Genomic DNA, 57,671 nt, shown 5'->3' with positions numbered 1-57,671 from the left:
GCGAAGCTTCTTGAGGTTGATCATTCCCGTATCCACATCGATTTTGCAGGATTAAACCATATGGTTTATGGCTTAGATGTCTACCTCGACGGAGTAAGTGTTAAAGATAAAGTAATTAATCTATTAACGAATCCTGAGAATACCAGCTTTGTTAAAAATATCGAAGGACTAGGCTGGGAACCATCATTCATTCGGAGCCTTAATGTCTTAACCTGTCCGTATCATAATTATTACTATAAATCACAGGACTTCTTAGAAAAAACCAAAAAGGATGCTGAAGAAAAGGGAACACGAGCAGAAGTAGTGCTTAAGCTTGAAGAAGAATTATTCGAGCTTTATAAAGATCCTGATTTGAACATTAAACCACCTCAATTAGAAAAAAGAGGTGGAGCGTACTACTCAGATGCTGCTGTACGCTTAATCACATCTATTTATAATGACAAACGTGATATTCAGCCAGTTAATACACGTAATAATGGCGCAATTGCAAGTATCCCAGCTGATTCTGCCGTTGAAGTTAGTTCAGTGATCACAAAAGATGGTCCTAAACCCATTGCGATTGGAGATTTACCTGTAGCTGTTCGTGGACTTGTCCAGCAAATTAAGTCATTTGAGCGTATTAGTGCTGAAGCAGCTGTCACAGGAGATTACGATAAAGCAGTACTAGCTCTATCAATTAACCCGCTTACACCTTCTGATACAGTTGCTAAGCAAATTGTTGATGAAATGCTTGAAGCACACAAAGAACATCTACCACAATTTTTTAATTAAAACCTATCACAAGTACGATAAACACCCCATAAGTAAATCTTTTGGGGTGTTTATTTATCGCAGTGTAACTGGCTGATTGGTTCAACTTACGTTCAGTGCGGGAGAGATCTGACTAAGTTCGAGACGTCGTGTCGCAACGTCTGCACGAGCATATCCTATGCGTCGAAACCCCACTAAACGAAGTTTCACTTTCTGACTTGAATTTCTTGATATAGGGACAGAACGTATTGTTCATTACTCACAAATCGTGTACGCATACCATCGCCCCTCGACTTGTTTAATGACGTCCGGTAATTTGCACAGGCATTTATAGCATCTTTCTCCAAACAAGGTAATTGCACACCATTAATACGACCGCATAAATAATCAAGCCAATCGGAACTAGGTTCACTAGAAAATGGATCAGACCAAAAATTACGACAATAAGCATGGAAATAAACATTAACGCAGTGCTTGCTGATTCAACAAAGGAAAACGGCTCAGAAAATGGATATTTACCTTTATTAACTAAGAGATAACAAATGGCGGTAAATAGACAACCGATTAGAAAAATAATGGTACCATGCAGTAGCATGATTGGACCTGCTAAATAAATGAACACAAGTGATTGTACCAGAATTATCGGCATAAATAGCTGAACTAAACTAGCTTTTAAAGTAGCACGATAGAAAGTTTTAGTATCCTCAATAGGGACGACATGATAAAGCCAAGCTCCTTTGGCTTTACTCGAATACTTTAGCATATAGACAACTGTCGGAATCATCAGCACAGAAAAATATGCATACAGATAACTAAAGTGAAAATCTATCTCTGTTTCTTGACTGCCTAGTGTGAAAATCATAATAAATGGAAAGACCAGCGACAGCCCTAGCACAGGGTAAACTTTCAACTTAAATTCACGCTCTTTGCGGAGCATGGTTAACGCGAAGTGAAAGGCTGCATGTTCCTTTTGATCTCGACAGAGCCATTTCGACAAACCGTTCATTAGCTTTGATTTCTTTTGCTTTCTAGTATGAGTGGCAGACATTAACTTCTGCAAATTACGTTCAAAGGTTGGCATGAGCTTAAAGTATAGCCATAGAGCAAGTAAAGGGATAAAAATAGCGATCAATGCTGACAAAATCATTGCTAGGCTAGTATTTTGCAATAATATTAGCTCAAAGATAGCACTATACCACATTGGTGGTAACAACAAATGCCACCATTGCCATTCAAACGCTAACGTCATATCGATCATTTCAAACGATCGGGCAATCAATTGATAACCAACTACTATTCCAACCGTTAGCACAATCTGAATCGAATTGATCATGTTTCGTAACTTTTCACCATCAAAGAATTTCAGTACCAAAATATAAAAGATAGCAGTTAATACGATGCACAAAATACTAACGAAAATTAAGCTGATTATTAAGATTAGAGCAAAAGCGACCCCTTGGATCACAATACTAACTATTAACGGAATGAGTAACAATGCACCTGTCAATTGAGTCATATAGATAACAATATGGGTAAATTTTGCTACCGATAACGTTTTTGAATCAATCGGCTTCGTATCGAGAATAACCTTATCTCTCACATCTAATAAGACTGATGAAAAATCTGCAATCATTGAAGTCATGAGAATAAACATAACAATCGTAAACACAATACTTAATTGAAATAAATAGGCATCCCCCATAATCAAAAAGGGAATTAAGAATAAGCCGTAAAAAGCATAGAGTAGCAGTGACTTGACAAAGGGTGTTAATAAAGTATTTTCCTTCTGCCTACTGTCTTGCATAATGGTAGGAACTCGACGTTTATCCATCATTAATTTAAACCCGAGAACGAGCCGCAGCTTTTCGTAATCTGCCCCAAGTACCTTAAACAAGCCGCTAAAACGATCAAGAATTTTTAATGTTAAGGTATTATTCATCATGATCAGCTCCATGAATTAATCTGACTATCTCATCAGCAATCTGCTCATGACGATCAAAGCCTGTCAATTCATTGAAAATTTGTTCCAACGAACCCTCGCGGTTGGCTCTTAATTCTTCAAAGCTACCATCAGCCACAATGGTACCATTATTTAATAGTAAAATCCGATCACTGATTTTTTCGACAACGTCCATAATGTGTGAGGAATAAAAAATCGTTTTTCCTGAACGAGCCAATCGAGCCATAAGCTCTTTAATAATCATCACACTATTAGCATCTAATCCACTTAATGGCTCGTCAAAGAAGATTAAATCCGGATCATGTATCAGACTGGCGATAATCAGTAGTTTTTGTTTCATCCCCTTTGAGAATGTTTCAATACGAGAATGAAGCACATGCTTCATCTCAAATAGTTCGAGTAGATCGGTCAATTTCTGTTCAATAAGTTCGGCTTTCATTTCATACATTTGACCAACAAATGTTACGTACTCAAGGGCTGTTAAATCTTGATAGATTTCACCTGTCTCTGGCACGTAGCCAATTCGCTTTTTATATTGAACACTGGTCTCCCTAATATTTTGACCGAAAACAATAACATCTCCCTGATATTGCTCGATTAATCCAAGGATAATTTTTACCGTTGTACTTTTACCAGCACCATTTGGACCAATATAGCCAATGATCTGTCCTTTCTTCACCTTTAAATTAATCCGGTCAAGTACTTGTTTTCCGGCGAATGAAATGGATAAATCCCTCAATTCTAAAATGATTTCGTCTGACATAACCTGCCTCCTAAATATGTATTCTTCTTCCAGAATAACATATTTTCTATTTCTCTACTGCACTATCATCGTAAATATATTAGTCTTACAGAAAATTGATCCCTGTAGCTAAACGAGAAGATTCATGCAAAAAAGACTTAGAGCAGGCAGACCGGTCTGTAAAACAAGCCGTGCTTACAGATTGTCACGGCGATGTTTAGTTGACTGGAAAGCTGCACCAAGTCTTGATTCGCTCATTGTGAATGGTTGTCGTAGAATGAGTTATCATGCGTTATGTTCATCTTGCCTTATTATCCTACTATTCGAAATCTCCAATATCTTTCCGATAAAAGAATGCTTTGTTTTGATCAAACCTTTCCAGATAGTGATAAATATTAGCCTGTGCCCGTTTCAACGTTTGATTAATTGCTCCAACCAGCAGAACACGTCCTCCACTTGACTTAAACTGTTCAGCTTCTTTTACCGTACCTGCATGAATTAAGTAACATTGGTCATCGTCAGGTAAGTCGGGTAACGTGACACCCTTTCGATATTGATGAGGATAACCACTGGAAGCGACAACGGCACCAATGGCATAGCCTGCTCTCCATTCAAGCTTTGGGTCATTACCATTGTCAATATCCTCAATTACCTGAAGTAAATTATTTTTCAATAAAGGTAAGACAACCTGTGTTTCAGGGTCCCCAAATCGTGCATTAAATTCAATAACCTTAACCCCGTCTGCCGTCACAATTAATCCAGCATATAATACCCCTGTATAGGGACGACCTTCCGCAACCATTGCATTGGCGACCGGCTTTAAGATCGATTCAACTGCAAAACTTAGATGCTCTTGGTCTAAATCTGGTACAGGCGAATATGCTCCCATTCCACCAGTATTCGGTCCTTGATCACCATCAAAAGCACGTTTGTGATCACGTGCTGGAAGCATGGGATATACAGATTCACCATTAACAAAAGCAAATAAGGAGAATTCCTTACCTGCAAGAAATTCTTCAATGACAACACATGCACCCGCCTGACCAAAACGATTCGCCTCGAGCATATCATCAATAGCGGTTAGAGCTTGCTCCTCTGTCAAAGCCACTACAACCCCTTTACCTGCCGCAAGCCCGTCTGCTTTAATTACAATCGGTGCGCCCTTTTGTCTGATATAGGCCTTGGCTTGGTCGCTATTAGTAAAACTTTGGTAATTAGCGGTTGGGACTTGATATTTTTTCATGAGCGCTTTAGAAAAGTCCTTGCTTCCTTCAATCATCGCTGCTTCTTGAGTTGGTCCAAAAACGTTTAAGTTAGCTGCACGAAAAGCATTGACGATACCTAGCATCAATGGAAGCTCCGGGCCTACGATTGTCCAATCCATTTGCTCCTGTCTAGCAAAGTTAACCAACGCATCTATGTCTGTTTCTTTAATCGGGATACATTGTGCCTCTTCCGCGATCCCACCATTACCAGGTGCTACAAACATTTCCTCAACCCGTTCATCTTCTAACAGCTTCTTTACAAGCATATGTTCACGCCCACCGCTTCCAATCACGAGTACCTTCATTCAAATCCCCTCAATCTTATTAATGTTGAAAAATAACCTAAATCCGAGTGATCGTGAGATATAAAGTGAAACTTCGTTCAGTGGAATTTCCCCCACTGAACGTTAGTTGAACCAATCGGGCCGTTACTGGCTGTTAGATCTCCCGTGCTTATTCACCACTACCGATCATTGCTCAACTATTGCCACCTTGATTTGCCCGTTATTCAACAACTCTTTAAAGCTATCCGCTTAATGTTTAAAGTGACGCATCTCAGTCATCACCATAGCGATACCATGCTTATTACACATATCAATAGAGTCTTGATCACGCTTTGAGCCACCTGGCTGGATAATTGCCTTAATCCCTGCCTTGGCTGCATTCTCAACCGTATCTGGCATTGGGAAAAAGGCATCAGATGCTAGGACAGCACCCTGACTTTTAGCTCCTGCTTGGTCAAATGCAATTTGCGCTGCACCAACTCGATTCATTTGTCCTGCACCAACACCTATTGTTTGGTTATCTTTAGCCACTACAATCGCATTCGATTTAACATGCTTAACAACCTTCCAAGCAAATAATAGCTCAGCAAGCTCCTCTTCAGTTGGTGCGCGATCAGTCGCAACAGTAAGTGCATCTGGATCTAACTGACCGTTATCGCGATCTTGAATTAACAAACCACCTAAGACACTAACGACTTTTTTGGCATCACTTGCATCTGCTTTGAACGGTGTTTTTAAGAGACGAAGATTTGGCTTAACTGTTAAAATATCAAGTGCTTCTTGTGAAAAGCTCGGTGCAATGATGATTTCTAAGAAGATTTCCTTTAGTAAACTTGCTGTTGCTGCATCGACCTCACGATTTAATGCGACAATCCCCCCAAAGATAGAAACAGGATCTGCATCATAAGCTTTTCGAAAAGCATGTTCAATTGTGTCACCGATACCAACCCCACATGGGTTCATATGCTTAACGGCAACTGCGGCTGGCTGCTGGTCAAATTCAAGTACAATCTCAAGTGCAGCGTTCGCATCTTGAATGTTGTTATATGACAATTCCTTACCATGAAGCTGGTCAGCGTTTGCAATTGAACCACCTTTTATGATTGCTTCTTTATAAAATGCTGCGTTTTGATGAGGGTTCTCACCATAACGTAATGATTGAACCTTTTCATAGCTCAAGCTGATGGTTTCTGGAGCTGCTTCGTCTGTCAGTTCAGCAAAATACCCAGCGATTAATGCATCATAGTGTGCAGTGTGACGAAACACCTTGGCCGCTAACTTTTTCCGAAAAGCTAAGGAGTCGTCTCTGTTAGTAAGCTGATCAAGAACAGCATCGTAATCTACTGGATCCACCACCACTGTGACATCCCGAAAGTTCTTGGCTGCTGAACGAAGCATCGTTGGTCCACCAATATCAATATTTTCAATCGCATCAGTCTCCGTTACGCCAGACTTGGCGATTGTCTCTTTAAATGGGTACAAATTAACGGCTACGAGATCGATCGGTGTAATTGATCGCTCTTGTAGCTGTGCTTGATGTGCGGGATCATCACGTCGGGCTAATAAACCTGCATGAATAAAGGGATGAAGGGTCTTTACTCTACCATCAAGGATTTCATCAAATTGTGTTACAGCTGAAACTGATAAGGCTTCTAGCCCAGCATTAGTAAGAGCTTTTAGTGTCCCGCCAGTAGAGATGAGCTGATACCCTCGTTCAACTAAACCTTTTGCAAATGGTATTAAGTTCGTTTTATCTGACACACTCAACAAAGCACGTTTTTTCAAAGCTGTTTCCCCCTGTTAATTAATTGTTTAATGATTGTTGGATAAAGCTGATGCTCAACCTTTTGAATAGCAGATTGAAGATCAGCTTTTGACATATCCTCAGAAATAGTCACAGGCGCTTGAGCAATAATCTGTCCTGTATCCATTCCTGCATCTACATAATGAATGGTGACACCAGTTAGTTTAACCCCTGCTTCGATCGCCTGTCCAATTGCATCCAAACCTGGGAACGACGGTAGTAAAGAAGGGTGAATATTAATGATTTTTCCCTCATACCGATTTAATAATGTTTGTCCAATCAGTCTCATATAACCCGCTAGAATGATCCACTCAACACCCTTCACGCAAAGCTGTTGAATAATCTCCCGCTCAAAATCAGCTTTAGCTGAGTATTGCTTCGGATCAAAACTAAAAATTGGGGTCTGTTTTTTTTTGGCCTTCTCGATGACGGCTGCATTTGGACGATCACAGACTAGAATGGCCACCTCTGCTTCAAGTAAACCGTTGTTAATCGCAGCCATTATAGCATCATAATTACTGCCTGTACCGGAGGCAAATATCGCCAGCTTAGTTTTATGACTCAACAATCGTCACCCCTGACTGATTTGTGACCTGACCAATTATGAATGCTTCTTCACCAAAGTTCTGCAAAATATCAAGGGCACGATCTTTCTCAGCCTGGTCAACGATTACTGCCATACCAATCCCCATGTTAAAGACACCAAGCATGTCATTAAAAGTGAATCCACCCAGCTTCTGCAAATATGTGAAAATCGCTGGAATAGACCAACTTCCTGCTTTTATCTCGATCCCCAGAGTCCCTGGTAAGGCACGTGGTAAGTTCTCATAAAAACCACCACCGGTAATGTGACTGATTCCCTTGATCGTTAGGTTGGATTTTAATGATTGAATCGCCCTAACATATATTTTAGTTGGGGTCAGTAAGACCTCTCCGACTCGGGATCCTAACTGATCGACATGGGTGGTCAAATCGATCTGTGCCTCTGATAAAATTTTTCTAACAAGCGAAAAACCATTTGAATGCACACCACTAGAGCTAATTCCTATCACAGCATCACCTGCTGTTATCTGCTTGCCTGTGATGAGATCTGGTTTATTAGCCATTCCAACAACAAATCCAGCCAGGTCGTATTCATTCTCTTGATACATGCCAGGCATTTCGGCTGTTTCTCCGCCAACAATCGCCGTACCGCTTTCAGCACAGCCGTCAGCAATCCCTTTAACAATTTGCTCAATTTGAGTTGGATTGTTTTTACCACAGGCAATATAATCAAGGAAAAAAAGTGGATCAGCTCCTTGCGCAATAATGTCATTCACACACATGGCAACTAAATCAATCCCTACCGTATCATGTCGATTCAATTCAAAGGCAAGCTTTAGCTTGGTACCTACGCCATCCGTTCCTGAAATAAGAACAGGCTCTGGATAGCTAAAGCCAGATAGATCAAATAAGCCGGCAAAACTGCCAACACCACCTATTACCTCTTTCCGCTCCGTACGTTTAATATGCTTTTTCATTAACTCAACAGCTTGGTAGCCAGCATTAACATCGACACCTGCTGCTTTATACACGTCACTCATCCCGGTTCGCTCCTTTTGCTTAATCCTTGTAAGCTGGAATTATCGTATCTGGATATATTTCGGTAGGATAGTTGCCGGTAAAACAGGCCTGGCATACACCCTGTGTTATTGAATTCGGATCGGTAACGATCGATTTTTCGAGTCCTTCTGCGGATAAAAAAGCCAAGCTGTCAGCGCCAATTTGTTGACGCATCTCTTCGACCGAAAAGTTAGCTGCAATAAGCTCACTTTTTGTTGATGTATCAATGCCGTAATAGCACGGATTGACAATCGGCGGTGAAGCAATGCGAACATGTACCTCGGTCGCACCCGCTTCTTTCAGCAGGCGCACAATCCGTCGACTTGTTGTCCCCCTAACAATAGAATCATCAACCATCACGACACGCTTCCCTTCGACAATACCCCGAACTGGGGAAAGCTTCATCTTAACGCCTTGTTCTCTCAACTCTTGGGATGGTTGAATAAAGGTACGACCAACATAACGATTCTTAATCAAGCCCAACTCATACGGAATGCCACTTGCTTCCGAAAAGCCAATCGCAGCCGAAATACTTGAATCGGGTACACCAGTAACGACATCAGCCTCAACCATAGCTTCAGTGGCCAATTGTTTCCCCATCGTCTTACGACTCGCGTGAACATTTAATCCGTTCACATTACTATCAGGACGGGAAAAATACACATATTCCATTGAACAAAGGGTCCGTTTCATTGGGGAGCTAAAGGCTGTGGAGCGCATCCCATTCTCATCAATAATTAACAGCTCGCCTGGTTGTACTTCGCGTTCATAGGTTGCCCCAATTAAATCAAAGGCACAAGTCTCAGAAGCAATGACATAAGCATCACCAAGCATACCAATCGATAATGGCCTTAATCCCCTTGGATCTAAAGCGACAAACATTTTATTTTCGGTCAAAAAGGTAAACGCGTAAGCCCCTTTGACCATTCCTAATGCTTGCTTGATGGCTTCTTCAAGCTCCAAGTGACCACTTCGTTTTACTAAATGGGCAACAACCTCTGTATCAGAGGTTGTTTGCAAGATACTTCCTTGTGCTTCTAATTGTGTCTTTAAAGCAAAGGCATTAACAAGGTTACCATTATGTGCTAAAGCTAGGCTACTAGTCTGTGATCGAAAAACAAGAGGTTGAACATTCTCATAACCTCCCCCACCTAAGGTCGCATATCGGACATGGCCAATTGCTGCTTGACCTTTAAGGTTACGTATCTTTCCAGCTTCAAATACCTCATTAATTAAGCCCGTACCTTTATGGACATGGAGCTGTGCTCCATCACTAGACACAATTCCCGCTCCTTCTTGACCACGGTGCTGGAGGGCGTGTAGACCATAGTAAGCCATCTCGGCTGCCTTTTCATGTCCCCAAATAGCGAATACACCACATTCTTCATTTAAGCCTTTGATTTCAGCAAGCATGGTATAGCTCCCTTCCACTTTTGCTCTAGCTGGGCTATTTCACTATCAATAATCAGCTTTTGATCGACCGTAACAACCAGTTTGGCAGCATCCGTTACCAGACCAATTACCTCCGTATCGTCTACTAAATTAACAAAGTCAGCTAGATCAGTTTCTTTAATTGAAACAACGAAGCGTGATTGTGTCTCACTAAATAAAGCAGTGGTCGGATCACCGTTAAGTTCAATCTTAGCTCCTAAACCAGATGGATTAAATAAGCTTTCACTTAGCGCGACAGCTAAGCCACCTTCTGAAATATCATGGGCAGATTGGATAAGTCCGGCTTGAATGGCCTTTAACAGTTGGCTTTGCCGCTTAGCCTCAATCTCTAAATCTAGTGTCGGGGCATGGCCAAAGTATTTACCTTCTAATAGATTCTGCAATTCGCTCCCACCAAACTCCGGTTTTGTCTCCCCAATAACGATAATGAGATCACCAGGCTGTTTAAAGGAGGATGTCGTAATATGTTGAGTGGATTCATGTAGACCTACCATCCCGACAATCGGTGTTGGAAAGATCGCCTGTCCATTCGATTCATTATATAAGGAAACATTGCCACTAATCACAGGCGTATTGAGAGCCAAGCTGGCCTCAGCCATCCCTTCAACACTTTGTTCCATTTGCCAAAAGTTCTCTGGTTTATCTGGATTACCGAAATTCAAACCATCGGTAAGGGCTAGCGGCTTAGCTCCAGAAGATACAATGTTTCTGGCTGCTTCAGCTACCGCAATTTGTCCCCCTGTTCGAGGGTCCAAATAAATATACCGTGCATTACAGTCTGTAGTGATTGCAATAGCTTTATCATAATCCCGGATGCGAATAACCGCAGCATCTGATCCTGGAGCTACAGCTGTGTTCGCTTGCACCATTGAGTCATATTGATCATAGACATATTCTTTACTAGCGATCGTAGGTTGAGCCAATAACTGCTCCAACACTTGTTGATGGTTATCTACTGCTGGAAGATAGGCAGGCATGGCTTGGAAAGCCTGATAATATTCAGGCACCTTTGCTGGCTTATGGTAAACAGGTGCATCTTCTGCTAATGTATCAACAGGAATATCACATACGACCTTACCTTGATGTTGTAAACGAAATTGCTTATCAGCCGTTACTTTCCCGACAGCAACAGCTTCTAATGAATATTTCTCAAATATGTCGATAATTTCTTGTTCCCGTCCTTTTGTGACTACGAGCAACATCCGTTCTTGAGATTCAGACAGCATCATTTCATACGCAGACATATTCGCTTCCCGTTGTGGGATCAAATCTAAGTTCAACTCTAAACCCATCCCAGCTTTACTCGCCATCTCACTTGCTGATGAAGTTAAACCAGCTGCTCCCATGTCTTGAATGCCAACCAGAGCATCAGATTGAATTGCTTCAAGGCATGCTTCAATAAGCAGTTTCTCCATAAATGGATCACCGACTTGAACATTTGAACGTTTACTCTCAGAATCTTCTGTAAGGTCTTCAGAAGCGAAGGTAGCACCATGGATACCGTCACGACCCGTTTTTGAGCCAACATAGAGTACCGTATTGCCAAGGCCGGCCGCAATACCCTGTTGGATGTCCTTATGATCAATCAAACCTACACACATCGCATTCACTAGCGGGTTCCCTTCATAACAATCGTCAAATTGAACCTCACCTCCGACTGTTGGGACCCCTACACAATTGCCGTAGCCAGCAATCCCATGTACAACTTCTTCAAAAAGATATTTCACCCTTCCAGTTGTAAGCTGACCAAAACGAAGTGAGTTAAGCACAGCAATTGGTCTTGCTCCCATTGAGAAAATATCACGAATTATTCCCCCTACACCTGTTGCTGCACCTTGATAAGGCTCAACTGCCGAGGGATGATTATGACTCTCTATCTTAAAAGCAACAGCTTGACCGTCACCTATATCAACAATTCCAGCACCTTCCCCCGGTCCCTGTAGTACATGAGGACCTTTGGTAGGGAACTTGCGGAGTAATGGCTTAGACGTTTTATAGCTACAATGCTCTGACCACATCACTGAGAAAATACCCGTTTCAGTGAAATTTGGTCTTCTACCTAAAATACGGACAATCGATTGATACTCTTCATCAGTTAAGCCCATTTCACGATAATGTTTCTCTGCTTCAATCAACTCTGGGCTTATTTCAAGCGTTTGTAACATAGCTGTCCCTCCAATTTGCAAGCAATGATTTAAATAGCTGTAAACCATCCTCACTACCCAGAATCCCCTCTGTTGCCCGTTCCGGGTGTGGCATCATACCAAGAACGTTGCCTTGTTGATTAATAATTCCGGCAATATCGGCAACCGAACCATTCGGATTGTTTTGATACGTAAAGACAATTTGATTATTGGCTTTTAGTTGATTTAGCGTCTCATCGTCACAAAAGTAATTTCCTTCGCCGTGAGCAATGGGGATCGAAATAACTTGACCTTGTGCATATTCAGATGTGAAAATGGTCCGATTGTTTTGGACTACTAGATTTTCATGATGACAGATAAACTTTAAATCTTTATTTCGTAAAAGCGCACCTGGCAATAAACCAGCTTCTAGCAATATTTGAAATCCATTACACACCCCCAGAATAGGCGTTCCTTTCTCTGCTTCACGGTGTAATGATTGAACCATTTCTGATGTTGAGGCAATCGCGCCGCAGCGTAAATAGTCTCCGTATGAAAACCCCCCAGGAATTAAGATCGCATCATAGCTAGTCAGATCTGTATCTTGATACCAGACCAAATCGGCGTCTTCTCCTAATGCGTCCTTAGCAGCATAGTACATATCACGGTCACAATTAGAGCCTGGGAAAACAATCACAGCAAATTTCACTGCACAATCCCCTCCTCTATTGTATAGCGATAATTCTCAATAACAGGGTTAGCAAGCAGCTTCGCACACATCTCTTCGACCCGAGCTTCAACATTATCGGTATCATTTATGGTTAACTCAATAAGTTTGCCTACTCGTACATCTTCTACTCCTGCAAATCCTAGTGTGGTTAATGATCCAGCAACAGCCTTACCCTGTGGATCAAGAACACCTTCTTTTAATGTAATGTGAATGCTAACTTTTATCATTTTGCTGCCTCCAGTCGCTGTAAAATATGGTCATAGACGATCATTAAATCACCGGTACCTTGCCGAAAAACATCTTTATCCATCCTTGCTCCTGAATCAACATCCCAAAGCCGACAGGTGTCTGGCGAGATTTCATCAGCTAGGACGAGCTCTCCTGTTTGTTTGCGACCAAACTCTAGTTTGAAATCGACTAGGTTAAGTCCAATCGTGGCAAAGAAGGTCTTGAGCACATCATTTACTTTTAGGGCGTAGCTTTTTATTTGTTCAAGCTCGTTCTCTGCTGCATCCGTTAAAAGTAAAGCATGTTGTTCATTAATTAACGGATCGTCTAATGCATCTTCTTTATAGAAAAACTCAATCAGTGGCGGGCTAAAAGGGGTTTTTTCTTTAAATCCTAGCCGCTTGACAATACTTCCTGTTGCTAAATTTCTAACGACAACTTCTATTGGAATAATTGTTGTACGTTCAACTAGCTGCTCTGTCTCGTTGATCGCTCTAATAAAGTGGCTAGGGACCCCTTTTGCAGCTAAATGCTGAAAAAGTTCAGCTGAGATCAGGTTATTGTAGCGTCCTTTCCCCTCAAAAATCGCCTTTTTCTTTCCATTAAAGGCTGTGGCATCATTTTTATAGGAAAGTATTAGCTGATCTGGCTGCTGTGTTGTAAATACCTTTTTTGCCTTTCCCTCATACAGCAAATCTTTTTTCATAAAAGCTACATCCCTTCATTTTTAAGTGCTCATGCTCGATGAGAGATTATCCATGCACTGACTTACTTATGCTAAGCCAATACGCTCAAAAATTTGATCAACATTCTTCAAGTGATACGTATAATCAAAGCAATCATCCAGCTGCTCTTTTGATAAAACCGATGTAATACGTTCCTCTTGTTCGATGAGTGTTCTAAAGTGTGTCCCTGTTTCCCAAGCTTTCATCGCATTCGGCTGAACTAAATCATAGGCCACCTCACGGCTCATACCTTGGTCAATTAAAGATAATAACACCCGCTGAGAGAAAATAACGCCATGGGTACGATCAATATTGCGTTTCATATTATCAGGAAAGACGGTTAAATTTTTCACAATGGTACTAAAGCGATTCAGCATATAATTAAGCGCAATCGTTGCGTCAGGTAAAATGACGCGTTCTGCTGATGAATGCGAAATATCACGCTCATGCCAAAGGGTGACATTTTCATAAGCTGTCATCATATAACCGCGAATGACACGTGCCATTCCGGTCATGTTTTCTGAACCAATTGGGTTCCGTTTATGAGGCATTGCTGATGACCCTTTTTGCCCCTTGGCAAAAAACTCTTCCACTTCTCGTGTTTCGGTCTTCTGTAAACCGCGAATTTCAGTAGCAAATTTCTCGATTGAGCTTGCAATAAGAGCTAACACTGACATATATTGGGCATGACGATCCCGTTGTAGTGTTTGTGTAGAAACGGGTGCAGGCTTCAAACCAAGCTTTTCACAAACATATGCTTCAACCTTCGGATCAATATTGGCATATGTACCAACTGCACCCGAAAGCTTACCAGTTTCAATCACCTCTGCAGCTGCATTAAAGCGTTCCAGATTTCGCTTCATCTCTTCATACCAAAGAGCCATCTTTAAACCAAAGGTCGTCGGCTCAGCATGAACGCCATGCGTACGCCCCATCATAACCGTATGCTTATGCTCGATCGCCTTATTTTGAAGAATTTCAATAAATTGCTCGATATCCCGACGAATGATTGTATTGGCTTGTTTTAATAAATAGGAAAGAGCTGTATCCACTACATCCGTTGATGTTAAGCCATAATGGACCCACTTTTTTTCCTCTCCTAAGGTTTCAGAAACAGCTCTGGTAAAAGCGACAACATCATGTCTTGTTTCTTGCTCAATTTCTAAAATACGATCAATATCAAAAGAAGCATGTTGCCTAATTTTCTCAACATCTGCTTTGGGGATGATCCCAAGCTCACTCCATGCCTCACATGCTAGAATTTCTACTTCTAACCAGGCTTGATATTTGTTCTCGTCTGTCCAAATTGATCCCATCTCGGGTCTAGTATAACGTCCAATCATTTTGTAAATCCTCCTAAATTAAGCTCTCGGTTTTTAATTGATCCAAAAGTTGATCAAGCTCCTGACCAACAAAGGTTACGTGCCCGACTTTTCGTTTCAATTTGATTTCATCCTTGCCATACATGTGGACATGGCCTTGATTTAGTCGGTTAACATCCGTAAAGTAATCATTCAGATTGTCTCCCAGTAGATTAACCATTACCGCTGCCCCATGAAAATGTACTGGCAGTAACGGTAATCCACAGATGGCACGAATATGCTGTTCAAATTGTGAGACATTACAGGCTTCAATCGTATAATGCCCCGAATTATGTGGTCGAGGTGCCAGTTCATTAATATAAATGTCAGTATTTTTGACAAATAATTCAATCGCAAATGTACCAACAACATCTATTGTCTCAGCAATGGCTACAGCTGCCTGCTTCGCTCGCTCAATAACAATAGGTTCGACACGTGCTGGCACAATAGTGGTATGCAGAATATGATCACGATGAATATTCTCACCAATTGGAAAAAAGATGATCTGACCATTTTTGGCTCGTGTAAATACAACAGATATTTCACAATCAAAGTCAACCCACGCTTCATAAATTAACCGATCACTTTCCGCTAATAAAGACTTGGCATGATGCAAATCTGCATGAGTTGCAAGTTTGATTTGCCCTTTGCCATCATAGCCACCACGACATGTTTTCACGACAGCTGGAAACCCAATTGTCTCTGTCGCTGTCTTTAAATCCACTTCATTACTAACGATTGAAAACGGGGCTACTGGTTGGTTACTTTTGACCATCGCTTGCTTCTCTTTTTCACGATCTTGCGTGATTTCAAGTGAATGAGCTCCCTGTGGTAGCAGTCCTTCTAATTCGAGATAGCGTGCGGCTGATAAATCGACATTTTCAAATTCATAAGTAACCACATCAGATCGTTCAGCTAATTGCTTAACAGCATCAAGGTCATCATATGATGCGACAATTTGCTGATCGGCAATTTGTGCGGCCGGGCAATTTGGTGTAGGATCTAAGACAATTAAGCGATAACCCATATGCCTCGCCATCGTCGCCATCATTCGACCAAGCTGTCCGCCTCCAATAATTCCAATCGTTTCTCCGTAAAGTCGTGGTTTATTGTTCTGCAAGCTGATCCCTCATCTCTGATACCTTTTCTCGCATTTCAGCCTGATAGGTCATTAATCGGTCTGCTAATGCTTGATCATCTGTCGCCAAAATTTGTGCAGCGAGTAGGCCTGCATTTTTTGCACCAGCGCTACCAATTGCTACCGTAGCAACAGGAACACCAGCTGGCATTTGGACAATTGATAATAGTGAATCAAGACCGTTTAATGCTTTCGATTGTACAGGGACACCGATGACCGGTAAAATAGTTTTGGCCGCTACCATTCCAGGTAAATGAGCCGCTCCGCCTGCACCAGCAATAATAACCTTTAAACCTTTGCCATGCGCCGTCTCTGCATAAGAAAACATATCTTCTGGAGTTCGATGAGCAGAAATCACTTCTTTTTGATAGTCAATGTTTAGATAGTCTAGTACTTCGCACGTATGAACCATCGTTTGCCAGTCAGAAATACTTCCCATAATGACACCTACTTGAGCCAAGCCAATCCCCCATTTCTATTTGTAAAAAATGCTTGTTTGCTATCACTTTCTAACTAGTTAGAACGCATTAAGACGTAATGTCTCCTTCATAAGCTATGAATAAGAATAAGTCTAGCCCCGTATTGTTACCGGAAATAGATAAGCCATAGCTAAATCCTAATCCAACATAGGAAAATTTTGGTTTTTCTTATCCTTTAGTCTGATAAAAGGAAACTTCGTTCAGTAGTTTTTTTCCATATACCACGGAACGTTAGTTGAACCAATCGTGCCGTTACTGGCTCTTGGATCTCCCACTTAGAAATGACGGTATCCCCTTATTTCTTGAAGTTGGAGTCTTACAAAAGCCCTTCGATGGGGCGAGTAATCGCAGCCCTAGCCAGTTACACTGCGGTAAGTAAACTTGCTTTCTTAAAATACGATAAAAAAACCTATTCATCCCCTCATCGTTTAGAGAGAAGATGAATAGGTCGACTTAAACCCACCGCTAAAATCTATGATATAGACAAGCAGGTAGCATTGACAATAAATCGATCTTGAACAGGTTATGACCTTATAGCTTCAATGATGATGATATCGTTACACCAAAAAAAGCATACGACAAATAAGGCATGACTGTCACAAAAAAGAGCGGTTGTCATGTATCATCTTCCCTCATAGTCCGTTATTTACGGTAACGGGTAGAAACGTTTGAGCCCTATTCTCAAATTTATATGAGGTAAGTTTTAATTATAATTTTTTATCATTTCTGCATGTTAATCATAACAAGGAAGCAGCCATTAGTCAACGAATATCGAACAATCACTTAGGATTAGTTTTTATTGTTCGTTTTTAACTGCTTCAAAGTAGAGTTGTCGTCCAATCGGTTCTAAATGGCTTTCTCCTTTTATCATCACCTCTTTAAACACAGGTTTTTCCACACGTTTAATCGGCAGATAGCCTTCCTCTTTTATCCTTGCTAAACAGGAATCAATGCTCTCATTGTTTTTTAACTCGAACATTTTCTTCTGATGCTTTTTCTTTGATTGCATCTGCTGTTGTTTCATTCGTCTCTGTTTCTTGGACACTTCGTTTAATCTTCCCTTTCTTAACCTGTTTAACCCAAAAACCACCATTAATGTGCTTAGGCTCATATGAGATGATAAATGCTTTCGGGTCAATCCGTTTAATCGTTTCGTACAAATTCAATTCATATTTACGTGGTGTCAGTATCTGCATGGCTAAACGATCACCATCCATCCCATATGCTTGCCAGCTTGTCACTCCATAGCCCTTCTCTCTTACTTGCTTGGTTAGATCAAGCTCGGGGTTTGAAGAAATAACGTTGACGGTTATATAGCCCAGCGCTAGCCGTTCTTCTATTTTAGAACCAACAATAACACCAATTCCATAACCTAATCCATAAGCAATTAAGTTTTCGATTCGATCAATATTGTCTAGCACCAGTCCTAACCCCAATGTATAAATGACAATTTCAATAGCACCAATGGTTGCTGCAATATACTTTTGTCCCTTTAAGGTTAGGATAACCCTTACAGTTGAAAAGGAGACATAGATAATATTTATCGCCAATATGATAATAATCATGGTTATGGCATTTTCAAGCATTTTAATCCCCTCCTATCCGCTATTCTATACAAGTAAAGGACATTTTTCCAATGAACCTTATTATTTAATTAGGCATATGCTATCACTAGATCATCGACAAGGAGGCCAATCTTTATGCAACAATGGAAAAAAAATTTTGATCATTTCTTTGGCGATCAGTTTTGGTACTCATTTGAACATTTATTAAAACCACCAATCCCCCAGACAAATATTTATCAAGCTGATAAAGAAATCACTTGTTATGTTAACATCCCCGGTTTGGATGATGTCAATGATATTAAACTTTATATAAAAGGAAGTCGACTCTTTATTATCGGAGAAATAGCGCTTAGTGAAACAGAAGGTCAATTAGTTCAAGAAGAAATTTTGCACGGAGCATTTGAACGTACAATTGACTTACCTTACCCCGTTCGACCAGATCAAATTAGTGCCACTTATCGAGCAGGATTACTGATCATTCGATTACATCGCCTGATCGATAGCAACGAACCAACGACCACTATTGATATTACGAGTATGGATTAACCTATGATTAAATATGACTTACTGCTAAATGAAGATCAAGTGGGCAATGACTAATTTTGTTTGCAGGACACAAATCACTACCCACTTCAAAAAAAAAGCGTATGATCTGGAGATAAACTAGATCATAGCGCTTTTTTCTCATTATTCAGCTAAAAATACAAGGTAGAGGACAAAAATAATGGCTAATGCCCACATGAGAGGATGTACTTTTTTCGCTTTACCACTAGCAACCATTGTAATGGGATAGAACGTAAACCCTACCGCAATCCCTGTTGCAATACTGTAGGAAAGTGGCATAATGATAATCGTTAAGAAGGCTGGAACGGCTACTGCGAAATCTTCCCACTCAATTTCTTTTAGTGCTGTCGCCATCATAACCCCAACGATAATTAATGCTGGTGCTGTTACAGCTGATGTGACCACATCTAACAGTGGTGAGAAAAATAATGATAGGATAAAGAACAGAGCGGTAAAAACTGCTGTTAATCCTGAACGTCCTCCAGCACTAACGCCAGTTGCTGACTCTACATAAGCCGTTGTAGTTGATGTTCCAAGAACTGAGCCTACAACTGAAGCAGAGGCATCCGCAAGTAAGGCCTTATTTGCTCTTGGCAATTCATTTCCCTTCATGATTCCAGCCTTTTTAGCCACAGCCACTAATGTACCGGCTGTGTCAAAGAAGTCAACAAATAAAAAAGTTAAGATAACCGCCACCATTTCAATACTAAAGAGATCGCCAAGGTTTAAGAAAGCTTGTCCAAAGGTAGGTGTTAAACTCGGTGCTAAGGAAAAAATTCGAGTTGGTAGCGGAACTAAGCTAAATACCATCCCTGCCACTGCCGTAATCACCATACCATAGAAAATCCCACCATTAACCTTCAACACAATTAAAATTACGGTGATGATTAAGCCGAAAATAGCTAAAGCAGTTGGACCATTGGTTAGATCACCAAGTGTTGCTACCGTAGCTGAATCCGCTACAATAATACCAGCATTTTGAAAGCCAATAAATGCGATAAACAGACCAATACCTGCTCCTACAGCTTGTTTCAGTGCCGCTGGAATTGTGTTAATAATTTTTTCACGTACACCTGATATAGATAAAAGCATAAAAAGGATCCCTGAAACAAAAATTGCGCTTAGTGCTGTTTGCCATGGAATGCCATAGCCAAGTACAACTGTGTAGGCAAAAAATGCATTTAGTCCCATACCAGGTGCTAATGCAACTGGGTATTTAGCATATAATCCCATCATTAATGTACCAATTGCAGCTGCGATTGCAGTCGCCGTAAATACAGCCCCTGCATCCATTCCAGTTCCTTCCGCTGCTAATGTAGATGGGTTAACAAACAAAATATAAGCCATTGATAAAAATGTTGTTAATCCAGCAATAAACTCCGTTTTAACGTTTGTACCTAACTGGTCTAACTCAAAATATTTCTTCATGTTACTTCTTCCCTTCTTTTCGTCGTTAGGAAATACCAAGTTCCATGGAAAAGGCTATTTCTTGTATTATGAGCCCAGACCCGTCCAACCCCTATAACACAAATAGCACACTCCTAAGTATAATCAAGAGTGTGCTAGCTATTCAGAAGTAGAAAAACTAAATAATAAAAATAAGTATAAAAAGACCTATTTTTTCTATTCTTCTGCGTAGACAGACCATTTACGGTGGTCGGTAGAAACTCTAGAGCCATATTCTCAAGATTATACGACGATTGATTCAATTATTTTTAGTACATGACTAACTATACTAAGGAAGTATAAATGCGTCAAGACCTATTGACGGATATTTTTTAAAAATAACTTCTCAACGTTCGCATTTTATCCACAATCCTTGTTAAGGTAGACATGACCAGCTGAAAAAAGTGCTCTTTTCATTAGTGAAGGCAATAGCGAAACTAACCAATTATCAGAAAACAACAGAGCTATTAAAAAACTTGTCGGTAGGGATTAACCAACCGACAAGTTCATGAACTTATTCATTTGATTTTAATGCTTCAATCATGTTAACCGCTTTTAACTTGCGGTGCATAATCCACATGACAAAGGTTGAAAAGGCAAATGTAAGGATTGCCGAATATAAATAACTCGACCAATGTAAAGCTGGATTAAACATCATATCATCCATAGACGCTGTTTCCAGAACAATCAGATGGAGAGCACGGCCTAAGACACCACCCGCTATAATCCCCATCAATGTCAGAATTAAGTTTTCACGATAAATATACATCGTTACTTCACCATCATAAAAACCAAGTACTTTTATTGTCGAAAGCTCACGAATACGTTCAGATACGTTAATATTAGTCAAATTATACAAGACAACAAATGCCAAGCCTGCTGCAGCAATGATTAGAACAATCACGACAATATTGAGGCTATCCATCGATTCCTCGAAGCTCTCAATGATGCTTGAATTGAAAGAAATATTAAGCACGGTTTCTTGCTCCATAAGTTGTTCCGATAATGCATCCTCCCATGTGTGATCCTGCTCGTATTTGAGGAGATCAACGTTATGACGAATGGGTTCATTATTGATATATTCGTGGTAAGCCTCTTCTGACATATATAAGTAGTGAGTCGCATAATTCTCCGTTATAGCTGTGACTACAAGCTGATAACTTTGATTGTCACTATCAGTGATCGTTAATGGATCACCAGGCTCAACCTCTAGTAATCGGGCAATCTTTTCAGTAAGGATGACGCCTTCTTCACTAAGCTGATAATCCTCTCCACTTGTTCGATTACTTAATTTAATAAAGTCATTTAACTGGCTAGGATCTGCTGGAACCAACAAATTAAGGTTATAGGTCTTCTCTTCACTATCAACTTCAAATTGCTCCTGGTAAACAGCTAAATCTTCAACATCACTAAATGCTTCAATTTCTTTACGATAAGCGGCCATTTCTTGCTCAGAGCCATCGTTATCAAGAACAACCATTGCATCATACTTCATGATCTGACCAAATTGTAAACCACCTAGTCCTGTAACAGCTCCCTTTAGACCAAAGCCTGTCACAATTAAAGCAGCACAACCCGCAATACCAAACACCGTCATAAGCATCCGTTGTTTATAACGGAATAAATTACGTGCTGTCACTTTTTCGATAAAGCTAAGTCGATTCCATAATAGAGTGATTCGCTCGATTAAAATCCGCTTCCCTATTTTTGGTGCACGTGGTCGCATTAAACTGGCAGGATGACTACGTAAGTCAACACGCAGCACAGCCCATGCTGTCAAAACTGTAGAACATAAAGCTATAGCAGCTGAAATTAGTGTGAAAGACCAATAGCCCGCAACAGTTAATTTAGGTAGATTATACAGGATTTGATAGGCGTTATAGATAATCCTTGGTAGGATCTGATAGCCAAGGATTAGACCGAATAGTGTCCCAAATAAACTCGCACTAATCGCATAAAGATAATATTTTAAAGACACTTCCCAATTCGAGTACCCTAATGCTTTTAATGTACCAATTTCAATACGTTGCTCTTCAATCATTCGTGTAATGGTTGTTAAGGTCACTAAAGCCGCAATAGCAAAGAATACAATTGGAAAGATTGAAGCGAGATCTGTTAAACGATCGGCGTTATCACCATATTCAACTATGCTGGCGTTATCTGCCCGGACATTAACATAATAAGTCGGATGATCAAGATCATCAAGCTCTGCTTGGGCATCGGCAATTTCTTGTTCAGCATCTTCAAGCTTCTTTAACGCATCTGCTTGTTCCGTTTCAAAGGTCGCTAAACCTTCTTGATAGTCAGCATCCGCTTCCTCTAGCTTGGTTTTCTCTTCTTCTAGCGTTTTAAGACCTTGCTCATATTCCTGCCATCCAGCATCTAAATCTATCCGGGCTTGGTCAAGCACTGCTTGAGCTGAGGCACGTTCTTGTTCTAAGCGCTCTGTCTGGGTGGTTAAGGTTTGCTCAGCCTGATCAAGCTGCTCTTGGCCCTGATCTAGCTCATTCCGAGCTTGATCTAGCTTTCTTTCTTGCTGATTAATCTCATCCAACCCGGCATTAAGCTGATCCAAGCCTTGATTAAGCTCGGTCTCAAGCTGTGTCAAACTTTGCTCAATCACACTAGAATCTATCTCCCCAGCAAAATAAGCCCTCAATAAATCAGCTAAGCTAACATTCCCTAAATCTACCTCTTCAGTTGTTGCTATCATTGTTTTCTGAACCTGCTCAGGAATATATTCAACGGGGAGTTGAAATACTTCTTTTAATTCATTTGATAATTGATTAAGCTGATCAATCTGTTGGGATATCATTTCATGTGAAGCTTCAAGCTCTGCTCTAGCCTGTGCAAGTTCCTGTTCACCTGCTTCTAGCTCAGATCGTGCTAGCTTAATCTTACTTTGTTGTTCCTCAAGTTCGCTTCTTCCATCAGCAAGCTGACTTTCTGCATCTGAAATTTCTGTTCTGAAGCTTGCCAAACCATCCTGATAATCACGTTCACCTTGCTCCAACTCATTTAAAGCATCTGATAATTCTGCTTCTGCTTCAGTGATTTGCTGCCAACCTTCATCTAGTTGCTCTCGTGCATCAGTTAATTCAGCCTCTGCATCAGCTAACTCTGCACGAGCTTCTTCGATTTCTTGCTCTGCTTCAGCCATCTCCTCTTCCGCATCTGATCGAATGGTTTCAATCCTAATTGGACCATAATCTTCAAAAAGTTCCTCTATCTCTTCTTGATACCTTGATGCGGAGGAACGATAAGCCTCACTATAGGTACTAAGTTGATCTAAACCAGTAAAGGTAGCAAATAAATCGGTGTAAACAGGCAAGTTAAAATCATCTTCTAAAATAACCGCAAATGAATCAATTCGCCCACGACCAATATTAGTCTGACCTCGAGCATCAATGGTAATATAGCGCGGACTAGTGACAAAGCCAACGATCTCATAGCTGGTTTGATTAAATTGGTCATCTAAATCTGTATCTTGGCTATCAGGATGCAGTTGTATCGTATCTCCAATTTGGTACTGTTGTTTGATACTTTCTTGACTATCTAAAGCAATTTCACCACTCTGTTCTGGTAAACGGCCGCTTTCCACGACATATTGATTTAATTGTTTGTCAGGGTCATAGCTTATGATCTTAAAGACAGCACGATTTTCCCCTGCCAATACATCCTGACTATAGCCTGGCTCTACGAGATCTGATTCAACAAAATCATCGAGGAGCAGCAGTTCCTGTTCTTCAAAGCCAAGTGTAGATTGGAGATGAATATCATACAATCTCTGCCTGTTAAAATAAAGATCAGCGGTCTTTAGCATATTAGGACCGGTCGCTTGTAATCCGGAAAAGAAGCCGACACCTAGAAATATCAAAATTAAAATTGAAAAAAAACGAGCTTTTGATCGCCAAATTTCTTTGACAATCATCTTATTTAATGTTGTTTTTCGGGCCATAAATACACCTCCTTACCACTCAATATCTTCAACTGAACGTGGATGAGGGTTCAAAATGGTTTCACGTACCTTGGCATCATTAATATAAATGACACGATCAGCAATTGGTGCAATGGCCGTATTATGGGTAATAACAATGACGGTCATCCCGGTTTCCCTAGCTGTCGATTGTAATAGTTTTAAAATTTGTTTTCCTGTTTCATAATCAAGCGCTCCAGTTGGCTCATCACATAGCAACAGCTTCGGATTTTTGGCTAATGCTCTTGCAATAGCTACACGCTGTTGTTCTCCACCAGACAATTGAGCTGGGAAATTATTAACCCGATGAGCAAGCCCAACGTTTTCAAGCACCTGATCAATGTCTAGTGCGTTAGGGGAGATTTGTGTAGCAAGCTCAACATTTTCTCGGGCTGTTAAATTTGGTACTAAATTATAAAATTGAAAAACAAACCCGACATCATCCCGTCGATATTGCGTCAGCTGCTTGGTTGAAAAGTCGGCAATATTTCGACCATCAACTAGAATTTCTCCTTCATCTGGTGTATCCATACCGCCTAATATATTTAGGACGGTTGATTTTCCAGCTCCTGATGGACCGAGAATAACGGCCAATTCACCTTTTTCAATTTCAAAGCTGATGCCGTTATTCGCCACAATCGTGTTTTCACCCATTTGATAGCGTTTATACTCATTTATCACTTCTACATAGCTCAAAGTAAGTTGCCCCCTTAAAAACTCTATAGATTATTATACTACATTTGACCTAGAATGCATGGCAAAAGCATTGCGAATCAATCGATCAAATATGCTTTGACGTTTTTGCGCCCAGATTTTATCAAGTTTCGCTCGATAAATCTCCACTGATAATCTGTGTGCTTAACTTTATTTAGCCGGAATTTGAATCGCTGATGACTGGAATACCATTAGTATTTATCGCACCACTTATTGCTGAATAAAATTAATAAATTAAGTTATTAAGAGGCTTAAGGATTCAAGTGATCACGATCGTCATTGAATCCGAATCATAACGAAGTATTTACCTAGTAGAGCTAGTAGAGAAACAAAAGCTAACCATTTTTTTGCTCTTATAAAGTGAAACTTCGTTCAGTGGGGATCTGGACGCATCGGATGTGCTCGTGCAGACGTTGCGACACGACGTCACAAACTTAGTCAGCTTTCTCTCTCCCAACTGAACGTGAGTTGAACCAATCAGGCCGTTACTGGCTGTTGGATCTCCACTTAGACATGACGTGTCCACTTATATCTTGAAGGAGGAGTCTTACAAAGCCCTTCGATGGGGCGAGTAATCGCAGCCCAGCCAGTTACACTGCGATAAAACTCACCTTTTAGTAAATGGGTTAGTTCTTCATATATATAGTAATTCGAAATTTTTACTACTTAAAATGACTCTCTTGTCATTCATAGCGTTTAAAAAAGGAAAAAACCATGAACTTTGTGAACATGGGATTTATTATTATTGAGCTGTCTTTAAATATTTCTTCAAACGTACAGCAATGATTTCTAACAAGATAGCAACCGCTAAAATAAAGAAAGTAATGACCCCAGCTTCTCTTAAATCAAGATAAAAGTTACTTGCCATAAATAAGTCAAAGCCTATTCCACCTGCACCAGCCGCAGCTCCCATCGCAATGGCTGCTGCAAAGTTGATCTCAAAGCGCAAGAATGTCCACGAAACAAGATAAGTAAGCGTCGAAGGGATAACAGCCTGCCAGACAATTTGCCACCAGTTGGCACCGCCTGCTTGAAGTGCTTCAATAACACCATGGTCAAGCTCTTCAAATGCTTCAGAATATGCTTTTACTAAGTAGCCTACTGAGTGAAAGGTCATTCCAATGACGGCTGCTACACTCCCAAGGCCAGCTGATACAGCAAATATTAACACCCATAGCACAGTTGGAACTGCACGAATGATTGCGATAACATTTTTTATACTATTTGATAATAGTGGTGAAGAAAGATTTTGTGCAGCAAATAAACCGAGAAACAATGAAATAATTGCTCCTATAATCGTGGTTAATAAAGCTAAGCATAGGGTTATCAGTACTTGATAAAGAGCTTCAGAAAAAGTAAAGTGATTGAAATGTGCTTCTGTAAACATGACACGGAAATTAGTCAAGCTTCCTGCCAGTGCCTCAAAGAAGGTAATATTTTTATAATCAAACGTTATAAATCCGTAGATAGTCAATCCTGCCAAGGCAATTAAAGTTAACCTAATCACTAAGCCCGCTTTAGAAAAAGGCTTCACTTTAATTTTTTTCTCAGTTTTGAGCGGTTTAATGATATCCTTCGTTGATAGATCTTTCATTACAAGATCACCCTTCTAATAAAATTCGACAATGCTTCTAAAGCTAAGATAGCAATAACAACCATAATAACAACTAAACTAGCACTATGATAATCTAAGGATTTATAATATAAATCAAACAAGAAGCCAATACCTGTTCCTGTTAGTATCCCTACTAGCGTTGCACTTCTAATATTGGTTTCAATCATAAATAGCAGCCAACTAATCAATTGAGGAGCACTTGATGGAACAACCGCATTCGTAATGGTAGAGATATAACTGGCTCCTGTTGCACGCAAAGCCTCCACTGAATCATTACTTACTTCATCAATCGTTTCAGTAAAAGCCCGTGTTAAAAATCCAAATGATACAAAAAACAGCGCAAAATAACCGGTTAATGCACTCTGACCAAATGAAAATAATAAAATCATTGACCAAACAGCGACATCAATATTACGAAACAGTGTAGCAAATAACCGTGAAATTGAAGCAAAGAATCCATTTATCCTTGTTGTATGTGAACCGAGAATGGCAAATAAAAAAGCAAGGATCGCTGCCGTACTTGCGGAAGCAACTGATATGAGTACAGTTTCAATTAATTTGTTTAAAATATTTGGCAGTCTTGAAAATGCATTAGCATCAGGGTAGAAATTTTGTACACCCCATACAAACGCTTCGGGAATTGACGTAAACCCTTTGATGATGTCATATTCTGCAATTAGAATAGCACCATATGTGATCGCTAATATCAAAACAATTAGCAAGGACAATTTGAGTCTTTTTCTCAAGAAGAAATTATCCAACATAATGCGATTCCTCACTTAAATTAAAAATTAACTCCCCAGCTTCTGAACCGTAAATATGATGAATTTCCTCTTCCTTCATAAAGCGCGGATCACCCTGATAGACTACTTCACCTTTGCTTATCCCAATTACTCGATCACTATACTTTAACGCAACATCAACTTGATGAAGATTAACCATAACTGTGATACCCATTGATTTACAAATAGTTTGTAAATAGTCCATAATCACTTTGGATGCATTGGGATCTAAGGAGGCAATTGGCTCATCACATAATAATAGTTTTGGTTTTTGTACCAATGCTCGCGCGATCCCTACCCGTTGTTTTTGGCCTCCACTAAGTTGATCACAACGTTTATAGACTTGGCTTTCAAGCCCAAGAATAGATAATAGCTCTAAAGCTTGACGTTTTTCTTCGTCTGTGTAGAATCCAAACGCCCCAGCAAGTGTCGATTTGTAGCCTAAACGTCCATGCAGCACATTTTCAAAGACGGTTAAACGATCAACAAGATTATAATGTTGAAAAATCATTCCAATTTTTGTCCGGAATTGTCTTAATGCCTTTTTGTTTAACTTTTGTACAGCTTGTCCGTCAAAGTTAATCTCTCCGCTCGTCGAATCAATCATACGATTAATACAACGAAGGAGAGTTGATTTCCCCGCACCCGATGGGCCAATTACGGAAACAAACTCCCCTTCATTTACGGAGAAGTTTATCTCAGACAATGCCACAGTGTTTTTCCCGTATGTTTTTGATACACCTTGTAGCTCTAACAATTTTGTCATCGTAAAGCTCCTCCCCTGTCATTTAATTAATTTGAAAGTTCTCGGATCGGATTAAACCAATCATTATCTACTTGAACAAAACGTTCTTCAGCTGATTTACTGAATAAACCACCTTTTTCTGAATCAGCAGGAACAAAGATATCTTCATTATTAGCTACCTCATCTGAGGTAAATGCATCTAAAATCGCTTGCTGATCTTCATCACTCACTGTTGCAGTGTTTACTGCGAATGGGGCATTCAATACAGGGGTCACTGAAATAATCACAAATTCTTCACCTGGTATGGTATTAAATGGCTCAGCGGCATCATCTCTAACACGGTAAACTGCTCCAGGTGTATTTACTTCACCCTCAGCTAATTCAATATAATTATCCACACAAGAATCACAGAAAGCGGCTACGTCGACAGCATCTGTTAACAAGTTAACAGCCGATCCTTGATGCGAACCTCCATATAATACTTCACTAAAGAAATGACCACCTTCAATTAAATCGTCTGCTGTTATGTCTTCATAGCCACTAACTTGACTAAAGTAATCAACGATACCTGTTGAAGGAACAACAAAACCTGAAGTAGAGCTATTCGATACAAATGAAAAGCTTTTATCGACAATATTGTCAATTGAATAGCTATCGTCTTCTTTATAGGCATCTTCATTTCCTTTTTTAACACTTAGCCAGCTATAATAAACAGCATCATCCAATGTACCCGATGCGCCACTCGGTACAACGAAAGGGAGAACATCTTCGTTTTTATTATGTGCTTCCACGAATCCTTGGGCGCCCATAAAGGCTAAATCAGCACTACCATTAGCTAATGATTCAATGGCAATATTGTAGTCTGTTGTAGTCTGATGCTCAACTGTTTTTCCAGTAGCGTCTTCGATAACCTTACCAATCGCTTCGCGCGCATCCTTTAAATCTGCACCTGATTCATTCGGATACCAGACGAAAGTCAAAGTACCATCGTCACCGCTCGTACCTTGGCTACATCCCACAAGTAGTAGTGTTAAAATAAATCCAATAGCAAAAAACTTCTTCATTTTTACTAACCTCCATTAATATTAAAAAATTACCTTCTCTATAACTGTAAAGTGTTAGTTTTAAGTAGATGTAAATTAAACTTCAATATTTTGTTAAGATTTTCAAGAAAATACAAAAAGGATAAATGAGTCTATTTGATCATAACTGATCGTATCGATTGACACTAAACTAGATTTAACTTCATTCAGCAAAAGTCGCTCACGTCGATAAGTGGTGGGATGAATGCCTATTTGTAGTCCATTCAGCGGGTTTCGACGTATCGGATGTGCTCGTGCAGACGTTGCGACACGACGTCGCGAACTTAGTCAGCTTCCTCTCTCCACCACTGAAGGTTAGTTGAACCAATCGGGCCGTTACTGGCTGTTGGATCTCCCACTTAGACATGACGTGTTCCCTTATGTCTTGTAGCAGGCGGCTTACAAAAGCCCTTTGATGGGGCGAGTAATCGCAGCCCCAGCCTGTTACACTGCGAGAAAGTTAAAGCTTCCGATGGATGCCATAGATCAAGCGAAACTCGTTAAAAACTGGGCGCAATACGCCAAGGCGCATTTGATCATCATTCGTCTATATCTACTAAGCTAGCAAGCATTTCAAGTTTACCGATATTAAAGGAGGGTTATGGAAAATAGATAGGAGCTTATCAAATTTTAGAGGACTGCAAGGATATGTTAGTCAAAGAGGGCAAACCGTTTTAGGAGATTGTTATTGTACCAACAAAAGCAAAAAGCCCTGTCTCCAGACAAAGAAGACGCACGTCTACTCTATCAAGAGCACAAGGCTGCCTAGTAATCTCGTTTACTACATGCACATTATTGTTCTTGTCTAACTAGTTGCGCATCATATGAGCGTGCGAATGGTAAGTAGATTAGAAAGGCCACCACTGCACATAAAATAGCAACAACAGCCGCTTTCCAATCACCACCTGTACCGATGAAAGCACCTACCCCAACTGGTGATGGCCAAGGCATTTGCGCAATCATTGGCCGAATAATTTCTAATGAAGTTGCAAAATAGGCAATTGATGCTGATGCCATTGGAGCTAGGAAAAATGGTAGGGCTAAATACGGGTTGTAAATCAACGGTACACCAAATATCAAAGGTTCATTAATGTTAAAGATCGCAGGGACAATCGCTGCTTTTCCTAAAACACTTAATTGTTTAGACTTTGCCCGATAGACTAAGAATAAAGCAAAACCTAAAGTTGCACCAGAACCTCCGATTGTTACAAAAGCATTGTTAAACTCGCCGGCTAAAGGAAGTATAGCTCCATCAGCATTAGCAGCTAAGTTTCCTAAAGTAATTGGGGTGAGTAAGGAGAAAACAATATTTGCACCATGTATCCCTACTAACCAAAGGGCATGAACGATAAAGTAAATAACCATTAGACCTAACCAACTGTTCGTTAGTTGTGTAACAAATCCAAAGGGAACCTCGATTAATTGGAAAATATCAGTTCCGAGCGCAATTAACACACCATTGATGATCAATACAGTAAAGGCGACAACAAAGGCTGGAATCAGCGCAGTAAAAGCACGTGCTACTCCTAATGGGACTTCCTCAGGCATTTTGATCACCCAATTTTTCGCTACACATAATCGATATAGCCGTACAGCAATAATAGCCATGATAATACCCGTAAAAATACCAACTGTACCTAACCGAGCTACCCCATCTCCGCCTATTGCCCATCCGTTAATAATACTCGTTTCTGGATCATGAATCAGGCTCATCATACCGCCTTCAAACACTAATTGCGGAATGGTCAAAAAGAAGGCAAACATTGAAAGCAACGCCCCATTTAATGGAGCTATGTTTAAATTTTCCTCTTCAGCAATAATTTTTGAGTATTCAAACCCTAACACGATACAGAAATATAAGGCCAACAATCCGGTTGTTGTACTATTTGCAACCATATATAACTCGCTTACTCTAAAGAAAGCAGCATTGAAGAACCCCTCTAAAAATGTGAATGTTTGTGGTAAAACATTTAAAACTAGGAACATTGATCCAACAATCGTAAAAGGGATAGAAGCCATCCCGGCAGCCATAATAGCTCGGACAACTTTAAACTGAGCGATTTTCCCCATTGGCGCCATAATTGTTTTTTCTATGGCACTAAATAATTTGTTTTTTGATTCCTCCATTGTGTTCACTCACTTTCACTTTAATATCTTTTCAAATTCCTGCATATATTGAAAATGTTTATCAGCTTGCCTTTGAATGGCGCGTATTCGTTTTATACAGATCAGTGACATAATGATTCCTATCACGAGAATAGCAGCTAACGTTAATCTTAATTGAACCGAATCAGCAAGAAAGGGATAGACATGTGTATGTGCCAAACCAGTCATACTAGTCAAACCTAAGCCAACATTAACAACCACTTGAATGCAATGATAAGTAAAATTAATATGAAGGTGTTTATCAAGGTGATTGGACTTTTCACCGTATAGTTTTACATGTTCCATCACGGCTCCTGTGCAAATCACGAGTAAGCTAAGCGGCAGTAGCATCATCACACTCCGACTCATGACCAGAGCCAAAAACCAATATAAATTTATAAAGAAGAATACAGCTAGCAGATAACGCAACAGCAAAAAGCGATTAAACCGAAAATTTTTAATAGCTGTTTCTTGCCTTAATGGATTTAATTGTTCTACTTTCATTCTAACTCCTTTCTAATCAAGTGAATGGTGTTATCGCCTACTTGATTAAGTCGTTACACGTTGATAAAGTGCCAACATTTCAACCGCGACTTCTCGCAAAGACATGGTCGTCATTAAATGATCTTGAGCATGAACCATGATGATCTCTACCGTGATTGTTTTACCGCCAGCAAATTCTTGTAGTAAACCTGTCTGAGTTTTATGTGCTTTCATAAGTGATTCATTTGCTTTATCTAGTTTGGCCAAAGCATCATCGAATGCATTTTCTCGCATTAGCTGGAAAGCTTCATGTATTAACGTGCGTGCGTCCCCGCTATATAAAATGATTTCAAACGCAATTTCTTGTAATTTTTCTGTATCCATTTTATCTCCTACCTCAATTAGTAAATCTATTTATGACAGATACTTCGTAAACCGCTCAATAAATTGTTCAAAACTTGTACTCGCAACAAGTGACTGTCGAATCATATCGTTTTCAATAATTGGCACCAGCATCATGCTAATTTGTTCTAGCTCAGTCAGGTTTAATAGATCGGGTGATAGCAAAAAGACTAATTGAACGTGCGGATGTTTGTCATCCCAAAAAATCCCTTTAGGAGCAATCGCAACCGCCGCATAGGCGGAATTGGTAACTGCTTCAATTGGATGAGGGACGGCCAAATAAGGTGAGAAGGCCACCGAACTATAGGTTTCTCGTAATTTCAGCTGTTTAGCTAATGCCTGTTTAATTGGATAGCCTTCGACATGTTCGATTGCACCGATTAATTCTGACAATACGGTCGCCTTATCTGCAACATGGTCAACCTTTAGAAATAATTCAGGCCTAAAACATTGATTGATTAGTGCGGTTTGCTTTGCTTGCTTATCTAAGTTGAGATCACTTTCAATGTCAAATAATTGCTTGATCCCTCTACATCTCGATAGTTCATGTTCGATTGTTTTAATATCATGGTCATCTAAAAAAACACTGACATGGACAATTGGTATGTTGTGAATGACATTTGGTAAGTTAATTGATGAAATAATCAAATCAATTTCTTCTAAAGACTGTTCTGAAATTTCATAGTAGCTAATCACACGTTCAATCAAAATCTTTGATCCAAGTTCATGCTCTAAGCGAGTTTTTAACATTTGCGAGCTTCCCAATCCTGTTGCACAAATAACGAGAACCCGTGCCTTTTGACCATTATAATAGCGCTCGACAGCTGCTGCTAAGTGAATGGTTAAGTACGCCCATTCACTTTCGGTCACGTCATAGGGCTGAAAAACAGGCATCTTAGCAAAATGTTTGATCGTCAAGGCAAGCAGTTGTGACCGTTTTTCCTTAATTTCTGTTAATAAAGGATTTTCAATGCTAGTATTGTTCTGAAGTCTTAACAATAAAGGAGTAAAATGGATCATTAGACCATTGACAAGAATTTTATCCTGCGCAATAGCATATCCTGTTTCTTTATCGAATGCTTTTAAGACCTCAAGCAGCTGTTGCTTAATTTGATTCTTATCATAAGGTATCCGCTGAAACACCAGCCTTGTCGTCGTCTTGTTACGTAAATGCAATGCGATATAGGTCGCCTCTTCCACTGGAAAATGAATATCCATACTTGCCTTAATACGATTAATAATTCTTAATGCCGTTTGATATTCGACAGAATCTTCTGGAAATTCCAGCTTGTTCTCTAATTCAATTTCAAATCCTAATTGGATTCGTCTAATCGCAAGCCCAATGTGTAGTACAATGTTATAAATAATAAAATCAGATATTTTCAAATCCGTTTCTCTACATTCATCGAGTACGATAATAACAAGTTCCTCAATGCTAATATCACCAAGTAAATTACTATACGTAGAGAAGGTGTACAAATTATCAACCAATCGATTCATGAAAAAGTAATTCATAATAAAATGACGAAAGCTTTGCTCACTCCCCTCCAGATAAATGCCTGTACTTGGCTTACTCTTTAATTGAATCTGGTAAGGATGAAGTAGTTTTTTTATTTCAATTAAATCATTTGAAATGGTTGAGCGAGATACGTACAATTCAGTAGCGATGTCATCAACAAACGTGTGATGCTGTTCAAAAAATAATCGATGCAAGATATAATATTGACGATCTTTTGATTCATGGATGGTGCCTATATTTCCTGTCGGTGCTGTACCATTTACTTCAGTTTGGAAAAATTGTTCAAAAGTTGATCCCTCATTAACGATTAAACGATAACCTAGACCTGGTTTAGCTTCAATGTAACTATGATGGTTTTCAACAGCATCTCGAACATGACGCAGGTACTTGCGTGCAGTTCGATCTGACACACATAAGGCTGTGGAAATCTCTTGACTTGACGTGTAAGTATGACGTTTCTCATATAGTAGTTTAAGGATTGAAACTTCTTTCTGACTCAACATATCGATCAACCTTTTTTAAATATTCTCTTCGATGACTTTAGCAAGCTTTTCAATCCCCATTGGAATCGGTACATAAGCTTGTGGTGGAATATTTACAATTGGCTTATTCTGTTTCACCGCCGCTTTTTCTAGATTGGCAAAATACATTTTGGTCTGAGGACTAACTAAATATAAGTCATATTGATCCTGGGCAATCGTTGATGCACCCTGCGAAGCTGATGTCGCATCCAACTCAATTTCTACACCTTTTCCTGCAAAGTACTCTGTTGTTTTCTTAGCAATGACTGATGAAGACATGCCACCTGCGCATATGATCAATGCTTTTTTCATGATAAACTCCTCCTCGTCTTTATTGATCAGGTTTCTAGCATTGTAAAATAACACTCTCATTCCTATCAACAGTATATCAGTCAAGTCTTTCGGGTAATGTTTCATCAGTATTAATGCTGCACCATAATCCTTGGATAAACTTTATGAGCCCTGCCTAACACAACGTGTCCTCATCGATGAGATTTTTCGGTCTGCTGTTTAACCCTCTTAGTTCATGAGCTTTACACTCTTATCGTAAGAGAAAACGTTATCATTTTGAACAGATAATGTTTCCGCATCGTTGCGGAAACAATTTAGGTGGATATGACGAAGGCAATTTATCACATGAATCTTGGCGTATTTGCGCCCAGATTTTATCAAGCTTCGATCGATAAAGTGAAACTAAAACAAACTGACGCAGGATTGCCCAATAATAGAATCCTGACAATGACTTGCTTTTCTATGGAATAGAGGCTTGACATTAAATATACCTTATGTTCTAATAATTATAAAAGTCAGGATTGTTACCGCTTGGTGCGGGCTATACTTGATTTTTATCATTATTCTATTAGCTAGCTGATTTAATCTCACCTGAGGAGATAGAATTTGTGGAAGTAAAAAAAGTGATTAACAATAATATTGTCAAATCTGTTGATAGCGCAAACAATGAAGTGTTGGTAATGGGCAAGGGAGTTGGCTTTCAGAAGAAGGCTGGTGATCCCATTGATCCTGATGCGATTGAAAAGATTTACACGAGCAATAAAGATATGAATACCAACAAGCTAACGCAATTGCTTGCTAATGTGAAATTAGAGCATCTACAGGTTGCCAATGAAATCATTAGTTTTGCTAAGGTGTCTTTAGGCAAGAAGCTAAGTGAGAATATTTATCTCACACTGACCGATCACATTGACTATGCAATCGAACGTCACACAAAGGCGTTACCGATTAAAAATGCTTTACTATGGGAAATCAAGCGATTTTATAACCATGAATTCTTGATAGGAAAAGAAGCATTAAATATCATTTATAATAAACTAGGCATATCATTGCCTGAGGATGAAGCCGGTTTCATCGCATTGCATATCGTAAATGCTGAGCTGGACATGTCAAAAGTCAGCCAAGTGTCTGAAATGACACAGATTATCCAAAACATACTCAATATCATCAAATACCATTACAAAACGGACTTAGACGAGTACTCATTAAATTATGAACGATTTGTTACCCATTTAAAATTTTTCGTCCATCGATTGTATAGTGGTGTTGAGCTTGAGGAGAATAAGGATGCTGGTTTTCTATTCATGCTCAAGGAAAGATACAAAGAGGAATATCTTTGTGCTTTAAAAATTCGTGATTATATTATTAAAGAATTTGGCCGGGATCTAAAAGAGGATGAAATGATCTATCTTACGATCCACATTAGAAGAATTACAAGTCATTAAATAATTTGGAATAGGATTGTTACTGGTTAAGCAGGCTATACCTAAATAATTTCCCACTCTCTGTTGAGTTGTTGGAATTTATTTGGGTATTTTTTTTAGCAATCTTGAAGGAGGAGAAAAACGTGAACTATCCAGAATTAGCAAAAGTTATTTTAGAGCATGTCGGTGGTGACGAGAATGTCGACAACTTAGGACATTGTGCCACTCGGTTACGTTTTAATTTAAAGGATGATAAACGACCGAATACAGAAAAATTAAAAAATACACCTGGAATTATGGGGGTTGTTTCAAAGGCTGGTCAATATCAGGTTATCATCGGTAGCGATGTGGGCAGTGTCTATAAAGAAATTATCAATCAAGCCCCATCCCTTGATAACAATGATGGTAAAAAAGATGAGCAGGATGATCGTTCTCCTGTTGCGAAAGTAATTGATACGATTACCGGTATCTTTACACCTATTTTACCTGCGATTACTGCAGCTGGGATGTTGAAGGCAGTCCTTTCGGTTCTTGTTGTATTTAACTTAGTGAGTAATGAAAGTCAAACCTACCAAGTCATCGACTTTATGGCAGATGCTGCTTTCTACTTCTTACCGATCTTACTTGCTGTCTCGTCAGCAAAGAAATTCAATACTAATGCCTATTTGGCTATGATGGTCGGGGGAATTTTACTCCATCCTAACTTCGTAGCTATGGTAAATGCTGTAGAAGAAACGGGTGGAATTAGTCTGTTTGGCTTACCAGTATCACCAGTTACCTATTCATCATCTGTTATTCCAATCATTCTTTCAGTTTGGTTTATGTCTTATATCGAGCCAATCGCAGATCGAATTTCACCAAAAGCCATTAAGTTCTTTAGTAAACCATTAATTACTATTGCGATTGTAGGTACGGTTAGTATTGTCCTTATTGGACCACTTGGCCACTTTATTAGTGATGGTATTTCTACTGGAATTACCGCTTTAGAAAACTTTAGCCCATGGTTAGTACCTACACTGATTGGTGCTCTATCACCATTGTTTGTTGCTACTGGAACGCACTATGGTTTAGTACCAATTGGAATTAACAACAGAATGGTAAGTGGCTACGATACCGTTATTTATCCAGGTATGTTAGCTTCTAACGTTGGACAAGGTGCAGCTGCCTTAGCTGTCGGATTTAAGAGTAAAGATTCAACCGTTAAACAGCTTGCTTCATCTGCTGGTTTAACAGGCTTGTTCGGAATTACAGAGCCCGCTTTGTATGGGGTTAACTTACGCTTTAAAACCCCTCTATATGCTGCAATGATTGGTGGCGGTATCGGTGGTTTATTCATGGGAATCTTTAGAGTACGTAACTTTGCTGGTGGTTCCCCAGGACTACTAACCCTACCAAGCTACATTGGAGATGACACATTACAGCACCTTATTTTCGCTAGTATTGGAGCAGTCATTAGTATTATTCTTGCATTTACGATTTCATACATCCTTTACAAAGATCCAGCTCCAGAAGAAGATGCTTTAGTTGATCGAGACCAGGATGACTCAAATAAGGATGAAAATACTTCGACTACCTCAGCAGAACGAGCATCTGAAGAAGTAGTTATGTCACCGATTAAAGGAGAAGTGGTTTCACTTTCCGCAGTAGAAGATGGCATGTTTTCTGAAGAGATTTTAGGAAAAGGGGTAGCCATTAAACCTGAAGAGGGAAAAGTATTCTCACCTATTTCTGGTACGGTAACAGCGCTATTTGATTCAAAGCATGCCGTCGGCTTAACGAGCGACCATGGCTTGGAGTTATTAATTCATGTCGGTATTGACACAGTCCAACTAGAGGGAGAAGGCTATCAATACTTCGTTGAAAAAGGCCAGAAGGTTGAAATTGGTGATAAACTTATTGAATTTGATTTAGCGGGAATTGCAGAAAAAGGCTATAAAACAATTACTCCGGTAGTGATTACTAACTCAGCCGATTATGGTGATATTATTACCTTAAATGAGTCAGTTGTCGAAACTGGTAAAAAAATGATCAAAGTGATACGCTAATTTATAGAATAGGAAGGGAAGCAGCTGCTTATTTTTGCAGCAGAGCTAACCCTTCTCTATTTATTCACATAATATCTACAATCAAGGAGGCATAACATGGGATTTCGGAAAGATTTTTTATGGGGCGGTGCGACAGCTGCCAACCAATGTGAAGGTGGTTATAATGAAGGAGGCAGAGGCTTAGCCAATGTAGACGTTGTTCCAATTGGAGAAGATCGCCGTGCTATTATTACTGGGAAGAAAAAAATGTTTGAGTTTGATGATGAGCACTTCTATCCAGCTAAAGAAGCGATTGACATGTATCATCGTTATAAAGAAGACATTGCGTTATTTGGTGAGATGGGCTTTAAAACCTATCGGTTATCAATTGCCTGGAGTCGGATCTTCCCTAAAGGCGACGAAACTGAGCCAAATGAAGAAGGGCTTAAATTTTATGAGGATTTATTCAAAGAATGCCATAAGCATGGCATTGAACCACTTGTTACCATTACACACTTTGACTGTCCGATGCATTTAATCAAAGAGTATGGCGCATGGCGTAATCGAGCATTAATTGGTTTCTACGAAAACCTTTGTCAAGTGATCTTCCGCCGCTATAAAGGCTTAGTTAAATATTGGTTAACCTTTAATGAAATTAATATGATCCTGCACGCCCCATTTATGGGAGCGGGACTATATTTTGAAGAGGGTGAAAATGTCGAGCAGGTTAAGTACCAGGCCGCTCACCACGAGCTAGTTGCTAGTGCCATTGCAACCCGAATCGCCCATGAAGTCGATCCTGAGAATAAAGTAGGTTGTATGCTTGCAGCTGGCCATTACTACCCTTATTCATGTAAACCAGAGGATGTCTTTAAAGCACAGCAATCAGACCGTGAGAATTACTTCTTTATTGATGTTCAATCACGTGGTGAATACCCTGCATATGCATTAAAAAAATTAGAGCGCGAAGGCATTGACATTAAAATGGAGGCAGAAGATTTACAGCTTCTAAAGGAAAATACGGTTGATTTTATTTCATTCTCATATTATTCTTCACGTGTTGTCTCAACCGATCCTAAAGTAAACGAAAAAACATCAGGAAATTTATTTGCTTCGGTGAAAAACCCTTACCTTGAGGCAAGTGAATGGGGTTGGCAAATCGATCCATTGGGGTTAAGAGTGACAATGAACTCACTTTATGACCGTTACCAAAAGCCACTATTTATTGTGGAGAATGGCTTAGGAGCAGTCGATGTTCCAGATGAGAATGGATATGTTGAGGACGACTACCGAATTGAATATTTGGCTGAGCACATTAAAGCGATGAAGGATGCCGTTGAGTTAGACGGAGTTGATTTACTCGGCTACACCACTTGGGGCTGTATTGACTTAGTGAGTGCGGGAACTGGTGAAATGAAAAAGCGCTACGGCTTTATCTATGTCGATCGTGACAATGAAGGAAACGGCACACTAGCTCGTTCAAAAAAGAAATCCTTTGACTGGTATAAAAAGGTGATTGCTAGTAATGGAGAAGATTTAAGCTTTTAGACTATGGTAATAACACGTAAAAAGCAGCTATGACATTCTTAGTCATAGCTGCTTATTTAACTATCATCATTCGGTGACTCGAGTTTCCTAAATTTAGTCGATCACCAACATGTCATTTTGATCAAACTTCCAATTGTCTCCATAAGCTACTTCCCAATAATAACCATCCAGATCAGTGAAATAGCCACTATAACCACCCCATGAAACCATTTCAGGCTGCTTTACAATTGTAGCTCCATACTTTTCAATGCGTTTAAAAAAATCATCAACCTCAGCTTTTGCCTTCATATTAATCGCTAAGGTAATCCCATTAAATCCACCCTTCGTTATGGCAGGAGGATAATCATGATTAATATCCTTGGCTAACTGATTAATTTGAAACAGTTCTAATCGTGTCCCACTATTTTTAAAGAAAACAACGGGGGCATCATGACCTGCGCTCGTCTCAAAACCAATATTTTTATAAAAATCGAGCGATCTCGGAATACTCTCCACTCCTAGACAAATTAAGTTAATTCGATTCATTTACTGCCTCCTTAACCCATTGCATTGTATATTCAATTGCAGCTGTATTGGGATCTTCCTCCTGTCCAAGTAGCTTAAAGCCATTGTTTATATAAAAGTTAACAGCATTTTGATTTTCTTGGAATACCTTTAGTAATAGTCGATCATGAGATTGCTTAGCTTCTGTTAATAACGCTTGGCCAATACCTTGCTTGCGCCATTGCTCTTTCACAAATAATCCCGCAATATAATCATCCATCATACCAATAAAACCGATAATTTGGTCGGCTGATTTAAATACATAGATACTAGCCTCAGGAATCATCATTCGAACTTTTGGAGCCATCTCTTGCCAATAAGCACGTTTAATAAAGCTATGTGCTTCAACATTTGCATTAAACCAAATATCGATTAATTGATCTAATTCTACTTCACTTAGTTTGGTTAATTTTGTTATCACTACTAAATACCCTTTCTTTACTTTATTTTAAGATATTTAGTTTAGCACACGCATCAAGCCACCTCCTGCACTATAAATTGGACTTTGCTCACTTATCGTTGATTAATCTTTGCCTGATCTTTTTTAGTTAATTTTTGATAGACCAGCTGATAGGATTGCACAATCAATTGCTCAATTTCTTGATCCGATAATTGATCTGTTGCCAACTTAATCGAATTCCAATGCACCTTATTCGCATAATAACCGGGGGTGACATCACTATGGGTACTTCGTAAAAATTCATTGTCTTCGGGTAATCCTTTTAACGTAATAATGGCATCAGCGGATGGTTCCGGCGTCATCAAACCAAATTGTTTGCCTAATAGATCAAAATAAATCACTTGCCAATCATCTCGATAATAGACTTTGGCTCCAGCTAATTGATTGCCCACCTGCTCAAAATGTTCCATCCGCTTTTTAATCAGTTCAAGCATGATCGTCACTCCCAAATCGGATATTTTTTTTAGCATAGCACAACCATTCATTTTAAACAAATAGACCTAATCATTAAAAAAAGATAGTCTATCATTGATTTGGTAAATAAAGTGAAACTTCGTTCAGTGGGGGTTTCGACGGATAGGATGTGCTCGTGCAGACGTTGATGACATGCTCCCTTATTTCTTGATGTGGGAGGCTTACAAAAGCCCTTCGATGGGGCGAGTAATCGCAGCCCCAGCCAGTCACACTGCGATAAATTACGAGGATAATTTGGTCAAAGCTTCTTTCCAAATCATGCACAAGCTGCTTGCTCTATCCGCTAGCACATCAATAGAATTCCGTTAACTCATCGTTGTTATGAATTAACGGATTCATCGTTTGTTTAATTAAAAAGATTAAAGTAGCCGTCCAGGCGTTCAACTTAACACTTAATCAGTTACTATAAAAACTTTTAATGATCACTCAGTGCTTTGCTAGCATCTAAAAAATCATTCTTCTCTATTATTCGTTACAGACTAATCTTAATGACTCTATCTTTCAAACTAAGATTCACTGATTAGCTTATCTTTTGCTACTTCTTCTATAATGGCTTTAAAATTAACTGGATCGTGGCCAAATCGACCAACAAATACACCATCGACATTCTCATTAGCAATAATAGCACCCGCATTTTCTTTACTTACTGAACCACCATAGATAATACGTACTTTCTCTGAAACCTTTTGTCCATAAAGTTCATTTAGCAGTTGTCGGATCATTTTATGAATCGTATGAACATACTTTGGCGAGGCTGCTTCTGGCTGACCAATCGACCAAATCGGTTCGTAGGCAATAATGACTTTCTCAAGCTCTACTGAATCAATTGCTGCTAAGTTGGATAATAATTGTTGTCGTAAATGATCGCTGATCCGTTCCTTTTGCTCGATTGATTCGCCAATGCATAATACTGGTGTCATTCCGTTTTCAAGCACCAAGCGTACCTTCTGGTTAATCATCGCATCGGTTTCATTAAAGTTAGCTCGCCGCTCTGCATGACCTAATTCCACCAATGAACCCCCACATTCCAATAACGATTCAATCGAATATTCTCCTGTAAACGCTCCATTGGCAACAGGTGCAATATTCTGTGCCCCGTAACCGATATCCGTATTCTCTAATAGCTCGGCAACGCCTGATATCGTTCCTAAACTTGGGAAGATAAAAATCTCAACATTCGATATGTCTTGGCAAAGCTCCTTCAATTGCTGTACATATGCACGTGTTTTTTCCACCGTATTCAAATAGAGCTTTAGACTGATCCCAACAACTGGTTTTCTATCCATATTACTCACCAAGAGCTTGTTGTTCATATTGACAGATTTGATTGATCTTTCGTTCTGAACCTGTCCCTGATTGAAAGCCATTGGCTAAATACTCTTTGGCAAGTTCTTTTGCTGAGGCGATGCCTTGCACAAATGCACCAAAGGTAATAATCTGCGCATCATTGCTTAATTGAGCTCTCTGTGCGCCATACGACTCGAATATTTGGGCAGCACGAATTCCTGAAACTTTATTTGCTGCAATCGCCATCCCAATTCCTGTACCACAGCATAAAATCCCTCGATCAATTTCTTTATCTTTTATCGCCTTTGATACTTGAAACGCGATATTAGGGTAATCAATGTCGTCTTCACTATATGAACCAAAATCAACGACTTCATAGCCTAACTCTTTGACGTATGCTAATAACTCTTCTTTAAATTGAAAAGCATTATGATCTGCCCCAAATCCTATTCTCATTTGAACTCCTCCTTTACGAATTGATACATCTCATTGATAATCATAGCGATAGAGGTTGCACCTGGATCTTGATAACCGAGCGAACGTTCTCCTAAAAACTTTGCTCGACCAAATTTTGCGACATAGCCTTTGGTATTTTCGACTCCCTGTTGTGCCGCACTTTTGGCAGCCGCCAAAGCCTCTACAAAAGTCGAATTTTTATTTTCTATTAAAGCTACGCTTGCAGGCTCTAACGCATCAAGCATTGTTTTGTCTCCAAGACCGGCTCTGCCTCTTATTTTTATATCTTTAACAGCTTGACTGACGCCATCGGAAAAGCTGGCCACGTCTATTTCAGGTGCTTCAGGCTCTATTTTTCCCAGTGCTAAAAATAAGCTACTAAACAGTACGCCAGATGCACCACCCATGGATTCCATCATAGCAATACCAGATTGTCGAAAGACTTGGTTAACACTTGTTGACTCTTGCTCTTTTAGTTCTTTTTGAATGGCTCGCGCACCAGTAGCCATTCCAGTTCCATGATCACCATCACCAATATGTCGATCAATCTCTCCTAACTCGTCTTCCTTTTGAATCAATACGTCCGCAATATGAAGTAGCATGTCTTTTACCTGTTGGATCGTTAACTGATTACACATTAATAGCCCTCCTTATGAAAGTAGTGGGGACTCGTCGCTTCCATTTGATAGAGTTCTTTTAGTTCTTCTGTTAATATTTGCACAGTGAGTGAAAAACCAGCCATTTCTTGAGTCGTACAAAAGTTGCCGACAACCGTATCCATGACTAAAAATCCCTTATTTTCCAAAAGATCAATTAATTCATTCGTGATAATATACAACTCCATTAAAGTAGTAGAACCTAGACCATTTACACAGACAATCACTTCTTTTTCCACATAAGCCTTTATCTCTTGGTCAAGAGCGAGGTACATCTTTTTAATGAGATCTTTCGCTGAAACAATTGGCATTTTTTCTATTCCAGGCTCACCATGGATACCTAAGCCATATTCAATTTCGTCATCATTCAAAATAAAACTTGGCTTCCCATTGAGGGGATTTGTTCCTGATTTAATCCCTACCCCAATTGAATAAGTCCGCTGATTACATTCTTGGGCAATCCTTTGACATCTCTCTAATGAGTAACCTTTAGCAGCTGCTGCAGCTACTTCCTTTATCACAAATAAATCGCCAGCTATGCCTCTACGGTCTACTTGATATTCCTTTGGAGCAGAAGCTATATCATCACTAACAGCCAGATTCACTACTGCAATTCCTTCTGTGTCTGCCATTTCCTTGGCTAAATCAAAATTCAATACATCACCTGCATAGTTCCCAAATAAGCAAATGACACCCTCCCCTTGATTGGCTTCGTGAATAGCCGCCAAAACAGTTTGCGGTGTTGGTGCGGCAAACACATTTCCTACAGCAACAGCATCAGCTAAATTTTTACCTAAAAGACCAAAGAATAAGGGCTCGTGACCGCTGCCGCCACCGATGACAATACCTACCTTCCCCTCCTGCTTTTCTTTACGATACAAAACCCGATCATTTTCCTTCGATACAGCAATATGGTCTTTTTCAGCTTTAACAAAACCCTTTAACATATCAGTAATGATTGTCTCTCGTTGATTTAAAATTTTTTTCACTGAGTCCCCTCCTTGTTATCTATCAATTGTAAAACTTTGAAAACGCCTTTAAATAGATACTTATCTACCACTTAGGCGTTTTCAATCGATTCAGAATTTATCTATCTCTAATGGCTCTTTTTACATTTGGATTTGTGAATAAATCAAATTCATCAAAGCTCGGAGAAGAAAACTCACTAATGACCGCGCCTTCACTTCCTGCTTTAAACCAATGCTTTGTACGTGGGGCAATAGTATATTGATCACCAGCCTTTAAGTGAATCTCTTTACTTGCTGTATAATATGGTTTATGTTTTTCAGGTATTGATACACTTATTTGCTCTGGTACAAGCTGTTTATCTGATTCAACATACAAGTATACCTCTCCCCAACGGCACCTGAAGGTCTCTTGCTTCCCTTCGCGATTCTCCAAATCAGGATGCCAGTGCTCTGGGCAAGCCTGGTTAGGTAATAGCGCCATTTCCTTTGCACAGTAACGATCGTTATTCACATATAAAATTAGATTTAATCCTTCTTCTTCAATATTGTCTAATCCAAATTCAGCATAATCAATACTTGCTAGCTCTTGCTCGGTTAAAACAATTTGAGATTTTAGAAAGATTTCTTTTACACGCGCTTTATATGCATTAGATACTGTCGTCATCTTTGCGCCCTCCAATATGTTTATTAGGTAATTTTCAACTCTTCAAAATCAATTTCTCGCTCATCCTCTTCTGTTAGCTCTTTTATATCATCTAATGCGACTGGCTTTTTCAGTACATATAAAACAATGGCAGTAGCTAATGAGCCTACCAATAATGAAGCTAACCATGCTAAAGGATTGGTCATCGTAACCATCGCGAATAAACCACCATGCGGAACCGGAGATGCTGCACCTAGATACATACTCATAGCACCCCCAATTGCTCCCCCAATACCTGTTGAGAGGATACAACGCCACAAGTCATTAAAAATAATTGGATAACATCCTTCAGTAATCATACAAACACCCATCGGAAATGCAGTCTTAAGCGATTCAACTTCCATTCGCACATAAATATTTTTGCCAAAGATTTTTTGCATAAAATACGCCATCGTCATTCCGAAAGGGGTAACCATTGATGCAAGCATTAGCACAGCCATTGGTTCATTGATACCCTCTGATTGAAGTGAAAGCAAGAAAGCAAATACAACCTTATTAATCGGACCACCATAGTCCACACTTGATAAAATACCAATGATCAGACCGAATAATAATTTTTGACTTGTATCTAGGCCTAAAAGGTAGTTATTTAAGGCATCCGTTAAAATTGAAATAGGTGTACCTAACACATAGTACATAATGATGCCGACAGCTAATGAGGCAGCGAATGGAATTAACAGCATCGGTTTAAGCCCCTCTGCCCATTGCGGAACCTTCATTTTATCTTTGAGGAATTTTGCAATATAACCCGCAATATAACCACCAACAAAGCCTCCGATAAAACCAGAATTCATATTAATGGCCACTAATCCGACTAGGAACCCTGGAGCAATTCCTGGTTTATCTGCAATTGAGAAGGCAATTCCAGTAGCAATAACCACTGGCAGCATCCCTAATATAAGTCCACCCATCGTGTACATGGTGTCAAAAAAGCCAAAAGGATCCTGAATATTTTCAATGGTTACGCCACCAAATAGACTACCAATCGCTAACAGAAAACCACCACTAACGACGACTGGGATTAAATATGAAATAGCGGTTAGTGCATGTTGCTTTAAATTGGTAAATAATTTACCTGAAGTTTGCTCGACCATTATGCATTAGCCCCCTTCTGCATAAGCTCTTCTACCTTCTTAATAAACTTATTAGGAGATTTAATCACCACTTCTGTAGGAATTTCAATGATTCGTATATGGTTAAATCGATCTTTTCCGCTCACCTTAACATCAGCAGCAATAACCGCCACATCAGCTTGATCTATCAATTTCTGCGGGATCTCATCTTGTACACCAATGGTGCCTTGTGTTTCAATATGGATGCTGTGACCAGCTTTTTGTGCTGCTGTGACTAGTTTTTCCCGGGCAATATACGTATGGGCGATTCCTGCCGTACACGCTGCAATTCCAACAATGTTCATCATTAACTTCTCCTCTCATTTAAGCAAATGCTTGCTTTAATTCACTCACTGTATCCGCTTTCAATATTTTGTTCACAACCTCATCATTCCCTAATTTACCTGCTAACTTTGCTAACATTTTTAAATGGTCATTTTCTCGACCGTCTCCAGCTTGAACACAGAAGAGACAAACAATTCTAACTCCTTTTCCATCCAAGGTTTCCCAAGCGATTTCATTTGAAAATTTTCCAATAGCAACCCCATTTTTTAAAGCGTTTTCACTTAAGCCGTGAGGAATTGCTATGTAATTTCCAATGCCCGTTTGTCCCAGCGATTCACGATAATAGATATCTTTTTCAAATGATGCAACATCACTGATATAGTTTTTCTCTTTTAACAAATTTGCTAAGGTGTTTATGGCCTCTTCTTTTGTTGTTGCTGGTAAATTGACTGCCATAATTTCTTGATTGAGAATATCCATAGCCTCACCTCGTCATTTCAGTTTTGAGATTAGTTGTTATAAAGCTCCATTTTGTTACCTGTATTAAATAGTTTAATTTTTTCAAGAGACGTTTGTTTAGCGGCTTTAATACAGTCAGGGAAAATAACATTAGGCTCACGAATTTCTGAATTACCATTATTTAATATTTCTCTTAACTTGTTAGTAAATGAAATCTTGATGTCGGAAGATATATTTATTTTTGCTATGCCAAGCTCGACAGACCTAGCAATTTCTTGATTTGGATTACTTGATCCACCATGTAAAACTAACGGAATATCGATCAACTTGTTAATTTCCTCTAAAATGTCTAGACGAAGTTTAGGTTCAGCATCCTTAGGATAAATACCGTGAGCTGTACCAATAGCAATCGCCAATGAGTCAATATTTGTTCGTTCAACAAATTCTCGTGCTTTTTCTGGATCGGTATAGATGATTTCACTCATACCACCTTCAACGGTGTTACCCGTATCACCAATTGTGCCTAATTCAGCTTCAACGGATACACCAACCGAATGAGCAATTTCAACCACTTTCTTCGTCTCTGCAATGTTTTCTTCAAAAGGTAAGTGCGAACTGTCAATCATTACTGAAGTAAATCCTAATTGAATGGCATGAACAACTTGTTTAAGTGTTGCGCCATGATCTAAGTGAATAGCGACGGGAACTTTAGAATGCTGAGCTTCATATATAACCTGACTGACAAAGCTATCACGTAAAAAAGCTAATTCGGCTGGGTGAATCGCCATCATAAATGGTGCTTTTGCCTCTTCGCATGCTTCCATAACTGCAGTCAGTAATTGACCACTTCCTGCATTGAATGCAGGGACAGCAAATTGATTTTGCTTTGCAACATCCAACATTTCTTTACCTGTGATTAACATAGACACAACCTCTTTCTTTTTATTTTCTTTTATTTTCTTTTCCTTTCTTTTGTAAGATAAATTATAGTGCTAAATTAAGATGAAGTCAATAACTTTTTAGGTTTATTTTTTTTTTATTTTCATCTATAATGAATAAAAAATGAAGTTTAGAGGTGGCATTCTCATGTTTGCAAAAGAAAGAGAAGAAAAAATTAAAAATGAGATATATAGAAAAGGAACGGTTTATGTCGCAGAGTTAGCAAGGAAATTTAATGTTTCTGCCCCAACAATTCGAAGTGATCTGGATAAAATTATGGCAAGCTCTGATGACTTTGAACGTACTCATGGTGGAATTATTTACAAAAAGAAAGAGGAAGAAAATAAAGAAAAAATATTAATGTATAATATTCGAGCCTCAATTAATAAAAAAGAAAAAGAGGAAATTGCTCAGGTGGCCATCTCTTTAGTCAATGAGAGAGATACACTCTTGTTAGATTCGAGTTCGACATGCTTTGAATTTGCTTCGTTACTCGCTCATCCATCCTATACAAATAGAAATACAATCCTAACAAATGGGTTGTCTACAGCGATGATATTAAAGCAGAATCCAAATCTAACGGTCATTATTTTGGGGGGAATTGCTAGGACTGACTCGAATACGATCCATGATGAATTTCAAGATCCCATTTTAAACCGATTTAATATTGATAAATATTTCTTTTCTGCATCAGGTTTATCAATTGAAAGCGGCTTTTCAGAATTTAACATTGAAGAGGTTAAAACGAAAAGAGAAAATTTGCAGCGAGCTAAATTAAAAATTGCGCTTATCGATCATACAAAGTTTGATCAAGATTCTAGTTCAACCTTTGGCTCACTCGATCACGCAAATATGCTTATTTCTGACTCTCGCTTAGATAAAGAGATTCAAAAAAAATATGCTGCTTTGATTCCTTTACAAACCTATGGACAATAACTAAAACAATTTTATTGTCCACATAAACCAGAGAAGAAAGCAGGGCATACCTTAACAAACATAAGCAACAGGCAATTATAACTATTATCAATATAGAGTTTTATTGATAAAAAGAACATGGAAAAAAATGGTATTTCATTAGGATAAACACATAGTCGAGTAAACAGATAAATAATTAGAGAATTTCGTTCAGGTAAAGGGGTAGGGCTGTCCTAAAGGCCAATTATGAATGGTCTTTATAGACAGCTCTTACATGTTAGTAATATAACAATTGCTCAATCGTTTAAACTGCAGTTACCGCACCTATCTCCTATGCTTTGAGTCATGTGCTAGACTTTTGATACGTGCATTACATTCTTTAGATCACTCTACTGAAAATAAATTGGATTGGTAAATGCAATCAATTCTTGTTGTTGGTTGTACATTTCAGCCCGAATCCATGTAAGTAGATTAGAATTAAGGGATACCTTCACGTTTTCTTTAAATATATCCTCCATGATTACCCCTAGATTGGAAATAAGCTTATATTCTGCGTGATCAGGCACTCCTTTCATGGTTAAGTGGCAGAAAACCTCTGATTCCTCTTTAACCACTGTGTCACCAATCGTATATGTCTGTTGTGATTGTTCGATTTCCAACGAGAGAACAGAATAGTAAGAAATAGAGATTCTTCCTTCGCGAATAGATTGTAAAAAATCTTGACGGAATCTCCCAGAATCTTGTGGCATATGCACATAAGTAATAGCATATTTTGAATGCTGATCATCATTATGATGCCAGTCTCGTCCAGCTGTTGCGGGCAGTCGGTAGCCTTTATTCAGAAGTTCTGTCCAAAATTCAATCGCCCTGTGATTATAATAGGAAACACTAGGATGATTACCGTTCCAAACTTCAATAAAATCAAAATCATTGATATCCTTTATTGTGAATTCCCAATGGCATCCGGTCCCAATTGGGTTACCAATCCGAAACGGGTGGGCAATCCCTGCAACGGCTCCTCGTCTATGTATGTGTTCTAATCCTTTGTGTACATCTGTCGGTCCAATATTACGCCAATCAGTGTATGTCAGTGTAGGATAGCCAAAGGTTAAGATATGACCAAAAAAGGTCGTCCATTCTAAACCATATAGTAATTGAAGTGATGTGTGATTACGCTGTTCTTCCATTTCACGTAATGGACTGGTTGTATTGTGGTCGGTAATTGCAAGTACGTCTAACCCTTGTTGTTCAGCAACCTGGATCATTTCAGGTACTGTTTGTTTTCCATCACTGTGAAAGGTGTGAGCATGCAATTCGGCAGCTATCCATTCATATGCAGTGTCTTTACCACTTACTGTCATCACACTTTCTCTCAATGAGTTCTCCGGAATATTGCTGATTTGCATTGGATAATGCCAAGGTATTTGTAATATATTGTCTGTTCGCTCTTTATCTGTCTTAACGATTAAGGAAAAATAGCATTTGTCCGTCACAATGGCATGAGCACTTATTGTAACGGACCAGAGTCCAGCTGACAATTTCCCACTTAGTATGCCTGGTGAAGCCTCTTCTGTTGTTATAAAGATATGCTGTTCTGGTTCATGACAATGCCTTGCACCACGAAATCCATTTGGATCATCGATAGATAATGTCAGCAGATTTTTTAATGGACTGTATTTGTCAATAAGCCCGCCTATATCATTATTATTAGGTAATAAATTGTAGCATGTTAAGGCTTCTGCAATAATTGTTTTTTGTTTTGTCTCATTAGCTAATATATCTGGTCTATAGTCAAAGTCAATAGTGAGTATCTCTGACCCTTTTGGTACATAAAAGGTATAGGTTAAATGGGATTGCATACTTGCTTGTGTCAATTCTGCTTTCGTTTGAAATAAAATGCTCATAAGTCTAACTCCTAACTAACGCTTCCAAATAATATGTTCTGTTTGATACTGGTTAAGTGAATAGTACTCTTTTTGATGAAGTACTCTTTGCAATCCTTTTTCTTTATGATAGGTAAAAATCTTCAAACCTTTTACCGTAACATGTTCTAATTCAGGGTTAATAAGGCGTACTTTGATTTTAGTTATTTGTGAAAAATCAAAAGTCATAGGTAGATAGATTGCAACGGCAAAGTGATGATCAGGGCCAGTGTATGCCGCATCAAATGGTCCCAGCTTTATTTGGTCGTAAGAACTGCTGTACCAATGATCGTCACCTTCGATTTGACAAGCAAAGTCAACGGTAACTTGTCCGAGTTTAACGTCCCAAATCGAAGAATGAATGAATAAAAAAGAAGATAGTGACTCTAGTCTATTATATGGTGGTTGTTTTTCACTGAGTTGTCGGTAGGCCTCCCATTCCATCACATCATTAACATATGGATATTGTTCCATGACAAACTCTCTTGGTTGTTCCTCGGCTTGCCACTTTCTAGGAAGGAAAGAGAAATGATAGTGACTGGTAATCGCATCGGTAAAATTCCCATTCCCTGTCGCAGTCTGCATCACAGGTCGTTTTTCATCAATAAATCCTTTTTCATATTTTGTATCAATATGATGTGCACCTTGATAAATGGCATGATCAATGGTCTCATCTTCATTGAGGTAGACTCTGATCATATATTCAATATCGAGTAATCGTCCCCACTTCGCCATTAACATCATGGCGGGCGTTCCTTCGTCTTCATGACTGAACACCATATGGTATTCAATGACCTTACCTTTCTCCCAGTTATCTATCCGATAAAGCATTTCTAATGGGGTATCAGTATATAAATTATCATACTCGCCGTAAATTGTACGACCATGTAAAATAGGGGCATGTTGAAGTGCCAGTAACTCACTGTTTGTAGGTGTTAATTTTTCTAATTCAATGGCTTCAATTAGAATCGTATATTGTTTCGTGAAAGGTTCAACATGTAGTTGATGGCATCCTGCCTGCCACTCCCCTAAATAGCGTTCATAGCTGAAGCTTTCTTGTCCATAGAAGAGAATAATGTCTTGCTGATGTGATTCATTCATGTATATCCTCATCATTGCTGCTTCATTGCCTTCCTCAGACCAAGAGGTTGAACTGCTTACTGTAAATGTTATCGAATAGAATCCTGTATCAGGAAGACGAACAGGGTATGTCAACTTTTCTGTTAACATAATAGGCTGATCAAGTAGCTGAATCTTCATAATAACCTCCTATAAGCATTTACTTTTATTAGAAAGATCTAGTGATAAATCACGCACGTTCTACTAAAAAGCAATCTATTTCCCGTATGCTACTTAGGCTAGATAATAGCCTGGAATGTATAACACTCATTAATATTACCTGCTTAGCATTAGTGAATATTGGATAGTTTGCTCTTTTTTTTAAAGTTCCTTCTTTGAACCTTTTATATTACTGTAAATATAGAAATAACCGACAATAGAACATAGTAAAAACATAAAAACAGCTAAGCTACTTGATTGTTCGATTGCATTAAAAACTGAGAAATGTTGCTGCATTGAAACACCAAGCATTTGTGGTGCATTGCGATCAATTAAAAACGGTGCAGTGAAGCTTCCGATAATTCCCATAAATAAAAAAGTAAGTGCTACAAGCATCGTTCGATAGGATAAAGGCAAGATGAAATGCCAAAATAGTCGCCATTGATTGGCACCAGCGTCCTTTGCACCTTCTATGATAGAATTTGGTATGGCTTGTAAGGCTGAGATCAGCAACATGGTTGTAAAAGGAACGTTAAACCATATATTAATCATTAACAGACCTTTCACATTATAAATAATCGATGGCATGTATTCCTCACCAATCATTCTCGCCACCCAACCATTATCTCGGTAAAAATTAATAAAGCCATATACCGCAATTACACCTGGTATAAACATTGGAATTAAGTATGTTCTGTTGATCCATTTTGCAATTGGACTCTGATTAAAACGTAAATAAATGGCAATTGAATAGGCAATAATTAATACTAACGAGCAGGAAAGAATCGTTACAGTTAAAGTATGGCGAATATTATTTAAAATAAGCGGCTCGGTGAATATATAGATATAATGTTCAAATGTGAACTGGCCATCAGCACCTGTAAAACTCGTTTTAATCGATGACCAAACTGGATACATAACAAGGACTAACAATATTAGGAAAGAGGGCATAACAAGCCCTAATCCTAATATTGCTGATTTCCATTTCTTTGTCATTGTGCAGCGACCTCTTTTTGCCATTGCTCGGTTAATTTACTACTAAGATCGCCACCATTAAAGATACGATAACCATCCATAACATCTGCAAATTTCTCCTGGGCTTCTTCAGTTAATAGATCCCACTTAATTCCAGGGTATCCATACATTTCGTCGATCACGATTTCTTGTACATCTAACGTCAAGACATAATTTAAAAATGTTTCGGCAGCTTCTTTACGTGCTTCATCACCATTATCAGCAAGCATTAAATAAGATGGACCACCCGTAAAAGCCGGTTGAATTTGTTTGAGTTTAATTGATTCAGGTAAGAGACCTTTACTAATTTGCTCCAAAGCCATGTCCGACCAAGCCGGAATCATGTCTACTTCACCATTTGCCAACAAATCTAATGTACCTTGATTTTTCTTCGGATAGACACCTTCCTTATACATGAAAGGTGCTAATTCATTTAGTAAATCAAAGCCTTTATCCCATTCCTCCATAATACTTTCATCTTGGATGCTCATGGCATCTTCAGCTAGTTGATTATAGATAGTTGTTAACACAAACGAACTGCCAGCGCCACCAGTAGAAGGATCATTATAGGCGAAACGGCCTGGGTTCGCTTTAATCCAATCGTACAGCTCCTCAGCTGTTTCTGGAACATCTGTCACGGTGTCCTCGTTGTAGGCAAGCACAACAGAAGAAGCACGATAAGGAACAGCCAGATCATTTGCACCTGCTAAATTCTCATCTTGTACATTATCTAAGTTCTCAACATTTTCTGATGATAAAGGATAGAAGATATCACCATCTTCTTTGCCACGAAGAATATCCTCTAGTGATCCTTCATAAAGATCTACTCCTGAATCATTACCGGATTCCTTCGCTGCCAGAATTCGGTCCATTGTCGACTGCCCACCTGTACCTGATGGAACAAAAACAAAGTCCACATCAATATCTTCATGTTCATCTTCAAACATAGGAATAACGGTTTCCCAGAATTCTTCTACATTTTTTGAACCTGAGCTGTATAGGGAGATCTCTGTTTTTCCTGATGTATCCTGCCCATCCCCACTACTACAAGCAACTAATGATAATACACCTAAACCAATGATTGCTCCTACTACTGCTCGTTTTACTCCATTAAACATTTTCATATACGTCTAACCTCCTATTATGTTAAGTACTTCTCCAGTTTCATTAAAAATTAAGAAACGGTTCAAATGAATTGGAATAGTGCTTTTTAATGCAATTTGCTTCATTTGCTCACGATCCACAAACATTTTGAGCGAACCCATTTTCGTTTGTAACGTTATTTCAGCAAAATGTCCAAGCATCATGCTTTTGTCTACTAGAGCGTCGATACTGCTTGTACGGTTATCTGCTAGTTGAATATCTTCGGGACGAACCCCGATGGTTACATTACCAGTGTAAGCATCGTCAAAAGGAAATGTTAGATCGCCAATACGAATCGTATTGTTAACTGCTTTTCCTTTAACAAAGTTCATTCTTCCAATAAACTGTGCGACAAATAAAGATGCCGGTGTATTATAAACATCCTGTGGTTCAGCAATTTGTTCAATATGTCCATTATTCATCACCACAATTTTGTCCGAAATGGATAAAGCCTCTTCCTGATCATGTGTGACAAACAACATCGTCAGATTTCGTTTAGCTTGGATTTCTCTTAATTCTTCTCGAAGCTCATGACGAAGTTTCGCATCTAAAGCACTGAAAGGCTCGTCTAACAGTAATACCTCCGGTTCTAGTAAAAGTGCACGAGCAAGTGCAATTCGTTGCTGTTGTCCTCCAGATAGTTCACTTGGATATTTCTTTTCCATTCCTAATAGATGGACAAGTTTTAATACTTCTGTTACTTTTTCTTGTATGACTTTCTTTTTTACTTTTTTTAATTTCATACTGAAAGCTAAATTATCGTACACTGTCATGTGTGGCCATAAATTATAGCTTTGAAATACCATGGCACTCGGTCGCTTTTCCGGGGGCAAATGGTGAACCTCTTTGTTATTGATCTTAATGGTGCCAGATGTTGGCTCAATAAAACCGCCAACACTTCGGAGTACAGTTGTTTTTCCGCATCCAGAAGGGCCTAATAGTGTAACAAGCTCTCCTTCATTAACATAAAAATCGATTTGTTTTACCCCATCTCCAGTAGGATAAATTTTGGCTAGATGTTCAATTTCTAGTTTAATAGTCAACCATCGGTCACTCCTTTATTTCATTTTAAATCCATTTGCAAAGGCATCTGCACCAACAAAACGTCGTGCGGCAAACAAGAGAATAATCGTTGGTAAAGTAAGAATTACGGAAAACACAGCTCCGGCTGTACTTGGATAATCGGCTATGATCGAGTACATAGTGACTGGCATCGTTTGATAATTAGGAACCCCGACTAAAAATGTTCCTTCCGCTTCATTTAGTGAAGATAAGAAGGTAAATACGGATGCGACAATGATTCCTGGCTTAGCCATGGGTAAGGTAATGTGCCAAAAAACCCGTAGTGGTGAAGCACCGACATCTCTAGCTGCCTCTTCTTGAGATTTATGTACATTTTCAAAAGCAGCGGAAGGTATCCATGTCATAAACATCAGGGTATTGATGATGTGGATGAGAATAATTCCGGTAAATGTGTTCATTAAATTCATTTGATAGAAAAGTACTGCTATTGCAACATATAAACCCATTTTCGGGAAAGCATTGGTTAACAAAAAGGAAAATAAAAAAAATCGTCTTAGTGGAAATCGAATCCGTGCAAAGGCATATGCTGCGGGAATGCAGATGATAATGGAAATCAATGTGACGACAGTAGCAATTACAAAGGATAACCACATTGATCGAACTAATGACTCGTCCTGTAAGACAAATGACCACCAATTGAGCGACCAGACGCTTGGTAAAATATCTGGATATTGCCACTCACCTGCAAATGCGAGTAAAAGAAGGTTCAGCAATGGCCCAAAGAAAAATAACATAAATAGGCATAGAAAGATAAATTCAATAATTTTACGCTTACCTAAGGTTCGGAAATACCACATTTCTTCACCTCCTTTTCAGAATAAAAAGCACATGAAGTATAGACTTTATCCGAAATTAACAACTTATTTCCGCATATACTCAGCATTATAAACCTAAGAAGTCTATACATCTCATACCATTAATGTAACATTCAATTATTAAGCCATGATTATAGATCTGTTTAGAATTTGTAAATTATTGCGGAAAATAAGAAGCCTTCGCGAGGAGCGAAGGCTTTTACAAACAAATTGGTCAGCTTCTAATTCTGGATATAAAAAATTTAAAAATATCATTACGAAAATAATCCAATGAAAAAAGGACAGGTTTATTGTGTAAATCATAATGGATTTGTTTTAATAACAGGACAGTGGTGGCAGGGTGAATCAGTAACTTTTGACAATTTGGATCAGTATGTAATGGAACAATAATTTCTGTCGAAGCTTTATCAATTTCAATCTGATGAACCTCTTTTAAATATTGAAAGAGTGATCCAATTTTCTTTTTATTTAATATATGTTCACCAACTAATTTACTTGAAAGGACATTTTTAGAGAAAACAACAGGTTCATTATTTGCTGTTCTAATACGTTCATGAACAATAACATCTTCGTTTGGTTTTAGTTGTAACAATTCCTTCCATTCATCAGTTGGAACTTCTTTGTGCAACTTTTCTCTTCGTTCACCATCCTCTAACCCTGCATGCATAAGCATGGAAGTTACACTCATTAAATTCTCCAAACTGTTTGGAAGAGAGGGGAGAGGATTAACAACAAATGTTCCGACACCATGTCGAACAAATACCTTACTTTCCTGTTCCAACAGTTTAATTGCTGATCGAATCGTTTCTCTACTTACCTTGAATTGCTTCGCTAAGGTTATTTCTGGCGGTAATCGTTCGCCGATCGGATAAACCCCATCTGCTATAGAAGCCTCTAAAGCCTCTTTTATTTTTTGATAAATTGGCATACCAACCACCCTTTTTAATAGTATCTGTTGTCTAGACTTTTATTTTATTATATCATAGTAAGGTAAACTGCCACTACTTACATTAGTGAAGTTTTGTTGGTTTATATAGAGAGAATAAGTAAAATCTTGCGTCCTTGCTTAAAGAGCGGTAATTGATAATCGATTAAGAATCCATATAAATAATTAGTATTTAGCAGCAATTTCATAGTCCTTAGCATTCCTATATAAATTTAATATCATCTATTCTCTATCAAATTACTTTATACTGAAAGAATTGAAAATAGGACCCAAATATACTATATGAGGAGAGAGACCCATGATCAAAGAATTTAAAGAGTTTATTATGCGAGGAAACGTAGTAGATTTAGCTGTTGGTGTGGTAATGGGAGCTGCTTTCTCTGCAATCGTTACAGCACTCGTTGAACATGTTATTACGCCGAGCATTATTGCCTTAACAGGGAATGCTAGAGTAGAGGAATTATATATTCAAGTTGGACAGGCTCAAATAAAGTACGGTGAATTTCTTCAAGCCGTTATGGATTTCCTATTGATTGCACTTGTGTTGTTCCTTGCTATTAAAGCAATGAATAGGCTAGCTCAAAAACGCAAAAAGGATGAACAAGAAACAGTAGAAGCACTGACAGCAGAGCAATACTTAGCTGAAATTCGTGATCTGTTAGCTGCACAAAATAGTGCTGAGCAAAGTAGTCCTAACAAAAACAATTGAACTACCCCCACTATG

At 39.0% G+C, this 57,671-nt stretch carries 54 protein-coding genes and 2 riboswitches (1 of these 56 running past the window's edge); of the genes, 7 read left to right on the top strand and 47 right to left on the bottom strand.

Annotated elements, in window-relative coordinates; translation table 11 throughout:
- Positions 1 to 771: the 3' portion of a 6-phospho-beta-glucosidase gene (locus ASE01S_RS04585; protein WP_067839074.1), read on the top strand. The gene continues 546 nt to the left of window position 1, outside the view; the window shows 771 of its 1,317 coding nt (coding positions 547-1,317); the start codon falls outside the window, past its left edge; its stop codon occupies positions 769 to 771.
- A 307-nt stretch (positions 772 to 1,078) separates the two neighbouring features.
- Here ASE01S_RS04585 and ASE01S_RS04580 read toward each other — a convergent pair whose 3' ends face one another.
- From ASE01S_RS04580 to ASE01S_RS04505, 16 genes are all read right to left on the bottom strand, one after another.
- The gene (locus tag ASE01S_RS04580; protein ID WP_067839071.1) at positions 1,079 to 2,689 is read right to left on the bottom strand and encodes a hypothetical protein; all 1,611 of its coding nucleotides are present in this window, start codon (positions 2,687 to 2,689) and stop codon (positions 1,079 to 1,081) included.
- The gene (locus ASE01S_RS04575; RefSeq protein ID WP_067839068.1) at positions 2,682 to 3,473 is read right to left on the bottom strand and encodes an ABC transporter ATP-binding protein; all 792 of its coding nucleotides are present in this window, start codon (positions 3,471 to 3,473) and stop codon (positions 2,682 to 2,684) included. Before ASE01S_RS04575 ends, ASE01S_RS04580 begins: the two co-directional genes overlap by 8 nt.
- Positions 3,474 to 3,771: 298 nt before the next feature.
- Positions 3,772 to 5,022, bottom strand: a complete 1,251-nt coding sequence (gene purD, locus ASE01S_RS04570) for a phosphoribosylamine--glycine ligase (RefSeq protein ID WP_067839064.1) — start codon at positions 5,020 to 5,022, stop codon at positions 3,772 to 3,774.
- A gap of 228 nt (positions 5,023 to 5,250) precedes the next feature.
- Complete coding sequence (gene purH / locus ASE01S_RS04565) at positions 5,251 to 6,786, bottom strand: bifunctional phosphoribosylaminoimidazolecarboxamide formyltransferase/IMP cyclohydrolase (protein ID WP_067839061.1); 1,536 nt, start codon at positions 6,784 to 6,786, stop codon at positions 5,251 to 5,253.
- Entirely contained in the window at positions 6,783 to 7,370 is a 588-nt protein-coding gene (gene purN / locus ASE01S_RS04560) for a phosphoribosylglycinamide formyltransferase (RefSeq protein ID WP_083512015.1), read from the bottom strand. Before purN ends, purH begins: the two co-directional genes overlap by 4 nt.
- Positions 7,360 to 8,388, bottom strand: coding sequence for a phosphoribosylformylglycinamidine cyclo-ligase (gene purM / locus ASE01S_RS04555; RefSeq protein ID WP_067839058.1), 1,029 nt, complete (start codon positions 8,386 to 8,388; stop codon positions 7,360 to 7,362). The genes purN and purM overlap by 11 nt, the downstream gene beginning before the upstream one ends.
- 19 nt (positions 8,389 to 8,407) lie before the next feature.
- Positions 8,408 to 9,820 carry an amidophosphoribosyltransferase gene (gene purF / locus ASE01S_RS04550; protein WP_067839055.1) on the bottom strand — a complete coding sequence of 471 codons (1,413 nt, stop codon included), beginning with the start codon at positions 9,818 to 9,820 and terminating at the stop codon, positions 8,408 to 8,410.
- Positions 9,796 to 12,024, bottom strand: a complete 2,229-nt coding sequence (gene purL / locus ASE01S_RS04545; RefSeq protein ID WP_067839052.1) for a phosphoribosylformylglycinamidine synthase subunit PurL — start codon at positions 12,022 to 12,024, stop codon at positions 9,796 to 9,798. Before purL ends, purF begins: the two co-directional genes overlap by 25 nt.
- The gene (purQ, locus tag ASE01S_RS04540; protein ID WP_067839049.1) at positions 12,008 to 12,691 is read right to left on the bottom strand and encodes a phosphoribosylformylglycinamidine synthase subunit PurQ; all 684 of its coding nucleotides are present in this window, start codon (positions 12,689 to 12,691) and stop codon (positions 12,008 to 12,010) included. The genes purL and purQ overlap by 17 nt, the downstream gene beginning before the upstream one ends.
- On the bottom strand, positions 12,688 to 12,939 hold the full coding sequence (gene purS / locus ASE01S_RS04535; RefSeq protein ID WP_067839046.1) for a phosphoribosylformylglycinamidine synthase subunit PurS: 252 nt from the start codon (positions 12,937 to 12,939) through the stop codon (positions 12,688 to 12,690). The genes purQ and purS overlap by 4 nt, the downstream gene beginning before the upstream one ends.
- Positions 12,936 to 13,646, bottom strand: a complete 711-nt coding sequence (purC, locus tag ASE01S_RS04530; protein WP_067839043.1) for a phosphoribosylaminoimidazolesuccinocarboxamide synthase — start codon at positions 13,644 to 13,646, stop codon at positions 12,936 to 12,938. Before purC ends, purS begins: the two co-directional genes overlap by 4 nt.
- 66 nt (positions 13,647 to 13,712) lie before the next feature.
- Positions 13,713 to 15,008: an adenylosuccinate lyase gene (gene purB, locus ASE01S_RS04525; RefSeq protein ID WP_067839040.1), complete on the bottom strand. Its 1,296-nt coding sequence runs from the start codon at positions 15,006 to 15,008 to the stop codon at positions 13,713 to 13,715.
- Positions 15,009 to 15,021: 13 nt separating this feature from the next.
- Positions 15,022 to 16,146: a 5-(carboxyamino)imidazole ribonucleotide synthase gene (gene purK / locus ASE01S_RS04520; protein ID WP_067839037.1), complete on the bottom strand. Its 1,125-nt coding sequence runs from the start codon at positions 16,144 to 16,146 to the stop codon at positions 15,022 to 15,024.
- Positions 16,133 to 16,624: a 5-(carboxyamino)imidazole ribonucleotide mutase gene (gene purE / locus ASE01S_RS04515; protein ID WP_067839034.1), complete on the bottom strand. Its 492-nt coding sequence runs from the start codon at positions 16,622 to 16,624 to the stop codon at positions 16,133 to 16,135. The genes purK and purE overlap by 14 nt, the downstream gene beginning before the upstream one ends.
- A 634-nt stretch (positions 16,625 to 17,258) precedes the next feature.
- Positions 17,259 to 17,358, bottom strand: a riboswitch (purine riboswitch).
- Between the two features lie 81 nt (positions 17,359 to 17,439).
- Positions 17,440 to 17,622 carry an NETI motif-containing protein gene (locus tag ASE01S_RS04510; RefSeq protein WP_245630320.1) on the bottom strand — a complete coding sequence of 61 codons (183 nt, stop codon included), beginning with the start codon at positions 17,620 to 17,622 and terminating at the stop codon, positions 17,440 to 17,442.
- Complete coding sequence (locus ASE01S_RS04505; RefSeq protein ID WP_067839028.1) at positions 17,600 to 18,229, bottom strand: DUF2179 domain-containing protein; 630 nt, start codon at positions 18,227 to 18,229, stop codon at positions 17,600 to 17,602. The genes ASE01S_RS04510 and ASE01S_RS04505 overlap by 23 nt, the downstream gene beginning before the upstream one ends.
- 114 nt (positions 18,230 to 18,343) lie before the next feature.
- Between ASE01S_RS04505 and ASE01S_RS04500 the strand changes: the two genes are divergently transcribed.
- Positions 18,344 to 18,754 carry an Hsp20/alpha crystallin family protein gene (locus ASE01S_RS04500; RefSeq protein WP_067839025.1) on the top strand — a complete coding sequence of 137 codons (411 nt, stop codon included), beginning with the start codon at positions 18,344 to 18,346 and terminating at the stop codon, positions 18,752 to 18,754.
- A gap of 141 nt (positions 18,755 to 18,895) precedes the next feature.
- Here ASE01S_RS04500 and ASE01S_RS04495 read toward each other — a convergent pair whose 3' ends face one another.
- The 12 genes from ASE01S_RS04495 to ASE01S_RS04440 all read right to left on the bottom strand — a co-directional run bounded on the left by ASE01S_RS04495 (position 18,896) and on the right by ASE01S_RS04440 (position 34,514).
- The gene (locus tag ASE01S_RS04495) at positions 18,896 to 20,200 is read right to left on the bottom strand and encodes an NCS2 family permease (RefSeq protein ID WP_067839022.1); all 1,305 of its coding nucleotides are present in this window, start codon (positions 20,198 to 20,200) and stop codon (positions 18,896 to 18,898) included.
- Positions 20,201 to 20,388: 188 nt separating this feature from the next.
- Positions 20,389 to 20,489, bottom strand: a riboswitch (purine riboswitch).
- Between the two features lie 243 nt (positions 20,490 to 20,732).
- The gene (locus ASE01S_RS04490; RefSeq protein WP_067839019.1) at positions 20,733 to 24,176 is read right to left on the bottom strand and encodes an FtsX-like permease family protein; all 3,444 of its coding nucleotides are present in this window, start codon (positions 24,174 to 24,176) and stop codon (positions 20,733 to 20,735) included.
- A gap of 12 nt (positions 24,177 to 24,188) precedes the next feature.
- Positions 24,189 to 24,890, bottom strand: coding sequence for an ABC transporter ATP-binding protein (locus tag ASE01S_RS04485; RefSeq protein WP_067839017.1), 702 nt, complete (start codon positions 24,888 to 24,890; stop codon positions 24,189 to 24,191).
- 760 nt (positions 24,891 to 25,650) lie between these two features.
- The gene (locus ASE01S_RS04480) at positions 25,651 to 26,502 is read right to left on the bottom strand and encodes a PhnE/PtxC family ABC transporter permease (RefSeq protein WP_067839014.1); all 852 of its coding nucleotides are present in this window, start codon (positions 26,500 to 26,502) and stop codon (positions 25,651 to 25,653) included.
- Positions 26,502 to 27,287: a PhnE/PtxC family ABC transporter permease gene (locus ASE01S_RS04475; protein WP_067839011.1), complete on the bottom strand. Its 786-nt coding sequence runs from the start codon at positions 27,285 to 27,287 to the stop codon at positions 26,502 to 26,504. The genes ASE01S_RS04480 and ASE01S_RS04475 overlap by 1 nt, the downstream gene beginning before the upstream one ends.
- Entirely contained in the window at positions 27,277 to 28,071 is a 795-nt protein-coding gene (gene phnC / locus ASE01S_RS04470) for a phosphonate ABC transporter ATP-binding protein (RefSeq protein WP_067839008.1), read from the bottom strand. Before phnC ends, ASE01S_RS04475 begins: the two co-directional genes overlap by 11 nt.
- Positions 28,072 to 28,097: 26 nt before the next feature.
- On the bottom strand, positions 28,098 to 29,114 hold the full coding sequence (locus ASE01S_RS04465) for a PhnD/SsuA/transferrin family substrate-binding protein (protein ID WP_067839004.1): 1,017 nt from the start codon (positions 29,112 to 29,114) through the stop codon (positions 28,098 to 28,100).
- A gap of 810 nt (positions 29,115 to 29,924) precedes the next feature.
- Positions 29,925 to 31,259, bottom strand: coding sequence for a PTS cellobiose transporter subunit IIC (gene celB, locus ASE01S_RS04460; RefSeq protein ID WP_067839001.1), 1,335 nt, complete (start codon positions 31,257 to 31,259; stop codon positions 29,925 to 29,927).
- Positions 31,260 to 31,274: 15 nt separating this feature from the next.
- On the bottom strand, positions 31,275 to 31,781 hold the full coding sequence (locus tag ASE01S_RS04455) for a hypothetical protein (RefSeq protein ID WP_067838997.1): 507 nt from the start codon (positions 31,779 to 31,781) through the stop codon (positions 31,275 to 31,277).
- Between the two features lie 45 nt (positions 31,782 to 31,826).
- Positions 31,827 to 32,144 (bottom strand): PTS cellobiose transporter subunit IIA, encoded by a 318-nt coding sequence (locus tag ASE01S_RS04450; RefSeq protein WP_067838994.1) that lies wholly within the window; start codon positions 32,142 to 32,144, stop codon positions 31,827 to 31,829.
- A 30-nt stretch (positions 32,145 to 32,174) separates the two neighbouring features.
- On the bottom strand, positions 32,175 to 34,184 hold the full coding sequence (locus ASE01S_RS04445; RefSeq protein WP_067838991.1) for a BglG family transcription antiterminator: 2,010 nt from the start codon (positions 34,182 to 34,184) through the stop codon (positions 32,175 to 32,177).
- Between the two features lie 15 nt (positions 34,185 to 34,199).
- Entirely contained in the window at positions 34,200 to 34,514 is a 315-nt protein-coding gene (locus ASE01S_RS04440; RefSeq protein ID WP_067838988.1) for a PTS cellobiose transporter subunit IIB, read from the bottom strand.
- A 587-nt stretch (positions 34,515 to 35,101) separates the two neighbouring features.
- Here ASE01S_RS04440 and licT point away from each other — a divergent pair.
- The 3 genes from licT to ASE01S_RS04425 all read left to right on the top strand — a co-directional run bounded on the left by licT (position 35,102) and on the right by ASE01S_RS04425 (position 39,489).
- Complete coding sequence (licT, locus tag ASE01S_RS04435; RefSeq protein WP_067838985.1) at positions 35,102 to 35,938, top strand: BglG family transcription antiterminator LicT; 837 nt, start codon at positions 35,102 to 35,104, stop codon at positions 35,936 to 35,938.
- Positions 35,939 to 36,060: 122 nt separating this feature from the next.
- Positions 36,061 to 37,962, top strand: a complete 1,902-nt coding sequence (locus ASE01S_RS04430) for a beta-glucoside-specific PTS transporter subunit IIABC (protein ID WP_067838982.1) — start codon at positions 36,061 to 36,063, stop codon at positions 37,960 to 37,962.
- A gap of 96 nt (positions 37,963 to 38,058) precedes the next feature.
- Positions 38,059 to 39,489, top strand: a complete 1,431-nt coding sequence (locus ASE01S_RS04425) for a 6-phospho-beta-glucosidase (RefSeq protein WP_067838979.1) — start codon at positions 38,059 to 38,061, stop codon at positions 39,487 to 39,489.
- 93 nt (positions 39,490 to 39,582) lie between these two features.
- On the opposite strand, the gene ASE01S_RS04420 is transcribed toward ASE01S_RS04425, so the two are convergent.
- The 12 genes from ASE01S_RS04420 to ASE01S_RS04365 form a co-directional block, all read right to left on the bottom strand.
- Positions 39,583 to 40,014: a VOC family protein gene (locus ASE01S_RS04420; protein ID WP_067838976.1), complete on the bottom strand. Its 432-nt coding sequence runs from the start codon at positions 40,012 to 40,014 to the stop codon at positions 39,583 to 39,585.
- A complete protein-coding gene (locus ASE01S_RS04415) occupies positions 40,001 to 40,453 on the bottom strand; it encodes a GNAT family N-acetyltransferase (protein ID WP_067838973.1) in 453 nt (150 codons plus the stop codon). The genes ASE01S_RS04420 and ASE01S_RS04415 overlap by 14 nt, the downstream gene beginning before the upstream one ends.
- 92 nt (positions 40,454 to 40,545) lie before the next feature.
- Positions 40,546 to 40,926, bottom strand: coding sequence for an MmcQ/YjbR family DNA-binding protein (locus ASE01S_RS04410; RefSeq protein WP_174520231.1), 381 nt, complete (start codon positions 40,924 to 40,926; stop codon positions 40,546 to 40,548).
- 546 nt (positions 40,927 to 41,472) lie between these two features.
- Positions 41,473 to 42,252 (bottom strand): triose-phosphate isomerase, encoded by a 780-nt coding sequence (gene tpiA, locus ASE01S_RS04405; protein WP_067838970.1) that lies wholly within the window; start codon positions 42,250 to 42,252, stop codon positions 41,473 to 41,475.
- Position 42,253: 1 nt separating this feature from the next.
- Positions 42,254 to 42,709, bottom strand: coding sequence for an RpiB/LacA/LacB family sugar-phosphate isomerase (locus tag ASE01S_RS04400; RefSeq protein ID WP_067838968.1), 456 nt, complete (start codon positions 42,707 to 42,709; stop codon positions 42,254 to 42,256).
- Positions 42,706 to 43,347 (bottom strand): dihydroxyacetone kinase subunit DhaL, encoded by a 642-nt coding sequence (dhaL, locus tag ASE01S_RS04395; RefSeq protein WP_067838965.1) that lies wholly within the window; start codon positions 43,345 to 43,347, stop codon positions 42,706 to 42,708. Before dhaL ends, ASE01S_RS04400 begins: the two co-directional genes overlap by 4 nt.
- On the bottom strand, positions 43,347 to 44,354 hold the full coding sequence (locus tag ASE01S_RS04390) for a dihydroxyacetone kinase subunit DhaK (protein ID WP_067838962.1): 1,008 nt from the start codon (positions 44,352 to 44,354) through the stop codon (positions 43,347 to 43,349). The genes dhaL and ASE01S_RS04390 overlap by 1 nt, the downstream gene beginning before the upstream one ends.
- Before the next feature lie 97 nt (positions 44,355 to 44,451).
- Positions 44,452 to 44,997, bottom strand: a complete 546-nt coding sequence (locus ASE01S_RS04385) for a D-lyxose/D-mannose family sugar isomerase (RefSeq protein WP_067838958.1) — start codon at positions 44,995 to 44,997, stop codon at positions 44,452 to 44,454.
- Between the two features lie 23 nt (positions 44,998 to 45,020).
- Positions 45,021 to 46,130, bottom strand: coding sequence for a PTS fructose transporter subunit IIC (locus tag ASE01S_RS04380; RefSeq protein ID WP_067838955.1), 1,110 nt, complete (start codon positions 46,128 to 46,130; stop codon positions 45,021 to 45,023).
- Complete coding sequence (locus ASE01S_RS04375; RefSeq protein ID WP_067838953.1) at positions 46,130 to 46,453, bottom strand: PTS fructose transporter subunit IIB; 324 nt, start codon at positions 46,451 to 46,453, stop codon at positions 46,130 to 46,132. Before ASE01S_RS04375 ends, ASE01S_RS04380 begins: the two co-directional genes overlap by 1 nt.
- A 19-nt stretch (positions 46,454 to 46,472) precedes the next feature.
- Entirely contained in the window at positions 46,473 to 46,913 is a 441-nt protein-coding gene (locus tag ASE01S_RS04370; protein WP_067838949.1) for a PTS sugar transporter subunit IIA, read from the bottom strand.
- Positions 46,914 to 46,942: 29 nt separating this feature from the next.
- Entirely contained in the window at positions 46,943 to 47,815 is an 873-nt protein-coding gene (locus tag ASE01S_RS04365; protein WP_067838946.1) for a ketose-bisphosphate aldolase, read from the bottom strand.
- A 163-nt stretch (positions 47,816 to 47,978) separates the two neighbouring features.
- Between ASE01S_RS04365 and ASE01S_RS04360 the strand changes: the two genes are divergently transcribed.
- Positions 47,979 to 48,767 (top strand): DeoR/GlpR family DNA-binding transcription regulator, encoded by a 789-nt coding sequence (locus ASE01S_RS04360; RefSeq protein ID WP_067838942.1) that lies wholly within the window; start codon positions 47,979 to 47,981, stop codon positions 48,765 to 48,767.
- 368 nt (positions 48,768 to 49,135) lie between these two features.
- On the opposite strand, the gene ASE01S_RS04355 is transcribed toward ASE01S_RS04360, so the two are convergent.
- The 7 genes from ASE01S_RS04355 to ASE01S_RS04325 all read right to left on the bottom strand — a co-directional run bounded on the left by ASE01S_RS04355 (position 49,136) and on the right by ASE01S_RS04325 (position 56,929).
- Entirely contained in the window at positions 49,136 to 50,650 is a 1,515-nt protein-coding gene (locus ASE01S_RS04355) for a CehA/McbA family metallohydrolase (RefSeq protein WP_067838940.1), read from the bottom strand.
- A 15-nt stretch (positions 50,651 to 50,665) separates the two neighbouring features.
- Complete coding sequence (locus ASE01S_RS04350; RefSeq protein ID WP_067838937.1) at positions 50,666 to 51,928, bottom strand: hypothetical protein; 1,263 nt, start codon at positions 51,926 to 51,928, stop codon at positions 50,666 to 50,668.
- 180 nt (positions 51,929 to 52,108) lie between these two features.
- Positions 52,109 to 52,942: an ABC transporter permease gene (locus tag ASE01S_RS04345; protein WP_067838934.1), complete on the bottom strand. Its 834-nt coding sequence runs from the start codon at positions 52,940 to 52,942 to the stop codon at positions 52,109 to 52,111.
- Entirely contained in the window at positions 52,939 to 54,084 is a 1,146-nt protein-coding gene (locus tag ASE01S_RS04340) for an extracellular solute-binding protein (RefSeq protein ID WP_245630319.1), read from the bottom strand. The genes ASE01S_RS04345 and ASE01S_RS04340 overlap by 4 nt, the downstream gene beginning before the upstream one ends.
- 6 nt (positions 54,085 to 54,090) lie before the next feature.
- Entirely contained in the window at positions 54,091 to 55,146 is a 1,056-nt protein-coding gene (locus ASE01S_RS04335; protein WP_083512014.1) for an ABC transporter ATP-binding protein, read from the bottom strand.
- 15 nt (positions 55,147 to 55,161) lie between these two features.
- Positions 55,162 to 55,983, bottom strand: a complete 822-nt coding sequence (locus ASE01S_RS04330; RefSeq protein WP_067838931.1) for an ABC transporter permease — start codon at positions 55,981 to 55,983, stop codon at positions 55,162 to 55,164.
- A gap of 232 nt (positions 55,984 to 56,215) precedes the next feature.
- Positions 56,216 to 56,929: a GntR family transcriptional regulator gene (locus tag ASE01S_RS04325; RefSeq protein WP_067838928.1), complete on the bottom strand. Its 714-nt coding sequence runs from the start codon at positions 56,927 to 56,929 to the stop codon at positions 56,216 to 56,218.
- Between the two features lie 316 nt (positions 56,930 to 57,245).
- Between ASE01S_RS04325 and mscL the strand changes: the two genes are divergently transcribed.
- On the top strand, positions 57,246 to 57,656 hold the full coding sequence (gene mscL / locus ASE01S_RS04320; protein WP_067838924.1) for a large conductance mechanosensitive channel protein MscL: 411 nt from the start codon (positions 57,246 to 57,248) through the stop codon (positions 57,654 to 57,656).
- Positions 57,657 to 57,671: the final 15 nt, after the last annotated feature.

The organism is Amphibacillus sediminis NBRC 103570 (assembly GCF_001552275.1).
Lineage (GTDB): Bacteria > Bacillota > Bacilli > Bacillales > Amphibacillaceae > Amphibacillus_B > Amphibacillus_B sediminis.
The sequence above is the reverse complement of the archived record's forward strand: the minus strand, read 5'-3'. Positions and strand labels throughout refer to the sequence as shown.

Coding starts and splice junctions, on each gene's coding strand:
- ASE01S_RS04495 (WP_067839022.1), bottom strand. CDS start 20,200: ATGAAGAAATATTTTGAGTTAGACCAGTTAGGTACAAACGTTAAAACG.
- ASE01S_RS04490 (WP_067839019.1), bottom strand. CDS start 24,176: ATGGCCCGAAAAACAACATTAAATAAGATGATTGTCAAAGAAATTTGG.
- ASE01S_RS04475 (WP_067839011.1), bottom strand. CDS start 27,287: ATGTTGGATAATTTCTTCTTGAGAAAAAGACTCAAATTGTCCTTGCTA.
- ASE01S_RS04455 (WP_067838997.1), bottom strand. CDS start 31,781: ATGAAAGTAGAACAATTAAATCCATTAAGGCAAGAAACAGCTATTAAA.
- ASE01S_RS04510 (WP_245630320.1), bottom strand. CDS start 17,622: ATGTTCGAGTTAAAAAACAATGAGAGCATTGATTCCTGTTTAGCAAGG.
- ASE01S_RS04575 (WP_067839068.1), bottom strand. CDS start 3,473: ATGTCAGACGAAATCATTTTAGAATTGAGGGATTTATCCATTTCATTC.
- ASE01S_RS04380 (WP_067838955.1), bottom strand. CDS start 46,130: ATGGTCGAGCAAACTTCAGGTAAATTATTTACCAATTTAAAGCAACAT.
- purL (WP_067839052.1), bottom strand. CDS start 12,024: ATGTTACAAACGCTTGAAATAAGCCCAGAGTTGATTGAAGCAGAGAAA.
- ASE01S_RS04355 (WP_067838940.1), bottom strand. CDS start 50,650: ATGAGCATTTTATTTCAAACGAAAGCAGAATTGACACAAGCAAGTATG.
- ASE01S_RS04400 (WP_067838968.1), bottom strand. CDS start 42,709: ATGAGAATAGGATTTGGGGCAGATCATAATGCTTTTCAATTTAAAGAA.
- ASE01S_RS04345 (WP_067838934.1), bottom strand. CDS start 52,942: ATGACAAAGAAATGGAAATCAGCAATATTAGGATTAGGGCTTGTTATG.
- ASE01S_RS04450 (WP_067838994.1), bottom strand. CDS start 32,144: ATGGATACAGAAAAATTACAAGAAATTGCGTTTGAAATCATTTTATAT.
- ASE01S_RS04350 (WP_067838937.1), bottom strand. CDS start 51,928: ATGAAGATTCAGCTACTTGATCAGCCTATTATGTTAACAGAAAAGTTG.
- purB (WP_067839040.1), bottom strand. CDS start 15,008: ATGATTGGACGTTATACTAGACCCGAGATGGGATCAATTTGGACAGAC.
- mscL (WP_067838924.1), top strand. CDS start 57,246: ATGATCAAAGAATTTAAAGAGTTTATTATGCGAGGAAACGTAGTAGAT.
- ASE01S_RS04580 (WP_067839071.1), bottom strand. CDS start 2,689: ATGAATAATACCTTAACATTAAAAATTCTTGATCGTTTTAGCGGCTTG.
- phnC (WP_067839008.1), bottom strand. CDS start 28,071: ATGACAAAATTGTTAGAGCTACAAGGTGTATCAAAAACATACGGGAAA.
- ASE01S_RS04505 (WP_067839028.1), bottom strand. CDS start 18,229: ATGCTTGAAAATGCCATAACCATGATTATTATCATATTGGCGATAAAT.
- ASE01S_RS04480 (WP_067839014.1), bottom strand. CDS start 26,502: ATGAAAGATCTATCAACGAAGGATATCATTAAACCGCTCAAAACTGAG.
- ASE01S_RS04340 (WP_245630319.1), bottom strand. CDS start 54,084: ATGAAAATGTTTAATGGAGTAAAACGAGCAGTAGTAGGAGCAATCATT.
- ASE01S_RS04410 (WP_174520231.1), bottom strand. CDS start 40,926: ATGCTTGAACTGATTAAAAAGCGGATGGAACATTTTGAGCAGGTGGGC.
- ASE01S_RS04365 (WP_067838946.1), bottom strand. CDS start 47,815: ATGTTAATCACAGGTAAAGAAATGTTGGATGTTGCAAAGCAAAATCAA.
- ASE01S_RS04420 (WP_067838976.1), bottom strand. CDS start 40,014: ATGAATCGAATTAACTTAATTTGTCTAGGAGTGGAGAGTATTCCGAGA.
- purM (WP_067839058.1), bottom strand. CDS start 8,388: ATGAGTGACGTGTATAAAGCAGCAGGTGTCGATGTTAATGCTGGCTAC.
- celB (WP_067839001.1), bottom strand. CDS start 31,259: ATGGAGGAATCAAAAAACAAATTATTTAGTGCCATAGAAAAAACAATT.
- ASE01S_RS04330 (WP_067838931.1), bottom strand. CDS start 55,983: ATGTGGTATTTCCGAACCTTAGGTAAGCGTAAAATTATTGAATTTATC.
- ASE01S_RS04325 (WP_067838928.1), bottom strand. CDS start 56,929: ATGCCAATTTATCAAAAAATAAAAGAGGCTTTAGAGGCTTCTATAGCA.
- ASE01S_RS04440 (WP_067838988.1), bottom strand. CDS start 34,514: ATGAAAAAAGCATTGATCATATGCGCAGGTGGCATGTCTTCATCAGTC.
- ASE01S_RS04370 (WP_067838949.1), bottom strand. CDS start 46,913: ATGGATATTCTCAATCAAGAAATTATGGCAGTCAATTTACCAGCAACA.
- purS (WP_067839046.1), bottom strand. CDS start 12,939: ATGATAAAAGTTAGCATTCACATTACATTAAAAGAAGGTGTTCTTGAT.
- ASE01S_RS04425 (WP_067838979.1), top strand. CDS start 38,059: ATGGGATTTCGGAAAGATTTTTTATGGGGCGGTGCGACAGCTGCCAAC.
- ASE01S_RS04445 (WP_067838991.1), bottom strand. CDS start 34,184: ATGTTGAGTCAGAAAGAAGTTTCAATCCTTAAACTACTATATGAGAAA.
- dhaL (WP_067838965.1), bottom strand. CDS start 43,347: ATGTGTAATCAGTTAACGATCCAACAGGTAAAAGACATGCTACTTCAT.
- ASE01S_RS04375 (WP_067838953.1), bottom strand. CDS start 46,453: ATGAACATTGTTGGAATTGCAGCGTGTACGGCAGGAATCGCCCATACG.
- ASE01S_RS04360 (WP_067838942.1), top strand. CDS start 47,979: ATGTTTGCAAAAGAAAGAGAAGAAAAAATTAAAAATGAGATATATAGA.
- purD (WP_067839064.1), bottom strand. CDS start 5,022: ATGAAGGTACTCGTGATTGGAAGCGGTGGGCGTGAACATATGCTTGTA.
- tpiA (WP_067838970.1), bottom strand. CDS start 42,252: ATGGATAGAAAACCAGTTGTTGGGATCAGTCTAAAGCTCTATTTGAAT.
- purC (WP_067839043.1), bottom strand. CDS start 13,646: ATGAAAAAAGATTTGCTGTATGAGGGAAAGGCAAAAAAGGTATTTACA.
- ASE01S_RS04500 (WP_067839025.1), top strand. CDS start 18,344: ATGCAACAATGGAAAAAAAATTTTGATCATTTCTTTGGCGATCAGTTT.
- ASE01S_RS04385 (WP_067838958.1), bottom strand. CDS start 44,997: ATGACGACAGTATCTAATGCATATAAAGCGCGTGTAAAAGAAATCTTT.
- ASE01S_RS04465 (WP_067839004.1), bottom strand. CDS start 29,114: ATGAAGAAGTTTTTTGCTATTGGATTTATTTTAACACTACTACTTGTG.
- purF (WP_067839055.1), bottom strand. CDS start 9,820: ATGCTTGCTGAAATCAAAGGCTTAAATGAAGAATGTGGTGTATTCGCT.